Origin of the sequence: Sanguibacter sp. 25GB23B1 (assembly GCF_040012415.1) — a bacterium.
Taxonomy (GTDB): Bacteria; Actinomycetota; Actinomycetes; order Actinomycetales; family Cellulomonadaceae; genus Sanguibacter.
In genome coordinates this window covers 172,007-229,677 of record NZ_JBDYKL010000002.1, presented here as the reverse complement: position 1 = coordinate 229,677, position 57,671 = coordinate 172,007, and the positions used below count along the sequence as shown (strand labels likewise).

The window sequence follows — 57,671 nt, the reverse complement described above, 5'->3', positions numbered from 1 at the left end:
AAGGTGTAGGTCATCGCCTTCGCGCCCAGGCCGTCGATCCCGAGGACACCGGCACCGAGCAGGGCGAGGAGCATGAGGGACGACCCTGACCCGGCCCACCCGGTCACGGCGAAGGAGTCGCCGCCGTCGACGACGGTCGCTGCGGAGACCACCGCGGTGGCGAGACCGAGCGGGACGATGCACCACAGGACGCGCGCAGCGGCACCCCGCGTCCCGCTGCGGAGCAGACCGACGAGCGCGGTGACGAGCACGGTGACGCCCAGCGCGTAGGGGCCGTACTCGCCCACGGCGCCCCACGCACCGTCCGCCGTGAAGAGCGGTGCCGGTGCCACGGGGAGCGCGAGGAGCTGCTGCCAGGCAGGTGCCGCGTCGGAGGCGAGCGGCAGCCCGGGGTCGCCGAGGAGGATGCGCCATCCCCCGCTCGACCACGTGACGACGGCGCGCACGAGGAGCGGGCCGACGAGCACGAGCGCGGGCAGCGGGACGGACAGGACGTACCGGCCGTGGCGGGGTGCGGCGACGGCCACGACGAGGAGCGCGACGAGGCCCGGCACGAGGAGGACGGGCGCCCCGGCGACGACGATCGCGAAGGTCAGGCCGGCCGCACCGAGTGCCGCCACCGAGCCGCGAGGACGCGCCGGAGCGGTCGGCTGGGACTGCACTCTCACCCGACCGACGTGGATGCCGGTGGTCCCGCGCCGGTCCGCGGCGCGCTGCGCGAGCCGCTGTTGTGTCTTCTCCCGCAGCCGCTGCTCGGTCCGCTCCGCCGACCGCATCCGCAGGACACCCCAGGAGTCGGTCGCCTGGACCCCGAGAGCGCGGGCGAGGGACAGCGCGAGCCACGGCAGCGCGGCGTGCGCGAGCACGGCGCCGAGGCGGCCGTCGCCGACCCCGACGAGGAGCGCCGGAGCGGCGACCCACACGAGTCCGGCCCAGAGGCGGATGGGGACGGAGCGCGTCGCAGCTCCCGCCGCGAACCACGCTCCGGCACCGGCGAGGACGAGCATCGCGACGAGGAGCGCGTTCACCGCCAGCTGGAGGTCGCCACCGGCGAGGACCGTCGCTGGTGCGAGCGCGGTGAGCAACGGGTCGGCGGGCGCCGACGCTCCCAGACCGTCACGGATCCAGCCGCCCGTCATCGCCTGCCAGAGGTCCGCGAACCCGCCACCGGCGGGGAACATCGCCCCGCCGACGATCCGTCCGCCGTCGACGAGCGTTCCGAGCACCGGACCGAGAGCGACCACCGTCACGACGAGCGCCGTGAGGAGGACCGCACCGAGGCCTGCGGCGCGACGTCGAGCAGCCGAGCGGATCTCGGCACGGTCGAGCTCGTTCGGAGCGTGCGCCGCCTTGCGGAGCGCGGCCAGCGCGAGGCGCCGGTCGCGGTGCCCTTCGAGCACGTCGCGCGTGGTCGCCATGAGCGGGGTGAGCAGGCTCCGGGGCGCGACGGACGTGGCAGCCGCCGCTCGCCGCGCGGAGAGGATCCGACCCGTCCGGGCGAGGAGCCACAGCGGGCTCCACAGCTCGTCGACCGCATGACCGGGCTGCTTCACGGCGATCCGGTAGAGCGCCCTGACCGGCCCCGCAAGGACCGAACCGACGAGGAAGAAGGGCAGCATCCAGCCCGGGATGCTCGTGCCGAGGAAGTACAGCTGTGAGCGCAGCCGCGCACCGAAGGTCGGGTCGACGGCGTCTGCCTGGTCCTCGGCGGCGCTCGGCGCCTCCGAGGTGGAGTCGTCCGCCGGCTGCCCGTCGCGCAGACCGGTGAGGCCCGCCTGCGCGTGCAGCACGATCGCGCTCGGGACGACGATGACGCGGTGCCCGGCCAGCCGGGCGCGGCGGCACAGGTCCAGCCCGTCGCCGTAGATGCCGTAGGTCGGGTCGGTGCCGCCCAGCTCGTCCCAGACGCTGCGCCGCACGAGAGCGCCGGCGAGACCGACCGCGAGGACGTCCTCGCGCGAGTCGTGCTGACCCTGGTCGAGCTCTCCCGGCTCGACGCCCGTCATGCGGCGGCCGCTGCGGGACACCGTGTAGCCGACCTCGATGAGCTCGTCGGGCTCGTGCCACCGGACCTGCTTGGCCCCGGCGACCGCGACGGACGAGGTGTGCTCGAGGGCACGGACGAGGTGGTGCAGGGCGTCGGGCTCGGGCGCCGAGTCGTCGTGGAGCAACCACATCCACTGGGTCGTCACAGGCGGGCTCACGACGCGCAACGCATCGGTGACTGCGGCCCCGAAGGTCCGCGCGCCGGGCGCACGGACGAGCGTGGCCCGGTCCGCGACCGCTCCCGGGAGCACCGCGGACGAGTCGGTGGAGACGTCGACCACGACCACACCTGCCGGCTCGACCGACGACGCGAGGACGGCGTCGAGAGCGTGCGGCAGGTAGGGCGTGGTGCCGCGTGTCACGAGGACGACGGTCACGAAGGCGGCGCGGGTGCGCTCAGTGAGCGAGGGCGCGGCAGGTGTCAGGTCGGAGGAAGTCATACCGTCGTCCATAGTGCATCACCGGGTGCACGATCTCTGCCATGCGGGACGCGCAGGGCGAGTCGCGGTCCGGGGCGACGGACGAGGATCAGATCGCGCGACGCTTGAGCTTGCGGCGCTCGCGCTCGGAGAGTCCGCCCCAGATGCCGAAGCGCTCGTCGTGCTCGAGCGCGTACTCGAGGCACTCGACGCGCACCTCGCAGCTGACGCAGACCTTCTTCGCCTCGCGGGTGGATCCACCCTTCTCCGGGAAGAACGCCTCAGGGTCCGTCTGGGCGCAGAGCGAGCGCTCCTGCCAGCCCATGGTCGAGTCGTCGTCCATCGTGCCGAACAGGGGAAGGACCGTCGCGCCCGTCTGCGGGGCCTCGACGGAACGTCCCGCATCCGACGGGAAGACCCCGTCTTCGTCGAGCAAGTTCCACATGTCGCTTCCCCTCTGTGCCGTAAGAAATTATTGCGTGACGCACCAGCTCGACGTCCTACGGACGCCCGGATCTTCACTGACCTGCACAACTTCTGCACTGGTTCATGTCCGCAACCGACAAGTGAAATTACACGCGTGTCATCTGCGGGAGTCAAGCGGACTTGTGCTATTTACGCCCCCTCGAGCGGGTGAAAACTGCACGGGGGTCCCGATCTCGTCCCGGTGTCTACGCTGGGGCCATGCCTGCAACGATTCGCGACGTCCTGCGTACCCTCACAGCCGACCCGGGCCGTCCCCGGCTCACCTGGTACGGGCCGGACGGCGAACGCATCGAGCTCTCCGGCGCCGTCCTCGTCAACTGGGTGTCGAAGACGACCAACCTCCTCGTCGAGGAGCTCGACGCGGAGGCGGGCACCGTCGTCGCGCTCGACCTCCCGCCCCACTGGCGAACCCTCGTCTGGGCCCTCTCGGCATGGCAGGCGGGCGCCGAGGTGCGCGTCGTCGACGGGCCGGACGCCCCGACAGGACCACCTGCGCCACCTGCCGACGTCGTCGTCACCAACACCCCCGGACGCTGGCTGGGAGCCGACGGCCGGCGGCCCGCCCGCGGCGATCTCGTCGCCGTCTCGCTGCCCGCTCTCGCCCGCCGGTTCGACGGTGAGCTGCCCGCCGGCGCGATCGACGCAGCCTCGGCCGTCATGACCTACGCCGACTCCCTCGGGTACGTCACACCCACCGACACCGACGCCACGGCGCTCAGCGGACCCGCACCGAACGGACCGACGCCCGACCGCTCGGACCTCCGGGTCGCACACGGGGACCTGCTCCCCTGGGCGCTCGCGGGCACGCCCGACGACGCTGCACCGCCCGCGTCCGCGCGCGCGCTCGTCCGCACGTCAGAGGGTGCGCTCGGGACAGTCGCACTGCTGCGCACCTGCCTCCAGGTGTGGGCCGCCGACGGGTCCGTCGTCGTCCTCGCTCAGACGACGGCGCGCGAGCTCGACGCCGACCCGGAGCGGCTCGCGCGGCTCGTCGCGACCGAGCGCGTCACGCAGACGTGACCTGACGCCCCTCGGCCACGTCGGTGCCTGCGCCGGAGCCTGAACCGGTCGGCGTTCGCATTTGTCCGGCCGCGCTCGGTACGCTGTCCGTGTTTGTGCGCCGGGCTGAGCCCAGGTGCAACGCAGAGCACCCATTCACGACCACAGGCGGAGCGAACCCAGATGCCAACGACGCAGACCACGACCAAGCGGGCCCTCATCACCGGGATCACCGGTCAGGACGGCAGCTATCTTGCTGAGCTGCTGCTCTCCAAGGGCTACGAGGTCCACGGCCTGATCCGGCGGTCGTCGTCGTTCAACACGGACCGCATCGACCACATCTACCAGAACCCGCAGGAGCAGGACCACAGGCTCTTCCTGCACTTCGGCGACCTCACCGACGGTTCCCGCCTCGTCACTCTCCTCAACGAGATCCAGCCGCACGAGGTGTACAACCTCGGTGCGCAGTCCCACGTCCGCGTGAGCTTCGACGAGCCCGAGTACACGGGTGACGTCACGGGCCTCGGCACCATCCGTCTCCTCGAGGCGATCCGCGCAGCAGGGATCGAGACGCGCTACTACCAGGCGAGCAGCTCGGAGATGTTCGGCGCGACCCCGCCGCCGCAGAACGAGCTCACGCCGTTCTGGCCGCGCTCGCCCTACGGCGTGGCGAAGGTCTACTCCTACTGGATCACCCGCAACTACCGCGAGGCCTACGGGCTCTTCGCGTGCAACGGCATCCTCTTCAACCACGAGTCCCCCCGTCGTGGTGGGACGTTCGTCACCCGCAAGATCACGCGCGCCGTCGCGCGCATCGCGGCCGGCGAGCAGTCCGAGCTCTACATGGGCAACCTCGACGCGCGTCGCGACTGGGGCTACGCGCCCGAGTACGTCGAAGGCATGTGGCGCATGCTCCAGCACGACGAGCCGCAGGACTTCGTCATCGCGACGGGTACCGACTACTCGGTGAAGGACTTCCTCGAGCTCTCCTTCCAGCACGCCGGCCTGGAGTGGGAGAAGTACGTGAAGTTCGACGAGCGCTACCTGCGCCCGACCGAGGTCGACGCGCTCGTCGGTGACCCGTCGAAGGCTGCGGACCTGCTCGGCTGGGTGCCCAAGGTCCTCACCCCGCGCCTCGCGCAGATCATGGTCGACGCCGACATCGAGGCCCTCAAGACCGAAGGAAGCCGCTACGTCGACGAGGTCCAGACCTCCTGATGAAGGCACTCCTCACCGGCGGCGGCGGGATGCTCGGCCGCAGCATCCGCGACGCCTGGGCGTCGGCGCGCCCCGGCGACGAGATCGTCGTCGCAACCCGCGGGGACATCGATCTCCGGGACCGGGACGCGACGTCGGCACTCGTCGCCGAGCTGCAGCCGGACGTCGTGATCCACGCGGCCGCGAAGGTCGGCGGGATCGCGGCGAAGCTCGCCGCACCCACCGACTACCTTCTCGACAACCTGCTCCTCGACACGAGCGTCATCGGCGCGGCGATCGAGCAGCGCGTCCCGAGGCTGCTGTACGTCGGCAGCGCGGTCGTGTACCCGGCGGACTACACGCACCCCTTCACGGAGCAGGACATGCTCACGGGTGCGCTCGAGTCCGCCAACGAGGGCTATGCGGTCGCGAAGATCGCGGGCGCGAAGCTGTGCGCGTACGCGAGCCAGCAGCACGGGCTCGCGTACCGCGTGGCGGTCCCCTCCAACCTCTATGGTCCCTACGACCACTTCGGGCTCTCCGGTGCCCACCTCATCGCGGCGGCTCTCGCCAAGGTTCACGGGGCGCACGCACGCAACGAGCCCACGGTCCAGATCTGGGGCGACGGCACCGCGCGCCGTGAGTTCACCTACTCCGGCGACCTCGCGGCGTTCCTCGTCGACCAGGTCGGCTCCCTGGAGGCGTGGCCCGCGACGCTCAACCTCGGGTGCGGTGTGGACCACTCGATCACGGAGTACTACGAGGCCGCACGCGACGTCATCGGGTACACCGGTGCGTTCGACCACGACCTCACGAAGCCCGCGGGGGTGCCTCGGCGCCTCATCGACTCCTCCGCAGCGCGCGCCCTGGGCTGGGAGCCGACGACGTCGCTCCACGACGGCATGGCTGCGACGTACAAGCGGTTCCTCGAGACCCAGTCATAACCGAAAGGCTCCATCGCTCATGTCATCATCAGCGCTCCCGCTCGCGACGTCCTCCTGGGACGCAGACGAGTACGCCGCTCTCCAGGAAGTCATCGAGAGCGGCCGTTTCACGATGGGCCCGCGGGTCGCGCAGTTCGAGCGCGACTGCGCCGACGCGTTCGGCGCGAAGCACGCCGTCATGGTCAACTCCGGCTCCAGCGCGAACCTCCTCGCGATCGCCGCGGCCGTGCTCAACCCGAACATCGACCTCAACCGGGGCGACGAGGTCCTCGTCCCGGCCGTCTCCTGGGCGACCACGTACTACCCGCTCACGCAGTACGGTCTGATCCCCAAGTTCGTCGACATCGACATCGACACCCTGAACATGGACCTCGAGCTCGCCGCCGCCGCGGTCGGACCGAAGACGAAGGCAGTCTTCGTCGTCAACCTGCTGGGAAACCCGAACGACTTCACCACGCTCCAGGCTCTCGCCGACGAGCGCGGCCTCGTCCTCATCGAGGACAACTGCGAGTCGCTCGGCGCGACGTTCGAGGGTCGCTCCGCAGGCACCTTCGGCACCATGGGAACGCTGAGCACCTTCTTCTCCCACCACATCTCCACGATGGAGGGCGGTGTCGTGCTCACGGACGACGAGGAGACGCGACAGATCCTCGTGTCCCTGCGCTCGCACGGGTGGACCCGTGACCTGCCCGACGAGAACTTCGTCCACACGAAGACCGGCGACGCGTTCGACGACCTCTTCCGCTTCGTCCTGCCGGGGTACAACGTGCGTCCCGTCGAGATGTCCGGTGCGCTGGGGATCCACCAGATCAAGAAGGTCCCGGCACTGGTCGCCGGCCGCCGGGCGAACGCGGTCCACTACAAGGCCAAGCTCGGCTCACTGCCCTTCGTCCGCATCCAGAAGGAGATCGGCGAGAGCAGCTGGTTCGGCTTCTCGCTCGTCCTCGAGGGATCGCTCTCGGGTCGCCGCTCCGAAGTTGTCGCGGCCCTGAGCGAGGCCGGGGTCGAGTCCCGTCCGATCGTCGCCGGGAACTTCGCCAAGAACCCCGTCATGAAGCACCTGGACGCCATCGTCCCGGACGAGCTGCCCGCCGCGGACAAGATCCACGTCGACGGTCTCTTCGTGGGCAACCACCCGCACGACATCGCTGACGGCCTCGAGGCTGTCCGCGAGGTGCTCGAGCGGCTCAGCTGAGAGCACCGCTCGCACGACGAAGGCGCCGGCCCCCTGGTGAGGGGCCGGCGCCTTGGTCGTTGCTCGATGTCGAGCGAGGAGAGCTCTCTCAGCGAGAGGCTGCGAGAGCCTTCTCAAAGCTCGCGAGCGTCTCGACCGCAACCTTCTCCCACGAGAACAGCTTGACGCGCTCATGACCGTCAGCCGCGAGCTGCTCCAGAAGCTCGGGCTCGGTCGCGACCCGGGTGATCGCGTGTGCGATCGAGTCGAGATCGTTCGGGTCGAAGTAGAGGGCAGCCTCGCCGCCCACCTCACGGTAGACCGGAATCCCGGACAGCATGACGGGGAGGCCGACCATCATGGACTCGAGCGCCGGGAGGCAGAAACCGTCGCAGAACGAGGGCATCGCGAGCGCGCTCGCGGTCGCATAGAGCTCTTCAAGCTCTTCGGGCGACACCCAGCTGCGCAGGTCCACCCACTGCTCGAGCCCGAGCTCTTCGACGATCGGCTTCAACGGGTCGTCGCCGCGGCTGCCGGTGACGACGAGACGGGGGCGGACGGCCTCGTCGACGAGCGCCATGGCGCGGACCAAACCCTGGAAGTTCTTGTGGGGACGCCGGTTGCCGACCGCGATGATGAGGTCGGGGACACGGGTCTTCTCAGCCTCGATGGCGGACGGAGCCGCGGTGCCCGCGAGGAGCACGACGTCGATGCGGTCCGCAGGGAACTTGAGGTACTTCTGGATCTCGCGGTTGGACGACTCGCTGTCGGTGAGGATGCGCGTGGCGTTCCGCGAGGCCCTCTTCTCCATCCACTTCACGGGCGCGGTGTAGAACGGCACCGTCATGAGCTCGGGGTGGCTGAAGTACAGGAGGTCGTGCATCGTGATGACCGTCGGCATCGCCGACCGGAGCGGACCGAGCAGCGCGGGACAGTGGATGAGGTCGGCGCGCAGCCGCTTGGCCGCGCGGGAGACGGCGAACAGCTCGCCGTACGCCCACTGGAAACGGTTCTCGCCGGAGATCCCGGAGTCGACGATCTCGCCGGGGAACCAGGAGTGGTCGAGCGCCATGAACTCCTTGGAGGCGTACCCGACGAACTCGTATCCGGCGCCCATCGAACCGAGCTGCCGGTAGAGCTCACGGGCGTAGGTCTCCATGCCGCCCTTGGTACCGGTATAGGACATGAGGTCAACGAGTACACGGGTCACAGTCGAGGATCGTAGCAGTCGGTCAGTCTCGTCCGACCACCGTCACAGGTCCAGGCGCCGGCCGCTCAGGGCAGGAACGCGTGCCGCGCGAGCACCTTGGCGCCGCGCGCGTCACGGGCCAGCAGAACCTTCGGGAGAAGAGTGAGAGCGTGGGCGCGCGACGTCACCCGCGCACGGGCAGCGAAGGCCGCGCGCTTCCAGCCGAGATCCGTCATGAGGCGGGCCGCGACGTCGAAGTAGGCTCGCTCCCCCTCGAACCGCGATCCGTCGACGAGCCGAACCGCGGATGCGCTCTCCGAGTGCCGTCTGTAGCCGAAGCACACCGTCGTGTCGATGAGCACGGAGCTGCCGGACGCGACGAGGTCGATGACGAGCGCGAGATCCTGGATGATCGGAAATCCGTCCCGGAAGTCGACCTCGAGCAGTCGCTCGCGTCGCATCGCGAGCGAGGGCCAGTAGAGCCAGTCCCCGGTGAGGAGGCTCGTTGCCAGCGGTTCTCCGCCGACGATCCGGCGGCCCCGCGTACGTGGCCGGACGACGCGCTGCTTGACGACGTCGACCAGGGTGGTCCTCGCGGTCCCGGTCTCGTCGATCACCTGGACGCCAGGCTGGATGATGTCGACCGTTGGGTGCGCCGCGTGCGCGGCGCGCACGACCTCGACGTAGTTCGGCAGGAGGATGTCGTCGCAGCCCACGACGGCGATCCGCTCCTGCGTGGCTGCTCGGACACAGCGCCGGAAGTTCTCGGTGATGCCGACGTTGGTCTCGTTGCGGACGTAGCGGACGCGTGGGTCGTCTATGCCGGCGAAGTACTCGGCGACCTCTGTGCCTGGGTAGTCGTCGTCGATGACCGTCAGGAGCCAGTCGTCGTCCGTCTGAGCGAGGACGCTGTCCACAGTCTGTCGCAGCATCGCGAGCTCACCCCAGAAGGGGACGAGGATATCGAGGGGCACGGTGGCGCATCCTTTCGCGATAGTGTGGCGCCGCGGACGACGGCCGGCTGGCGACGAGCCCGACCCTAACGCACGTGCGACGCGCACCGTCGATCGCCGTCTGGTTCCAGCGTCCTGGAGAAGAGATGCCCCGCGAGAAGACCTCGACCATCAGCCAGCGCGGCGCCACGAGCGTCGGTCTCTCCTCGATCGTCGCGGCCGCCTCCGGGCTTCTGGTCCTCTTCGTCGCGACGAGGGCGCTCAGCCCGCAGGACAACGCGACGTTCATCGCCTTCTGGTCGTTTCTCTTCGCGCTCTTCGGCCTTCTCAGCGGCGTCCAGAACGAGACGACGCGCGCGGTCCGCAACAGCCTGCAGGCTCCCGACGCCGACCAGACCGGTCGCCCGCGGGCTCTCTCCAGCGGGCTGCTCGTCGGCGCACTGCTCGCGGTGGCCGTCGTCGCCACCTCTCCCGCGTGGGCACCGACGCTCTTCGGGGACCACGCCGTCGCGCTCGTGGCGGCGACGTGCTTCGGGGCCGTCGCGTTCGCCGGCCACTGCTCTCTCGCCGGTGCACTGAGCGGGCTCGGACGCTGGGAGAGCTACTCGTTGCTCGTCGGCACGGAGGCCGCGGTGCGGCTCGGTCTCGTCGTCGTGGCGAGCGCGCCCGCCACGGGGTTGCTGGGCATCCAGGTCGCCTCTGCCGTGGCTGCGGGGATCTGGCTCCTGCTCATCCTCGTCATGCCGTCGCTGCGTACCGCCGCGAGCAGCCGCGCCGACGTCGGGCTGCGCACCTTCGCCGCGAACGTGGGTCGGTCGATGATCGCGTCGGCCTCGTCGGCCACCATCGTCGTGGGCTTCCCGATAGCCCTGCTCATCACGTCGGAGACCAGCGTCTACAAGGCGTCGGCACCGCTGCTGCTGGCCATCTCGTTGACCCGTGCTCCGCTGCTCATCCCTCTTGCGTCGTATCAGGGCGTCGCGATCACGCACTTCCTCGAGAACCGCCACCGCGGTGTGGCCGTCCTCGCCCGCACCGCCGGCGCCGTCCTCGCCGTGGCGGTCGTCGGCGCAGGCCTCGCCGCCGCTGCCGGCCCGTGGATCATGCGGTCGGTCTTCGGCGCCGACTACGACGTCGCCAGTGCGATCCTCGCGTCCCTCACGCTCGCTGCCGGTCTGCTCGCCGTCCTCACGCTCACGGGTGCTGCGGTGCTCGCTCTCGGTCACCACACCGCCTACGCCACCGGCTGGGTGGTGGCCAGCGTCGTCTCGATCGGCGTCCTCCTCCTCCCGTTCGCCATCGAGACCCGCGCCATCACGAGCCTCATGGCTGGGCCGCTCGTCGGGTGCGTCGTGCATGTCGTATGCATCGCACGGGCGAGCGTCCAGAGCCGGTAGGGTTGACCCCATGGTGCCCCAGCCCGGCGAGCGCACGCTCATCATCGTCCCCGCGTGGAACGAGCAGATCACTCTCCCAGGCGTCATCGCCGAGATCGAGGCAGCGCTCCCGGACGTCGACGTGCTCGTGGTCAACGACGGGTCGACTGACAGCACCGCGGCCGTCGCCGCCCACCACGGCGCCCTCGTCCTGGATCTCCCCGTCAACCTCGGTGTCGGCGGCGCGATGCGCGCCGGCTACAAGTTCGCTCTCCGCAACGGCTACGCACGGACGGTCCAGCTCGATGCGGACGGTCAGCACGACCCGCGAGACGTGCCCAAGCTGCTGGATGCCCTCGCCGACCCGGACGTCCACATCGTCATCGGGGCGCGTTTCGCCGGGACAGGGAGCTACCGGGCACGAGGCCCCCGCTGGTGGAGCATGAAGGTCCTCTCGACGATCCTCTCGCGAGTGACCGGGACGAAGCTCACCGACACCACCTCCGGCTTCAAGGCGTGCGACCGGACGGCGATCCGTCTCTTCGCCTCGAACTACCCCGCTGAGTACCTCGGCGACACCGTCGAGGCGCTCGTGATCGCTGCGCGCGCCGGGGTCGCGGTCCGTCAGGTCGGTGTGGAGATGCGGCCACGGGCCGGTGGTACTGCGTCCCACAGTCCCGTCAAGGCGGCCATCTTCCTGTTGCGCGCGTTCCTCGCACTCTTCATCGCGCTCTCGCGACCGACCGAGCCCCTCGAGCCCGAGGTCGTCCTGTGAGCGGGTACGTGTTCGCCGTCACGCTGAGCGTGCTCGCGATCGCCTTCCTCTTCTTCCTGCTCCGCACGCGACGGATCCGCGAGAAGTACGCTGCCGTCTGGATCAGCCTGGCGCTCGTGGTCGTCGTGCTCGGGACCTTCCCTCGCCTGGCCTTCTTCCTCGCCGATCTCGCCGGCGTGGAGACTCCCATCAACCTCCTCTTCGTCGGGGGATTCGGGATCCTCCTCTCGGTGTGCATCCAGCTGAGCGCGAACCTCACGACGCTCGAAGAGAGGACACGAACGCTCGCGGAGGAGCTCGCGCTGCTCAAGCTCTCTACCGACGACGCACGTCACCGCCACGAGGACAGTCCCCCTCAACTCTGACCGTCAACACACGGCCATGCCTGAGCCGCATCGGCCAGGACGTGTGCTTTGCTGTGCGCGAGACGCACCACGAGGTGAGGTGCCGCGGAACGCGACGTACTGGGGAACGACCAATGCATCACACTCTGCCCCGACTCGCTGCGGCGACGACGAGCGCACTCCTGATCGTCGGCCTCGTCGGGTGCTCCAGCACCCCAGGGCCTTCCCCGACACCAGGAGGGACCCCCGCAGAGGTCACGCGGTTGCCGACGGACGTCCCCGAACCGAGCGCCTCCTCCACAGCCCCCAGCACACCCGTGAACGAGGGCGCCTCGCAGGACCCGGACGACCCGGCCGCCGCGACCGACCCACCGACAGAGCCTGCACCCGGTCCCGGAGCAACGGCCCCGGTGACCGTCACCTTCTCTTATTGGGGATACGACGCAAAGTCGACCTCCGCGATCGCTAATGGCTACGCCGACGTGGTCGATGCACAGGGGACATGCACTCTCACCCTTGAGCGGAACGGGGTCACGGTCGCGGTCGACAGAGCCGCGCTCGCTGATGCGCGGACCACGAGCTGCGGAGAGCTGTCGATCAACGACCCGCAGCTGACGAGCGGAACGTGGGACGCCAAGCTCTCGTTCTCCTCGCCGATCCACTCAGGGGTCTCCACACTCGTAGAAATCGTGGTCCCGTGACGTCACGCTTGCGTTCCGACTTCCTGCGCGTGGTCGCCAGCCTCAGCGCAGCGGCGCTCACCCTGGGTATCGCAGTCGCGGTCACCGTCGCGCCACTGGGCGCGCCGAGGGCTGCAGCAGCCAACCTTGCCGCATTCGACCCCGGGAACCTCGTCTCCGACGCGGTGTTCTTCAACGGCACGGACATGTCGGAAGCCGACGTCCAGCTGTTCCTCAACACCAAGGGGGCAGCCTGCAAGCCCTCGTCGTCCGGCATCCCCTGCCTCAAGTCCTACAGCCAGGCGACACAGGATCGAGCGGCTGACGCTCGCTGCACCCGCCCGTACGTCGGAGCACCTGCCGAGGCAGCCGCCACCATCATCGCCAAGGTCGCTCAGGCTTGCGGGATCAGCGCGCGGGCTCTGCTCGTCATGATCCAGAAGGAGCAAGGGCTCGTCCTCGGCACCGGGGAGACCCTGACGGCGCGCCGCTACCAGATCGCGATGGGCTTCGGATGCCCCGACACCGCCGCCTGCGACGCCCAGTACTACGGGTTCTTCAATCAGGTGTACCGCGCTGCCTGGCAGTTCAAGAACTACGCTCTCAACCCCACGAGCTACAACCACCGCGCGGGTGCGTGGAACAACGTCCGGTTCCACCCCAACGCGGCATGCGGGTCATCTCCCGTCTACATCGCGAACCAGGCCACGGCAGGCCTGTACAACTACACGCCCTACCAGCCGAACGGTGCGGCGCTCGCCGCCGGCTACGGCTCCGGTGACGGGTGCTCGTCGTACGGCAACCGGAACTTCTACTCCTACTTCCAGGACTGGTTCGCCGCGCCCGCCTACGAGACCGTCGGCACGATCGCGACGTGGTACCGAGCAGGCGGCGCCGAGCTCCTCGGGCCTCCGACGGGCAACCAGGTGGCAGTGAACGGTGGCTACCAGCAGACCTTCACCCGCGGGATCGTCTCACTGACATCGTCCGGTGTCGTCACGACGATCGGCGGCGTGAACGCCGGCTACGTCGGCACCGGCGCAGCCTGGGGACCGCTCGGGCTCGCGACCGGAGCCGAACGGTGGACGGCCGCCGGTGGCTGGACACAGGACTTCCAGAACGGGACCGTCTACTACGGTCTGAGCACCGGCTTCTCGGCAGCGCTCGGCTCGATCAACACGCAGTACAAACAGCTCGGAGGCCCAGCGAGCTCGGTCGGTTGGGCTCTCGGGATGCAACGCTGCACAGCAGGTACCTGCTATCAGGACTTCCTCCGGCCGTCGGGTGCCTACGCCTCGATCATCTCGAGCGACTCGACCGGAGCCCACATCATCACGAACGCCATCCGCTCCCGATGGGTGGCGAGCGGTACCACGTCCGGGCTCGGCGCCCCCTTCGCCGACGAAGCGGTCGCCGCCGACGGGAAGGGGTCCTTCGCGAGGTTCACCAACAACCAGCGGGAGGGCATCATCCTCTGGTCAGCGTCGACAGGCGCTCAGGCGTTCGGTGGCCTCTTCCTCGACCTGTGGACGGTGGGCGGCGGAGTCGCCGGACTCGGTTATCCGACGATGACAGAAGCAGCCACGGCCGACGGCAAGGGTTCGTACGTCGAGTTCAGGGGCACCCGGGACGCGATCGCGCTCTGGTCCGCCCCGACGGGTGCGCACGCGTTCGGCGGTGGTTTCTACTCCTACTGGAAGGCGGCCGGCGGAGTCCGCGGACTCGGATACCCGACGATCACGGAGTCAGCGACGCCCGGGGTCACCGGCTCGTACGTCGACTTCACGACCGGCACCCGGCAGGCGAGCGTCTACTGGAGCCCCACGACCGGTACCCACGGCCTGGGTGGACCGGTGCGGGACGCCTGGCTCGCAGCAGGTGGCCTCAACACCCTCGGTTTCCCGTCCACGACCGAGGCGGCCACGCCGGACGGGAGGGGAGCGTTCGTCAACTTCGTCCGGGACAAGTCGCTCAGCTCGGTCGTCTGGTCGCCGACGACCGGCGCGCGGGCGATCACCGGCTCCGTGCACACCCTGTGGGCTGCAGGCGGTGGTCTGTCCGGGCTCGGGTATCCGACCTCGGAGGCGATCGCCACCGCCGACGGCGCAGGCACGATCACGACGTTCAACGGAGCGCGGGACGCCGTCGTCGTCTCGTCACCCACCACCGGCACGCACGCGTTCGGCGGGACGTTCCTCGACGTCTGGAACCGGTCAGGTGGCGTCGCGGGCCTCGGGTACCCGCTCACGACAGAGGCCGCCGTCCCCGGCGCGACGGGGTCGATCGTCGAGTTCCGCAACGGCGGGCGAACCGCCTCGGCTCTCTGGTCGCCGAGCACCGGCACCCACGCTCTCGGTGGCCCTGTGCGGGATGCCTGGCTGCGCACCGGCGGCGTCACGGGGCTCGGATTCCCCACGTCGACCGAAGCAGTGACCGTCGACGGTGGCGGGGCCTTCGTCGACTTCGTCCGCAACGGCCGGACAGGGACCGTGCTCTGGTCCGCCTCGACCGGGGCACACTCGGTCGGTGGACCCGTCCGAGAGAGCTGGGTCCGTTCCGGCGGCGTCACCGGCCTGGGATACCCGACGACCGACGAGACTGCGACGGCCGGGGGAACCGGGTCCTTCGCTACCTTCACCCGCGGCGGAGTCGAGGGGATCGTGCTCTGGAGCGCGCCGACCGGTGCCCACCACTTCAGCGGACGCTCCTACACGACGTGGAAGGCCGCGGGCGGAGTGACCGCGATCGGCTTCCCCACCGCGGACGAGGCACCGGTCGGCACGACCGGAGCCACTCGCGTCCCCTTTACCAACGGCAGCTGGATCGTCCAGAGCGCGGCTTCCGGTTCCTTCGTGGTACCCGCGCAGGTGCAGCTCGCGTGGACCGCACGAGGCGGCGCGACGGGCTCCCTCGGCCTGCCGGTGTCCGTCGCGACGGAGACGGGGACCACGATCTCCCAGACCTTCCAGGGCGGTGTCGTCACCGTGGCGAAGTAGCCAGAACGTGATCGTCCAGCAGTCCTCTCGCACTCGACCCACAGGAGCTCGTCATGAGACTGATCACCGCCATCGGTGCCACGCTGGCACTGACGCTCGGCACCGGTGTGCCGGCATTCTCGCTGGCTGCCGACCGCGCAACGACGACGACCGTGCCGAGCGTGGTCAAGACTGCATCAGACGGGATGGACGACTCCGTCGTCGAGCCCGACATCGACCCGGTCGCAGCGCCCGACACCGCCATGTTCTCCCTGCCTCTCGACGCGCTGCCCCTCGGCACGTCCACCGGACCGGACGTCGATGGATCAACCTCGACGGACGACACCACGCCCCCCTCCCCTTCCCCGGACCCGTCCCCGTCCGAACCGACGCCTGAACCGGAGTCCGGAGCGACGACCGGACCAGACACGGCTGAGATGCCGGAGGACGAGCCGACCACCCCGCCTGAGGCCCCCGAGCAAGACGACACAGGCGTCGGCACGGCACCGAGCACCGACACCGCGGACGGTCAGGACCAGGGGTCCGCTGCCGCCGTCGTCGAGGCCGACCCGGACGTGCGACGCGCAACCGTGGGCGAAGCAGAGGTGGTCGGCGTCTCGTGGACCGGCGAGCAGCCCGACTCCGTCGAGGTCCGCGCGCGCGAGACAGACGGGGAGTGGACGCCGTGGGAGCTTCTCGAGGTGACAGATCCCTCGGGCGAGACCACCACGGGCGGCGCGAGCGAGCCACTCTTCATCGGTGAGGCCACCGAGGTCGACGTGAGGGTCATGCGTGCCGGTGCCCCGGCGGTCACCTCGGTGTCTCTCGTGACCGTCGACCCTGCGTCGAGCACGACGGACGCACAGATCCCCAGCGCCTTCGCGACCGCCCAGGCGACAGCGTTCAGGGCTGGTTCCGTCTCGGTGATCACCCGAGAGCAGTGGGGTGCAGATCCAGCTCTCATGCAGTGGACGCCGCGCTACGCGAAATCCGCGCAGACCGCGGTCCTGCACCACACCGCTGGCAGCAACGACTACGCCGCCGGTGACTCGGCACGGATCGTCCGTGGGATCTATGCCTACCATTCCCAGACGCGCGGCTGGGGCGACATCGGCTACAACGTGCTCGTCGACAAGTACGGCCAGGTCTTCGAGGGGCGGGCAGGAGGCCTCGACCGTGCGGCCATCGGCTCGCACACGGGCGGGTACAACACCGGGTCCTTCGGGGTGTCGATGATCGGCACGTACGACACGGTCGTGCCGCCCGCAGCCCTCAAGGAGTCGGTCGCACGGATCATGGCGTGGAAGCTGGGCGGGTCGTACCAGTTCGACGCCTGGGCGACGAAGGGCTTCGTCGAGATCGGCCATGCGTCGTCTCGCCACCCGGTGGGTACGTGGGTCGTCGTCAACACGATCTTCGGGCACCGCGACGTCTCGACGACCGGTTGCCCCGGGAATGCCGGGTACGCGTTCCTTCACGAGCTCCGCAACAGGGTGAACCTCCTCACGGGTGTCCACCGGAGTGCGATCTGGAGCAAGTGGACGGTGGCCGGCGGCGCTGCGGCACTCGGATACCCGTCCAAGATCGAGTACGCGGCCGGCGTGGGCTCGGTCACCGACTACGACCGCGGTGACCGCCAGGGGTCGATCGTCTGGAGCCAGGCGACCGGGACGCACGTGCTCATCAACACGATCCGTGCTCACTGGCTCGGCTCGGGCGGCGTCGCCGGGTTGGGCTATCCCAAGACCGACGAGACGGTGACGGCCGACGGCCGGGGATCGTACGCCGAGTTCCTCAACGGCGCCCGCGAGGGAATCGTCCTGTGGAGCCCATCGACCGGCGCCCAGTCGATCGGGGGCTCGTTCCTCAACCACTGGCGGGCCACCGGAGGGGTCCGCGGGATGGGCTATCCGCTCATCACCGAGGCGCGTGCTCCCGACGGCGTCGGCTCGTGGGCGCACTTCTCCGCAGGTGGGCGTGTCGCGTCGATCCTCTGGCACCCCACGACCGGCACGCATTCGATCGGCGGACCCGTGCGCGACGCCTGGCTCCGTGTGGGCGGAGTCCTCGGACCGGGGTACCCGACGGTGAGCGAGTCCGCGACGCCGGACAAGAAGGGCTCGTTCGCCACATTCCGCAGCGGTTCCCTCGAGAGCATCGTCCTCTGGAGTGCCTCGACGGGCGCCCACCACCTGAACGGGCCGGCCTACGCCGCCTGGCAGGCGAAGGGCGGCACCACGGGCGTCGGATTCCCGACGGAGGACGAGCGCCTCATCGGCGTGGGGAAGAGCACGTACGTCCCCTTCGCGGACGGAGACTGGATCGTGTCGAACGTCGGCGTCGGTGCCTACCTCGTGCCGAACGCTCTTCGCACCGCCTGGTACGCCCAGGGAGGACCGACAGGATCCCTCGGACTGCCGATCGCCGATGCGACAGGGACGGGACCAGGACTGACTCAGGCGTTCGCCGGAGGCACGTTGTCCCTGTCCTGACGCGACGGGTGCCGGGAGCGGACGCGTTGATCCTGTCCGTTCCCGGCTCTCGGCAACCGGCGAGTGCGTCGAGCTCCCAGCTAGCGCCGTCCGGCCTGCCGGACGGCGAAGGCCTCGCGTGAGCGCAGGCCCGCGACGAGCACCCACCGCAACGGAGCCATGTACCAGGAGCTGTAGCGGGACCGGATGTAGCGGCGCGCGCTCCTGTGGTGAGCCCGGATCATGGGCACGGGCGTGTGACGCCAGGAGGTTCCCTGGTCATGGACCACACGCGCATCCGGGACGTAGACGTTCTCCCACCCGAGCGCCCCGAGCCTCTCTCCGAGGTCGAGGTCCTCGAAGAACATGAAGTACCGCTCGTCGAACCCACCGGCCTGTCGAAAGGCGTCGAGACGCATCAGCAGGAAGGCCCCCGAGAGCCACCCGACAGGTGTCGGCGCGGTCCCTCCGGGCACGACCTGATACCGCGAGCTCCACGGGTTGGACGCCCACACCCGCCCGAAGAGCGCGTGCCCGACTCCCACGCGGACCGACGGTACGGAACGAGCCGACGGGTAGAGCGACCCGTCCGTGTTGAGCAGCGACGGCCCGAGCGAGCCGGCCGAGGGACGTGACGCTCCCACTGCGAGGAGGCGGTCGAGCGAACCTGGTGTGAGGACGATGTCAGGATTCGACACGACGACCCACTCCCCAGGCGCACCTCGGGCGCCGAGGTTCGCCGCAGTGCCGTAGCCGACGTTCCCACCGGCATCGAGGATGCTGACCCCAGGACGAGCACCGACCGTGCGCAGGATCTCGTTCATCGGCCCGTTGTTGACGACGACGAGGTGGGTCGAGCGTCCTGTCGCTGCGGCGATCGACTGCACGAAACGTTCCAGCTCCTCGCCGGGATGGAAGACGACGGTGACGATCCGCACCGCCGCCACGTCGTCCACCTGCTCGTTCACGTCTTCTGTCTCCACGACGTCAGCCCCTCGAGCTCTTGGTCGCGTGGTGCGCGATCGCTCGCTCGTACGCGTCGATGTGGGCTGAAGCCGCCGCAGCCCAGGAGAACTCCCCCGCGCGGACGATCGCGCGCGCGGCGAGATCGCTCCGCGCACGGTCGTCCGCGAGCAGGCGGGTGAGCTCCTCCTGGATCGACCTCGCATCCGTACCGCAGTACGCAACTGCGTCTCCCCCGACCTCAGGGAGCGAGAGCTCTCGCGTGGTGAGGACGGTGGCGCCGCAGGACATGGCCTCGAGGACGGGAAGCCCGAAGCCCTCGCCGAGGCTTGGATAGGCGAGCACCGTGGCCCCGGACAGGAAGCCCGGCAGGTCCGACAGCGGGAGATACCCGGTCCGCCGCACCGTCAAGCCCGAGGGGACACGAGCGATCGCCGCATCGATCCGGTCGTCCCAGCCAGGGCCGCCCGCAAGAACCAGCGCGGGCGGGTCGACGAGGTCGCGCACCGCACCGACCCATCCCTCGATGAGCGCCGGGACGTTCTTCCGCGGCTCCAAGGTTCCGAGAAAGCCCACGTACCGCGCTTCGGAGATCCCGAGCGTCGCACGGACCCGGTCCTGCTCGGCACGACTCGTCGGTACGAAACGCTCGGTGTCGACGCCGTGATACGCCACGCGGAAGCGGCCGGCGTCGGAGGATGACGAGCTCGTGTACCGGAGCACCTCGTCCATCGTCGCCTGCGAGGGGACGATGAGGGAGTCCGCGTGGCGCACCGCACGGCGGGTCGCGCGCCTGAAGAAGGCGGCCTTGGTCCGCAGGTGCAGCTCCGGCGTGCTGAAGAACGTCGCGTCGTGGAGGGTGACGGCTCGAGGGAACGGCAGCAGGGCAGGCATCGTGTAGTGAGGGCTGTGGACAACGTCCGCGCCGACGCGCCGGGCGGTCCGCGCGAGCCCTACCTGTTCCCACAGCATGCGCGCAGCGCGCCGCGCGACGAACGTCGGCGCGACGACGAGGTCAGCGGAGCTGCGGGAGGCGAAGTGCTCCTTGTCCCGTGGCTGGACGACGACAGTCACCTCGACCCCCGCCGCCACGAGCTCAGGGACGAGGGCGTCGACGTACCGCCCCACTCCGCCCAGGTCGGCCGGGATGGACGTCGCGTCGATGAGGACTCGCATTGCTCTCTCTCAGGACAGGTTTCACGACGGAGGTCGGTGTGGTCCACGCGTGCGGCACGCGACCGCACGACCACGGCACCGGTGGCGGCAGGAAGGGCCGTCAGCTGCGGTGGAAGTGTGCTGCGGCCCGCTCTCCCACGCGCTGGACACGTTCCTTGAAGCCAGCAGGCGGTGTCGGCGTCGATGCGGGCGGCTCGAGCACCCGCGCAGAGAGAAGCTCGATCTCTGCCGCGAGCCGGTCCGCCTCGTCGTGCCAGCGCTGTGCATGATGCTCCGCCTCCATGAGGCGGACCTGGTCATGAGCGATGACCCGGTCCCGCCCCACGACGACATGGGACAGCTGCTCGATGAGGAGCGCGTCCCGCTGGGCGAGGGAAGGGTCGACCTCGACCGCCGGCAGCTCCCCCTGCCGGGTCGCCGCGCGTGTCCGGGCCAGTGCCGCGAACCGCGCGTACGCCTCGTTGACCACGCGCTTCTCCTCGGCGACCTGCTCGCTGAAGTCGAGACCGCCCAGCTCGATCTCCGTCATCGCCGCCCGGAGGCTCTCCGGTCCGTCGAAGACGAAACGTTCGAGCCCACGGTCCTTGAAGTAGTTGAGGACCTTCTCCTGGTGGACGGTCGCGAAGGGAACGTTCTGGGAGTACGCGAAGAGCGAGGCGTGCAGCGACGAGACCACGACGAAGTCCATCTGACCCAGGACCGAGTGCAGCTCGAGCGGCTTGAGCCGGGGCAGGATGATCGCGTCCGTGCGGTCGAAGGGGAGCGCACTCATGAAGCTTGCGTCGTGGTTGTAGTGGGTGAAGGGGATGAAGACCTTGCGGCCCTCGAGCGCGTTGATCTGCTCGACGATGTCAGGGCACACGACGAGCGTGTGCGGGACGACGTGGATGCCGATGAGGCGGTCCCCCGGCTCTGCCCCGGGGATCTCGAAGCGGGGCGACTCCAGGGTCGTCGTGGTGCACGGCAGGACGCCGACGTCGTCGACGGAACCGGCCAGTACCGCCGCCTCTGTCGAGTTCCGGGCAGAGACCACCTCGTACTGCGCCAGGTAGCCGAGGTCGTCCGCGGTCTGCCAGACGCCTGCTGCGTTGAGGACGTCACCGGCCACTGGTCGGAAGGCGTCGTAGAACGCGTCGCCTCTCGGCCGGATCAGCTCGCCACCGCCGACGATGGTGAGGTCGACCGACTCGGGCCGGACGTCGAACGGGCTGAGCACCACGACGTCGTCGATGCCCTGCCGCTCCAGCTCCTGGATCCCCGCGAGTCCGATCGCGATGTCGCCGGTGTTCTCACTGACCGAGTCATAGAGCAAGCCGACCCGAGGGCTGGGTGATTCAGATGACATGGGGGGCTTTCTGAGAGGTGAGTGGGGGCAGGGGCGTGATCGCCCCGCGCCTGACCCCGCGCCACTTCTGGAGGTGATAGAGCCAGTTCGTCAGAGAGTAGTAGATCTTTCTCCTACGTCCGTACTCCGGGTCCCGGACGATCCCGACCAGGTCCTTCACCACACCGCGGGCAACCATCTTGGCGACGACCACGTACGACGGGACGGCGACCTCGATGCCGACCTCTCGCAGTCCCTGCGTCTCCTCGAACATCCGGTCGTCGTACTCGCGCAGCGTCATGTCGTTCGAGTGGACGACCGACGCGCGCGCAGCGTAGGCCTTGAACAGGCCTGCGGCGATGAGATCGCGGCCCAGGAGCTGGTCCTCGGCGTAGGACACGTCCCGATAGGGGACCGCTCCGACGAGGACGTCACGTCGGGCGGCCGAGTTCACGTCCGAGTAGAACGTCACGGCATTGCGGACGCCCTCGTCCTGGACGAACGTGTCTTCGTAGAAGAGGGTCGTGCCGAAGCCCGGACCGAACCCGCGGAACACTGCCTGGATCTCGTACTTGAGCAGCGGGAAGCACCAGGGTCGCGGGATCTGGGATCCCATCACCGCGGCGATCTTGTCGTTCATCTCGAACGGCTTGAGGATCTCGTAGAGCCAGCGGGCGTGCGACGGGACCGCGTCGTGGGTGAGGTAGACGACGTACCTGCCCGTCGCGAGCTGGGCCGCGAGGTTGCGCGTCTTGCCGTGACCGAACTCGGTGTTCGGGATCGTGTGCAGCCGGACGTCCGGGTACCGGGCGACGATGTCCAGCGTCGAGTCGGTCGATCCCGAGTCGATGACCAAGACCTCGAAGTCACCGTCGATCTCCTGGACCGAGAGCGCCCCGAGGATGTCGGCGAGGTATCGCTCACCGTTGTAGCTGAGGATCACGACGGTTGCCAGGGGCGTCTCCTCCCGGTCGTCGGCCGCCTGACCGGTCACGATGGGCTCCCGAGCATGTCCGTCCATGTGCGTGTGATTCCCTGTGTCAGCTCCGTGAGGTGCGGGGCACCGAAGTCCTCACAGAAACGGGTGGTGTCGAGAGTGACGTGGTCGACGAACGTCGCGGGCTTCTCGCGGTAGGAGACGTCTGCCCGGCGACCTGTCGCGACCTCGATGCCTCGGACGATCTCCGTCACCGAGTGCCCGACGCCGGACCCCAGGTTGTAGAGGTCTTGACGCGCACCTTCGGTGACAGCGGTCGCGACCATCGCAGCGAGGTCCTCGACATAGACGTAGTCCCGCACCATCGACCCGTCACCGAAGATCGTCAACGGTTCGTCTCTCGCGATCTGCCGCAAGAAGATCGGGATGACGCCTTGGCGCTTCGCCGGGTTCTGCCGCGGGCCGTAGGGATTCGAGATCCGGAAGACCGTGTAGCCGAGACCGTGCTTCCTGTTGAAGTACCGCAGGTAGTTCTCGATCGCGAGCTTGCCGATCGCGTACGGCGACACCGGATACGTCGGGTCGCTCTCTCGGAACGTCCGCCGGTCCTGGTCTCCGTAGATCGCGCCGCCGGTCGATGCGAAGTACACCTTCTCGACACCGGCCTCCGCGCAGAGCTGGAACATCTCGATGCTCGAGGTGATGTTCGTCCGGACATCGAGAGTCGGGTCGTTCTCGGCGGACGCAGGGTCCGTCGTCGAGAGGAAGTGCAGCACCACGTCGCGTCCCGCGACCGCGGCACGGATGTCCGCGACGTTCATGAAGTCGCCGGGGATCTGCTCGACGCCTGCGGCGACGTATCGCGCCGGTGAGTTCCCGAAGCGGTCGAACGCCGCGACCTGGTGGCCACGAGCAGACAGTGCGTCGACCACGTACGAGCCGATGAATCCGTTTCCGCCGACGACGAGGACGTCAGCCACGGAGCTCCCTCTCGACGATCGAGACGAACTGCTGTCCGGAGACGTCCCAGTTCGCTGATGCTGTGCTCGCCGAGGCAGCGCGAGCGTGCTCCGCCTGGTCTTCGCGGTCGAGGACGTCCAGCACCCTGCGAGCCAGTGCGTGCGGCGTCGGTTCGCTGTACTCGATGAACGGGTTGTTCGAGACGAGGGTGTTGTTCGGTGCGTCGTTGACCACGGGGATGACCCCAGCGGCCAGCAGCTCGAGCGGCAGCAACGAGAGGTTCGTCAGGGACAGGACGAGCGCTGCCCCACACCGGTTGTAGAGCTCGTTGAGCTCGGTGACCTTCATGACCTCGTGGTTGACGTACGAGAAGGGGAGGTCGTACGAGGAGACGTCCCATCCAGCAAGGTGCAGGGTGAGGTCGGGCCGTTCGCGCGCGATGAGCTCGAGCGCCATCACGCCGATCTCGAACCCACGGCGGGTCGTGACCGGTCGGGCGTAGAAGAAGACGTCCTTCCGACGCTCGGTGTTCACGTAGGAGTAGTGACGGACGTCCGCACCGAAGGCGAAATAGTCCGCCGCCATCCCGTACTCGTCGTGGAGACGACCGGCGAGCCACGGACCGGCAGTGATCCCGTGGAACCCGAACCGGTAGGTGTTCTCGGCGAACACGTGCTCCGAACCCACCGGGTAGAACGCAGGCTCGTAGTCTTGGACGAAGTAGAACCGGCGCGCGTCGGACGGGTCGAGATACACCGGGTAGGCGGTCTCCCAGCCGGTCGCGAAGATCGCGTCGTGACGAGGATCCACACCCTTGGCAGGGTCGTACTCGGAGAACTTCGCGCGCACGGTCGGGTACGAGGCACTGTCGCGAACGAGCGCCTGGAGATACTTCGCGTCGATGCCGTGCTCGTGCGAGTGGTACAGATACACCGTCGCCTCGTGCCCGGCGTCCTCGAGGTACTTGATGAAGCGGAAGATGTTCTGGTGCCCGCCGCTGGACTCACCCGGCGGGTGCATGATCCAGGCGGTCGAGATCGGCCCGGTCCCCTGGGCGCGAGGGTTCTCCTGCCACGGCGCCGGACGAGACCAGTCGACCCGCAGCGCGTCGTCGTAGCGCACGAGCATCCTGATCTTGTGGCGCTCAGCCGGGACTGCCGTCGCCAGACGGCTGGCCGATCGCTGGAGAGCGGTGACCGTGAACGCCCGGAAGCCTTCCCTGCGTATGTACCGCACGACACGGCTGACCGGATTGATCATGAGTTCCTCTCGACGTCGAACACGCGCCCTCAGGGCGGATCGAACCGTCCTGCCCCAGTGCGCAACACTATCTCGGGTCTGCGACCGGTGGCTGCCACACGGGGAGGAGGCCGGAGGCCGCAGCAGCCTCCAGTGTCGGAGCGTCCGCGTCCTTCGCGGACAGGATCGGCGTCAGCGTGCGACCGTCCCGTCCGAGAGTCGGCCACTCGATGCCGATCATGGGGTCCATCGGGTCGATACCGTGCTCGCGCCCGGGCGAGTACCCGGTCGAGCACAGGTACATCACGGTTGAGCTGTCCTCGAGGGAGATGAACGCGTGGCCGAGTCCCTCGCCGATGTAGATGGCACGCCGGTCGACGTCGTCGAGAAGCACCGAGTCCCAGACACCGAACGTGGGCGAGCCGACGCGGATGTCGACGACGACGTCGAGGACGGCCCCCGAGGGGCACGTGACGTACTTCGCCTGTCCCGGGGGGACGTCGGCGAAGTGCAGGCCACGCACGACCCCCGCCTGCGAGACGGACCAGTTGGCCTGGGCGAGCTCGAGGTCGTGCCCGACGGCCTCGCGGAACGCGGAGCCCTTGAAGTACTCGAGGAACACGCCGCGGTCGTCAGCGAACGACGTCGTGGTGATCTCCCACGCGCCTGGCACCTTCAGCTCTCGATACTGCATACCCACTCAGCTCCCAGATTCGTCTTCACAGCCCGATGAAGGCAGGATATCGGGCGACGAGCGTCACCAGAACGTGCACATCATGGCATGTACGCACTGACGACGATGAGCTGACGACGGATCTGGGGAACATCATGCGATGGACAGTCACGGGTGCCACGGGCATGCTCGGCACGGATCTCACCACGCTCTTGCGCGAGCGCGGTGATGACGTCGTGGCGCTGGGTCGCAGCGAGCTCGACATCACCGACCCGGGTGCCGTCGAGGCAGCGATCGAGGGTGCCGACGTCGTGGTCAACTGCGCCGCCCACACGGCCGTCGACGCAGCCGAGGATCACGAGAGCGACGCCTTCCTGGTCAATGCTGTCGGACCGTCGACCTTGGCACGGGCGACGGCGGCGCGCGGACAGCGTCTGGTCCACTTCTCGACCGACTACGTGTTCGACGGGGACGGACGCTCACCGTACGAGGAGGACGCACCGATCAGACCTCGCTCCGCCTACGGGCGGACGAAGGCTGCGGGCGAGTGGGCGATCCGGTCGCAGCAACCCGACCACCTCATCATCCGCACCGCGTGGCTCTACGGGGCTTCGGGCCCCTGTTTCCCCAAGTCGATCGCCAACGCCGCGAGCACACGTGACACGCTCCAGGTCGTCGACGACCAGGTCGGACAACCCACCTGGACCCGCGACCTCGCCGACCTCGCCGTTCGTCTCGTCGTCGCCGACGCGGTGGCGGGTACGTACCACGGGACGTCCCGTGGCTCGGGCTCGTGGTTCGACTTCGCACAGGCCGTCGTGAGCGCTGCCGGACGTGATCCGAGGATGGTCGAGCGGACCACGAGCGACGCACTCGCCCGCCCTGCACGCCGTCCGCCGTACTCCGTCCTCGGTCACGACGCCCTCCGCGCCGTCGGCGTCGAGCCCATCGGGGACTGGCGGGAACGCTGGGCGGCAGCAGCCCCCCAGGTGCTCGCCCGATCCTGAACCGGTCTGGTCCAGTTCGCTAGGCTGTCAGTCAGCCCCCCTCACGCACCAGGAGATCTCATGCGTCTGCTCGTCACCGGCGGAGCCGGGTTCATCGGCTCCAACTTCGTCCACCAGACTGTCCGCGAACGCCCCGACGTCGAGGTCACCGTGATCGACGCCCTCACCTATGCGGGAGACAAGACATCTCTCGATCCGGTCGCGGACTCCGTCCGCCTCGTCGAGGGCGACATCACCGACCGCGACCTGGTCGACCGTCTCGTCGGGGAGAGCGACCTCGTGGTCCACTTCGCTGCCGAGTCGCACAACGACAACTCGCTGCACGACCCGTGGCCCTTCGTCCAGACGAACCTCATCGGCACCTTCTCGATCCTCGAGGCGGTGCGCAAGCACGGCGCCCGGTACCACCACATCTCGACCGACGAGGTCTACGGTGACCTCGAGCTGGACGACCCCGCGAAGTTCACGGCCGAGACCCCGTACAACCCGTCGAGCCCGTACTCGTCCACCAAGGCCGGCAGCGACCTGCTCGTGCGCGCGTGGGCTCGCTCGTTCGGGATCCAGGCGACGATCTCGAACTGCTCGAACAACTATGGGCCGTACCAGCACATCGAGAAGTTCATCCCGCGACAGATCACCAACCTCATCGACGGCGTCAAGCCTCGCCTCTACGGCAAGGGTGAGAACGTCCGCGACTGGATTCACGTCGAGGACCACAACGCAGCCGTCTGGACGATCATCGACAAGGGTCGCGCTGGTGAGACGTACCTCATCGGGGCCGACGGCGAGAAGAACAACCTCGAGGTCGTCCATGCGCTCCTCGAGGCCTTCGGGCTCGACGCGGACGACTTCGACCACGTGAAGGACCGTCCCGGACACGACATGCGCTACGCCATCGACTCGTCCAAGCTCCGCGACGAGCTGGGCTGGCGCCCGCGATACACGGACTTCGACGAGGGCCTGCGCGCGACGGTCGAGTGGTACCGCGCGAACGAGTCGTGGTGGCGACCGGCCAAGGCTGCGACGGAAGCCAAGTACGCGGCAGCCGGTCACTGAGACGGACGACGACACGTGCCGAGCGGCACGTGTCGTCGTCTGGACGAGCGCTGGTTCGACGAGGCTGGTGATCAGTGACCGGTGTCAGCACTCTCGAGGAGACCCAGCAGGTACGTTCCGTACCCCGACTTCACGAGCTTCTCAGCCCGCTCACGGAGCTCGTCGTCGGAGAGGAACCCACGACGCCAGGCGATCTCCTCCGGGGAGCCGATCTTCAGCCCCTGCCTGCTCTCGACGGTACGCACGAAGTTCGAGGCGTCGGTCAGCGAGTCGAACGTTCCTGTGTCGAGCCAGGCGGTCCCGCGCGGGAGAACCTCGACCTGGAGCGTGCCCGCCTCCAGGTACGCCCTGTTCACGTCGGTGATCTCGTACTCGCCACGAGCCGACGGCTTGAGATTCTTGGCGATCTCGACGACGTCGTTGTCGTAGAAGTACAGCCCAGGCACCGCAAAGCTGCTGCGTGGGTTGGCAGGCTTCTCCTCGAGGGAGATCGCCTTGAAGTTCTCGTCGAACTCGACGACGCCGTACGCCTGCGGGTCAGCAACCTGGTAGGCGAAGACGGCCCCGCCGACGATGTTCTCGAACCGCTGGAGCCTGCTGCCGAGGCCCGGGCCGTAGAAGATGTTGTCTCCCAGCACGAGCGCGGAGGGTTCAGAGCCGACGAAGTCCGCCCCGAGGACGAAGGCCTGGGCCAGACCGTTGGGCTCCGCCTGCACGGTGTACGAGATGCTGATCCCGAACTGCGACCCGTCTCCGAGGAGTCGCTCGAACTGCTCAGCGTCGTGAGGGGTCGTGATCACGAGAACGTCGCGGATGCCCGCGAGCAGCAACGTCGAGAGCGGGTAGTAGATCATCGGTTTGTCGTAGACGGGCACGAGCTGCTTGCTCACTCCGAGTGTGATGGGGTGCAACCGCGTGCCGGAACCGCCGGCCAGAATTATCCCTCGCATGGAAGCACAGTCTGCCTCAAGAAGTCACGACAACCCAACGCACCGCGGGCGGGACGAGATCTCCTCAAGGTCAGACTGATAACATCACCCGGGCATCAGCAGGACCAGACGTAGGGAGAGGAACGCCCGAGGGCGGACATCGAATGAGTGACACCCACCGCACGATGAGCGCCGAAGACCACTCCTCAGCGGACGGCGCAGCCCCCGACGTCGGCGGCACCTCCGGCACGGCCGACCGCACCACCAAGACCGGTGCGGTCTCCCGCGCACGCGCAGCCCAGACCTGGCTCTTCGGACTCCACCCCGTCATCCAGTGGACTCTCGTGTCTCTCGGCTTCGTGCTCCTCGCCGGGGTCCTTGCCGCGAAGTACATCCCCGCACACCCCGCCATGTCACGCGCGGACGAATGGGTGTACATCGACGCGGTGGACAAGGCGTCGCACGGCGAGATCACGCGGATGGGTGCGTTGATCGACGAGTACTCGCTCGAGCTCATCTCCTGCCGCGGCATCGAGCTCTTCGGCCCGATGGGCTCTCCGTGCGAGGGCCCCATCGTGCAGTCCGAGTACCCCTACGAGGGGGGCAGGACGTCTGCCGACATCCACTCACCTGTATACTTCTTCATCACCGCCTGGACGGCGAAGCTCATCATGCCCGTCCTGGACATCTCCGACCTGCTGACGGGCGCTCGTCTCACCGGCGCGATCTGGCTCGGACTCGGACTTGCAGCGACAGTCGCGCTGGCGCGCAACCTCGGCGCATCGCGGACGGCGTCGGCCGCTGTCGCGTTCATGCTTCTCGGCTCGACGATGGTCCGCTGGACGAACACCTACGTCACGCCCGATGCTTTCAACATCCTGGCCGGCGCCCTCCTCGCGCTGGCGGCAGTCAAGTACGTCCGGAGCGAGTGGCGAGCCTGGCCGCTTCTCGTCCTGTCGGGCATCGCGGTGGCGATCAAGGCGCAGAACTTGTTCGCGGTCGGTCTCGCCGCCCTCGTCCTCCTCGTCATCGCCGTCGTCAGGTGGCGTGACGAGTCCGTCGACAGCAAGCGGATGATCGGTGTCGGCCTCGGCGCGGGCGTGATAGCCGTCGTCGTCCAGGCCGGATACCTCAAGCTCCGCGAGGTGTGGGCTATCGGTGAGGTACCGATCATCGATGCTGTGCTGACCGTGGACCCCTGGACCGCCTACTCCCAGACCACGGTCTTCATGGAAGGGATCATCCTCGGTCCCGACCAGGGGTGGCTCCCCGGCCTCAATGCCGCTGCGACCACCGGTGCGCTGCCGAGCATCATGCCGATCCATGTCAGCTGGCTCCTGATCGGTGGGCTCATCGCCGCGTCGCTGTTCGTCCGCAATCTCACTCTCATCCAGTCGGTCTTCGCACGTTCGACCTTGTTCGCGCTGCTCTTCGGCGCTCCGCTGCTGTACGTCGTGCTCTTCTTCGTCAACGGACAGACCTTCGCGCTGCCCCAGCGGTACGGCGTCGTCCTCCTTCCGGCCTTCGCCGTGGTCACGGCGATCGTCGCCGACAGGCGATGGGTCGCGTGGGGGCTGCTCGCGATCGGCGTCGCGACCTACGGCGAAGCTGTGGTCCACTACTCCCTGCGATGACGCCGTCCATCACGGTCGTCGTCGTCAACTGGAACGGAGGTCCGCTCCTCGCGACGTGCCTCAAGAGCGTCGTCGACGAGTCGCACCGCTGTGCAGAGACGACTGGTCGAGACGTCGAGATCGTCGTCGTCGACAACGGTTCGCGCGACGGCTCTCAGGACGTCACCGGCACGTATCCGGGGGTGCGACTCGTCCAGCTCCCCGACAACCGCGGGTTCGGGGCCGGTGTCAACGTCGGGATCGCCCGGTCGACCGGGGACTACGTCGTGCTCGTGAACAACGATGCCGTCGTCTTCCCGGGGTTCCTCGATGCCCTGGCACGACCGCTGGACCTCGACGACCAGGTCGGCGCCGTCACGGGACTCGTCCTGCTCGCCGGGGCCTTCGCACCGGGGCCCGGCGACGGCACCAGGACGTTCCGCGGGCGAGGACCGACCGTCTGGCACCGACTCCCCGCAGGCGCGAAAGGTCGACGGCTCGTCAACTCCCGGGGCAACACCGTCTCGCGTTCGGGAAACGGAGCGGACGTCGGCTGGCTCGAGCCGATCGACAACGACCCCCTCGTCCCCGCCGAAGGCTCGACCACCACACAGGTCTTCGGGTTCAACGGCGGAAATGCAGCGCTTCGACGCACCGCGCTCGTCTCGGTCGGTGGCTTCGACGAGAGCCTCTTCATGTACTACGAGGACACCGACCTCTCCTGGCGACTGCGACACCGCGGCTGGGACGTGCTCCACGCACCAGGAGCCGTCACCGACCATCAGCACTCCGCGAGCTCGGGTGCCGACTCCACCTTCTTCGCCGTCCACAACGCCCGGAACCGGCTCGTCGTCGCGCTCGTCCACGGGCCCTGGACGATGGTCCTGCGCGCCTATGGCCGCACGCTCGTCCGGCTCGCTCGAGGACCACGGCGCGGCCCGACAGCCACAGCACTCGCGCAGGCCCTCCGTCGTGTCCCGACCGACGTGCGACGGCGGCGAGACCTCGCCCGGCACGCAACCGTGCCGATCGAGAGCATCACCCCCCTGCTCGAAGACGACTGAGTCCCGGTCGTCCCCTGCAGCACCACTGAGAGGATCCACGCATGTCGCTCCCCCACGGGGCACATCCCAGCGACAATGCCGCAGCGCTGTCCGTCGCCATGGTCGTCGAGCAGTGCTGGCGCCCGGCTCCGGGGGGCTCCGGCCGGTACATCGTGGAGCTCGCCACCGAGCTGGCGCGTTCAGAGGACGTCACGCTGCGCGGCGTCGCCGCACGCCACCCGACTCCCCCACCCCTCGGCCTTCGCCCTCCGCTACCGATCGATCACTCCCGTCTGCCGTCGCACCTGCTCGTCCGCGCCTGGGACCGCCTCGGACGTCCCCGCGTCGAGGACATCGTCTCCGGACCGACCGACGTCGTCCACGCCACGACGTGGGCGCTGCCGGCGACCGAGCGGCCGCTCGTCGTGACGATCCACGACCTGGCTTTCCTCAGGTTCCCCGAGCACTTCACGCCGCGTGGACGTTCCTACTTCACGCGTGCGGTGGCCAGAGCGAAAGAACGTGCGGACGTCATCCTCGTCCCGTCCGAGGCGACGGCGGCGGACTGCTACGAGAACGGCTTCGACCCCGACAGGGTGCGGGTCGTCCCGCTCGGTCTCACCACCATTCCCACGACGGCCCACGACGTCGCCGCGTTCCGTGCGCGCCACGGGCTGCCGGACCGGTTCGTCCTGTGGTGCGGAACCCTTGAGCCGCGCAAGAACCTCGACGGTCTGCTCGCCGCGTTCGCGCAGGTCGCGGACGGCGACGGGGACCTCGACCTCGTCCTCGTCGGCCCGCCCGGCTGGGGCGCCGAGGCCGCCCCGGTCGCGGAACGTCTCCGGCCCCGCGTGCACACCCTCGGGTTCCTCGACGACGCCGACCTGCACCTCGCGTACGCCGCGGCAGCCGCATTCGTGTTCCCCTCGCACTGGGAGGGCTTCGGTCTGCCCGTCCTCGAGGCGATGGGCCACGGGATCCCGGTCGTGACATCAGCCAACTCCTCGATGGCGGAGGTCGCCGGGTCCGCGGGCGTGCTCGTCGACCCCTCAGACCCGGCAGCGATCGCCGACGGCATCCGTACGGCCGTCGGCGCCGACCGTTCTCGACTCGCAGCCCAGAGCCTCGACCGCGCTCGCGACTTCACATGGCGGCGGACCGCCGAGGCGACTCGAGCCGCCTACGAGGAAGCGCTCGCGTCGCCCGGCCGATAACGGTCTCGAGTACCGGACCCGCTAGTATCGACCTCGCTCCCCCCACGCTGTCCCGCTGTGCGTCGTCCCGCCCAGCGGTAAGAAGGAAGTGCACATGTCGGAGACCGCATCCGTGAACCGTATGAAGGCTCTCGCCGAGCTGGAGCTCAAGCCTGTGGGAGCCCAGCCCGGGTTCTTCCGGGGCACGATGGCGTCGGTCCGCGACATCGTCGGTCACCGCGAGCTGCTGGGTCTGCTCATCAACCGCGAGCTCCGGGCGCGTTACAAGGACAGCTCGCTCGGCTTCATCTGGAGCCTGTTCAAGCCGATCACCCAGATGATGATCTACTACCTGGTGCTCGGCCAGTTCCTGCAGATGGCCCGAGGAATCCCGGAGTTTGCGATCTTCGTGTTCTCGGGCCTGACGATCTGGACCCTGTTCAACGAGATCGTCGGCGGAGGAACAGGTTCCATCGTCGCCAACTCCGGCCTGGTGAAGAAGGTCTACCTCCCCCGCGAGATCTTCCCGCTCGCCACGGTCGGGTCGTCACTGGTGAACTTCGCCATCCAGTTCGGCGTGCTCCTCCTCGGCACGGTCCTCGTGCTCGACCTCCCACGAGGGACGAACCTCGTCTACGTCCCTCTGGCGATCGTGCTCGTGGTGGTCTTCGCGACGGCGCTCGCCCTGCTCATGTCAGCGCTCAACGTGTACCTCCGAGACGTCCAGCACCTCATGGAGATCGTCATGATGCTGCTGTTCTGGGCCTCGCCGATCGTCTACGGCTACCGCTACGTGTACGAGTTCTTCGGCAGCGGCTGGCTCAACGAGCTCTACCTGGCCAACCCGGTCACCCTCGCCGTCCTCGCCTTCCAGCGCGGCATCTGGGTCGCCGGCGCGGACCAGCCCTTCCCGGACCACATGTCCCTGCGAATGCTCATCGCGCTCGCCGTCTCGATCGCCCTCCTCTGGATCAGCCAGCGCATCTTCGCGCGGCTCGAGGGCAACTTCGCTCAGGAGCTCTAGAACTGATGCCCACCCCCACGATCATCCGCGCGACGGACGTCTCCAAGCAGTTCTCGCTCCACCAGGACAAGTCGCTCAAGGAGCGGGTCTTCAACGTCCGCCGACGCAACGAGCACGTCGACTCCTTCTGGGCGTTGAAGAACATCGACCTCGAGATCACCGCCGGCACCACCGTCGGGCTCGTCGGAGCGAACGGTTCGGGCAAGTCGACCCTTCTCAAGGTTCTCGGCGGCATCATCCAGCCGACGACAGGAACGGTCGCCACCCGTGGCCGCATCGCCGCCCTCCTCGAGCTCGGTGCCGGGTTCCACCCGGACCTCTCCGGCCGCGAGAACATCTATCTCAACGCATCCATCCTCGGGATGTCTCGTGCGGAGACCGACCGCCAGATGGACGAGATCATCGCGTTCTCCGGCATCGAGAGCTTCATCGACACCCAGGTGAAGTTCTACTCCTCCGGCATGTACGTGCGCCTTGCGTTCTCGGTCGCCATCCATGTGAGCCCGGATCTCCTCCTCGTCGACGAGGTGCTTGCCGTCGGTGACGAACCGTTCCAGCGCAAGTGCATGGACAAGATCCGCAGCTTCCAGTCCGAGGGCGGGACCATCCTCCTCGTCAGCCACTCGGCGGACCAGATCGGCGAGCTCTGCGACCGGGCGGTCCTCCTGCGCAAGGGGGACATGCTCTACGACGGCGAGCCCAAGCTCGCGCTCCGTGAGCTGCGCGCCGGGTACGAGGAGGACCGGGTGGAGGAGACGGTCGACGCCGAGCACCCCGCGGGCGACCCGCTCGCCCGCATCGAGAAGGTCGAGATCCTCGGTTCCGACGGGCGCGCGGTCGAGGAGATCGAGACAGGCGACGACATCACCGTGCGGATCCACGTGAACCCCCGTGAGCCGATCCCCGGCTGGATGGCTGCAGTGTCCATCGAGACGCACCTCGGGCAGTCGCTCTTCCGGTTCAACACCCAGACCGTGGACCTCGACCTCGGTCCGTTGTCGTCCGCACGCACCGTCGAGTTCCGGCTGCCGAACGTGCTCCTGGGTGAGGGTCGCTACTTCATCAACGTCGGCATCGGTGACGCGGCTGGAGCCACGATCGACCGGCTTCCTCAGGTCGCCACCCTCGTCGTCCAGGGCCGCTACGTCGGCACGGGTGTTCTCGGGATCTCACCGACGATCCACCTCTCCTGACAGTTCTCGGCCCACGACGGTCGATCAGACCGGCGCGGCGCTCCCGTCGCCGATGACCACCCGTGGTACCCCGGCCCAGACGGCAGGGTCCGTCACACGCCGCCCGTCGACGAGGAGCCGGAGGCCCGGCACCTCGGCGGGAGTGACCGTCCTGTACTCGGCGTGGTCGGCCTGAACGAGGGCGACGTCGACGCTCTCGCCATAGTGGTACGCGGCGAACCCGAGGCGTTCCAGCTCTGCGTCCGTGTACATCGGGTCGTGGACGAGCACGGTGGCACCACGCGTGCGCAGCGCCTCGACCGTCGTGAACACACCGGAGAACGCCGTCTCCTTCACTCCCCCGCGGTACGCGGCGCCGAGGACCGCGACGCGCAGCCCGTCGAGGGAGCCGAGCAGCGACTCCGCCTGAGCGACGATCCGCTCGGGCACGGCGGCGTTCACAGCGCGCGCCTCGCGCACGATCGACGCGTCGGGGTCGACGGAGAGGTACAGGCGCGGGTAGACCGGGATACAGTGCCCACCCACGGCGATGCCCGGTCGGTGGATGTGGCTGTACGGCTGGGAGTTGCAGGCGTCGATGACCGCGTACACGTCGATGCCGACCTTCTCCGCGAACGCCCCGAACTGGTTGGCGAGCCCGATGTTCACGTCCCGATAGGTGGTCTCAGCGAGCTTCGCCATCTCGGCAGCCTCCGCAGAGCCGAGGTCCCACACACCGTTGGCGCGAGGCAGGTCGGGTCGCTCGTCGAACTCGAGGACGGCCTCGTAGAACTCGCGAGCACGGCGGGCGCCCTCGTCGCTGAGCCCACCGATGAGCTTGGGGTACTTGCGCAGGTCCGCGAAGACGCGACCGGTGAGGACGCGCTCCGGCGAGAAGACGAGGTGGAAGTCCGTCCCCTCCGTCAGCCCGGAACCGGCCTCCAGCATCGGCTTCCACCGGCCGCGTGTCACGCCGACCGGGAGCGTCGTCTCGTAGGAGACGAGCGTGCCGGGCGTGAGGTGCTCGGCGAGCGACGCCGTCGCGGCGTCCATCCAGCCGAAGTCGGGCGCCGCCGTCTCTTCGTCGACGAACAGCGGGACCACGAGCACGACGGCGTCGGCGCCCGGGATCGCGTCTGCGTAGTCGGTCGTGGCACGGAGCCTGCCTGCGGGGACGAGCGCGGCGAGCTTCTCCCCGAGGAGAGCCTCGCCCGGGAACGGCTCGGTCCCGGAGTTGACGAGGTTCACCACCGTCTCGTTGACATCCACCCCGACCACGTCGTGGCCCTGGTCGGCGAACTGGACGGCGAGGGGGAGGCCGATCTTCCCGAGAGCCACTACGGCGATGCGCACAACAACCTCTGTTCGTCAGGTCTGGTGGGACGGTCGAGCTGAGCAGCCCCCACTCTAGGGCAGCGGTGCCGGTCGGCCGGCGCCTGTGAGGAGCCGTGCGACGATCCGGTCCCCCACGAGCGCGTCCGTCTCGAAGGACAGCTCGCCGCTCGCGACGTCGGCCGCGGCCTTGGCCCCCCGGATCGCAGCGGCATCGAGCGTGCGGAGCGACTCGACGCATGCTGCGACGTCGAAGCCGTCGCTCACGACACCCAGGCGGTGGCGCTCGACGAGGCGCGCCATCTCGACGCTCGGGCCGACAGCGATCGCGAGGCGCGCCTGCACGTAGTCGAAGAACTTGTTCGGGAGCGTGAAGCGGGCATTGGTGTGGGTCGGTGGGATCCAGAAGACTCCCACGTCGTACGCGTTGAGCCTCGCAGGCAACTCGCCCGGCGCGACGGGGTCACGAAATCGCACCCTGTCGCAGTCCTCTGCCCGGTCCTTGAGCTCCTGGAGGTAGCGGCCACCGTCACCCCCAGGGAGGAGATAGAGATCGAGCGTGTACCGCTCCCCGAGCTCGCGCGTCACGTCGATCATCGTCTCCAGGCTCCGCCCGTGGATCGCGGCCCCGCTGTGCACGAGCCGGACCGTGCCCGCGTCGACCGGACCGGGCCGCAGGTCGAGGTACGGCGACGAGTTGCGCATGACCTCGGCCGAGACGCCGAAGTGTTGACCGTAGAGGTCGGCGATCGAGTCGCACACGGTGGTCACGGCCGCGCTCCGTGGGAGGTACCTCTGGCACAGGTGAGTCATGAACGGGGCTACGAGGAGCCGCCAGGACCGCACGTGCGTGCGCTCCTCGGGTGCCCACTCGTGCATGTCGGCCCAGACCGGGGCGCTCGAGCGCTCCGCGACCGCGTGAGCGAGCCCCAGGACCCGTGCGTCGTTCGCGACCACGACGTCGAACGTCCGACCTGCGAGCACCTCGAGCGCATACCTGACCGCGGGTGCAGACAGCTCGGCCGCGGCGTGACGGCGCAGCGCGAGGAGGACGACTCCCCGTGGGGTCTGGGGCAGGGTCGCAGCACCGTCGGGGATGCGCAGATGCTCGTCCGCGCCTTCGGGACGCGGTCCGAAGCCGATCGTCGTCACGTGCCCGCGGCGGGCCAGGACGCTGACCTGGCGCAGGACCCTGGCGTCGGAGTGGATCGGGGAGAGCGAGACGCACAGGATCCGTGGGCGGCTCTTGCCACCTGGTGTCTGCGCAGTGCCTGCTGTGCTCGTGGTGCTCACGCGTTGTCCCCCGCTCGTCGACGTCCCAGCAGATTCTCCACCGCATCCAGCCACGGCGCCGAGAGTCGCTCGGCGCTCAGCGCGTCGGCTGCACGATGGCTCGCAGCCTTGAAGTCGGTGACCGCTTCCGGTCGCAGCGTCGCGAGCGCACGGGCCGTGTCCTCGACCGTGAACCCGTCGGCCACGACACCCAGCCCGTGCTCGGTGACGATCCGTGCCATCTCGGGAGACGGCCCCACGACCACGGCGAGCCGAGCCTGGACGAACTCGAAGAGCTTGTTCGGCAACGCGTGCAGCAGGTTGAAGGTCGTCGGCGGGCAGACGAACACCCCGACGTCGTAGCCCGTGAGCACAGGCACGATCTCCTCGAACGGCACCGGGGGGAGCACCCGGACGACCCCACCGGCAGTCTGCGCGCGCTCCCCGAGCTCGGCGATGTACGAGGTGTCGCCCGGGGCGAGCACGAGGTCGAGCGTCACGGACCCAGGGCTACGAGACTCGGCGAGCGCGACCGCGTCGATCATCGTCTCCAGCCGCCGGGCTCGTCCGGCGATGCCGATGTGGACCAGCCGCACAGGGCTGCCCACCCGCGTCGGAGCGAGGTCAGGCCGGAAGGCCGCAGCGTTGGGTACGACGAGCGGACGGACGCCGAACGTACGCTCGTACTCGTCCGCGATCCCGGGCGCGACGGTCGTGGCAGAGGCGACGCTCCGGACCGTACGGCACGCCCACGTCATGAGCGGCCCGACGAGGAGCCTCCACAGGAGACGGTCTTCTCCTTGCCGCGGCGCGTACTCATGCAGGTCGCTGTGCACCCCTGCTCGTGGCTCGAGCGCGAGAGCGAGCGGAGCAGCGAGAGCGTCGTTCGCGACGACGACGTCCATCGACCCGGGCGGGAGCGCGTCGAGGACGAACGCGATCCGCGGCGAGCCGAGGTACAGCCGTCGGTGCAGGCGCAGCGCGAGGAGCGCCGGGCCGATGAACCGCCCGACGGGCCCCGGACGCCACGGGGCCAGCTCGTCGGGGACCCGGACGTGTCGGACGACGCCGTCCGGCGCAGGCCCGTACCCGCACGTCGTGACGTCCGCGACCGTCGAGAGGAGCCGCACCTGGCGCAGGACGCGCGGGTCACGAGCGATCGGCGAGAAGGAGAGGACGACCACGCTCGGGCGGGATCCCATCACCCGGCGAGCCTGTCTGCGTCGCTGCGCGACCGCACGTCGACGACCGGCTCGAGGTCGACCAGGGCGTCGTCCCACCGGTCCCCGAGCGCTCGCCGGTAGACGTCGAGGAGGCGGACGCTCTCGCCCTCCCACGTGAGCTCGGTCGCGGCACGGTAGCGCTCCGGGTCGGCGATGACACGCAGGATCGTCCGGGCCATGACGCGCGGCTCCTCGGACTCGAAGACTTCTCCGACTCCGTGCTGCTCGACGATCTGTCGGGTGTCCGGGAGGTCTGCTGCGACGATCGGCAGGCCACCGTGGATGGACTCGAAGAGCTTGTTCGGCAACGACCACCGATAGCTCAGGCACGTAGGGCGGACGAAGACGATCGATGCGTCGGCGTCGGCGAGCGCGAGCGACACCTCGTCCGAGGGCACCTTTCCGACGAAGTGCACCCGGCTCGCGACACCGTCGTCGCGGGCACGCGTCCGCAGACTGTCGACATACCCCGCTGCGCCGTAGCCGAGCACGACGAGATGGACGTCGTCAGGGAGCTCGACGAGCGCGTCGATCGTCTCCTCGAGGCCCCTGTTGGTGGTGATCCGTCCGCCGTAGGCCAGTACCCGGGATCCCGGTCCGAGGCCCGCCAAGGCGCGGAGGCGGCCCTCCTGGCGGTCTGTGGTGCGCTGTGCGGCAGGGGGGATGTTGCGGACGAGCACAGGCTTGTGCCCGAGACCGTAGGTCGTCTGCAGGTAGCTCGCGATGCTCGGCGAGACGGTGATCACGGCCGCCGCGCGGCGGATCCCACGACGCTCGATCCATCGCTCGACGTGTGTCGCGAGAGGTCGTCGACCTGCGACGTTCCGACGGGTCCACAGCTCGTGCGAGTCGTACACGAACGGCACCTGGAGCTCGTTCGCGATGGTCATCGCCGGGTGGAGGGTGTTCGCGTCGTTCGCGTGGACGACGTCGGGGCGCCACTGCGACGCCGCGTCGGCGGCGCTGCGCCAGTAGGACCACAGGACGACCGCGCTCAGAGGACGCAACGCGAGCCGTCCCGCTCGGGAGCGGAGGATGCGATCGGGCAGCGCCGTCTTCGGGGCGGGCGGTGCCGCGGCCACAGCAGGCTGCGCAGACTGAGATGCCGTCGTGACCTCCGACGTGGGTCCCGCCGCGCCGCGACCGCGACCCACGTCCTCGGTCGCGCGGGTCGCGACCGGAGCAGGACCGCCGGAGAACCGCCGGTAGGCCCGTGCGAGCGGGGCCAGGTGGTGGAAGAGCTCGAACGTCGACAGCCGCTCGAGCACGACGCCGCTCTCGAGCCGCCACACTCCCGCCGGGTAGCCTGCCGCGGGCCGCGCGATGGCGAAGATCCGGACGTCGGCGCCCGCCTCGACGAGTGTCGCGGCCGACTTGAGCACCCGGGTGTCCGAGTGACAGTCGTTGTAGACGAGCACGGCGACCCGCGGTCTGCGCGCGCGCAGCACCGGTCCCCGTCTCTTGTCGTCCACGCTCCTCTCCTGATCGAGGTCGTGATCTCTCATGTGACTCCCCCTGCTGTGGTGCGTGGTACCTCGTGCGCGGTCAGGCCAGCGAGCGCGGCCTGGTGGGCGAAGTCGGGCACGGCTGCCACGACCTCGTCGAAGGTGCCGTGGGCGACGAGCTCGCCGTCGCGCATGAAGCACACGATGTCGCTGTGCCGGATGGTCGAGAGGCGGTGCGCGACGACGATGAGGGTCAGCTCGCCCCGCAGCTCGGTGATGGCGCTCGTGACGGCCGCCTCGGTACTCGTGTCGAGCGAGCTCGTGGCCTCGTCCATGATGAGGACGAGCGGGTCGGAGTAGAGCGCTCGGGCGATGCCGAGCCGCTGGCGCTGGCCGCCCGAGAGTCCGAGCCCCCGCTCGCCGACAGGTGAGTCGATGCCCTTGGCGCGTGCCTCGATGACGTCGAGTGCCTGGGCACGCCGCAAGGCGTCGCGCACGCGGTCCTTGTCGACGAGGGCGTCGTCCCACTCGAGGGCGACGTTCTGGGCGACCGTGGCGTCGAAGAGCGAGACGTCCTGGGGGACGTACCCGACGCGGGAACGCCACGAGTCGAGGGCGAGGACCAGCGGGGTGCCTCCGACGCGCAGCTCGCCGCCCGACGGCTCGAGGAGGCCGAGGACGATGTCGACGAGCGTGGACTTGCCGGAACCGGACGCACCGACGAGGGCGACGGAACGCCCGAACGGGATCCGCAGGGTCACGTCGCGGACTGCCGGCGTGACCCCGGTCGGGTAGGTGAAGGTCACCTCGTCCAGGTCCAGGTATGCCGCGTCGTCGGGGACGGGCAGCTGGACCGGCCCGTCGGAGCGGGCCGTGAGGTACCCCTGCCCGCGGCGGATGTCCTCGATGGCGGTCTGGGCGAACGGGAGGGCTGCGGCGGTCTGGGACATGATGCCCTGGAACCGGGTGAGCGACGGGATGATGCGGAAGCCGGCGACGCCGAAGAGAGCGACAGAGCTCAGCGCTCCCGTGGACCCACCCGTGAGATAGCCGATCCCTGCGGCGATGCCGAACCCCCCGATGAGCGCGGCCTCGAGGACGTACCTGGGGACGACCGCGAGGAAGGACATGTTGGCACGGGCCTGCGAGCTCTGCTGGCGCACACCGAGCACGAGCTCGGCGACCGAGTCCGCCTTGCCGCGCAGGGTGATCTCCTTGAGCGACTGCATCATCTCGCTGAGCAGGCGGGCCGAGCGGGTCGAGTGCGACCGGTTGACGCGTCCCGCCTGGACCGACTTCCTGAGCACCCACCGCAGAAGGACCGCTCCGATGAGCCCGAAGTACACGACGGTGGCGAGCGCCATCGCGGGTGCGGCGATGACGAGGACCGTGAGGACGGCGATGAACGTGCAGAGCTCGCCGGCGAGCATCGCGAACGGGATGAGCACCCCGGACACGGTCGTCGCGACGCCGACGTCGGTCGAGCGCACGAGCTCGGTGGAGTTGCGCTGGAGCCTGTCCGTCCACGGCGAGGCGAAGAAGCCGCGGAGGAGCTCACGGCTGATCGCGAGCTCGAACTTCGCGAAGCGGCGCGTCGCGAACCACTGGAGGCTGATCTGGAAGACGGACTTCGCGACGATGAGGACGCCGACGGCGATGAGGATGTTACGGAAGTCGGCCGGCTCGGAGAGCGTCCCGAGCACGGGAAGCGTCACCGACGTTCCGGCGATCATGGGTGCGAGGCACAGCGCCAGGAGACCGAGGGCCACGACGTCGAGGATCGAGGAGGCGCCCGAGAGCAGGGCGAAGGTCACGAGGAACCGGCTGCTGCCCTCGGGGAGGACGGGAAGGATCTCCCGCACGGTGCGCCACAGAGCAGACATGCCGCGAGCCTACCGGTCGGCTGCCGCGGTCACGACGCGCGCAGCCTCGCGGGCGACCCCCGCGAGGGAGGCGTTCTCGGCTGCCCAGGAGGCCAGGCGTGCGCGTCGGTGCTCCCGTGTCTCGGCGTCCGAGGGACCACGGTCGGCCACCGGCTCCGTCTCGAGGTCGTGCGCCTCGAGGGCGGCGAGCATCGCGCCGGCGACCGCCTCGTCGTCGTAGTCGACCGCGCGTCCGAGCTGCTCCTCGGCGACGAGCGTCCGAGCCGGGCCCACCCCCGCGTAGAGGGCCGGTGTCCCGCACGCGACCGAGGCGTAGATCTTCGTCGGGAAGGAGAAGTCGTACCCACCGCCTGGACGCACGCTCGCGAGGCTGGCCACCGCGCCGCGGAGCCAGCGGGCCACCTCCTGCGGCGGCGCCTGGGGCAGGAACGTGACGGTACCCGTCGGCAGGCTCGCGCACTCGGCGGCGATGGCCGCCTTCTCGGCGCCCTGCCCGATGAAGACGAGCTGCGCTCGAGGGTCGGCGGCGTGGACCGTGAGCATCGCCCGCGCGAAGATCCCGGCGCCGTGCACCTCGGAGGCCGTCCCGGCGTAGACGAAGTACGGCACGCCCGAGCGCGCGTCGGAGCCCGCGTCGTCGCGTGCCGGCAGGACGACCGCGTCACCCTCCGCGCGGAACGCCTCGATGTCGATGCCGTTGCCGACCTCGTGGACCCCGTCCGAGACGCCGAGCTCGGCGAGCCGGCGGGTGACACCCGCGGAGACCGAGAGGATGGCCCGCGCCCCGCGCCATGCCCAGCCCTCGACGGCGCGCACGACCCGCACCACGACGGCCGGGGCGCTCGTGGTGCCCACGGCGTCGCCGAGGATGTCGCAGGCGTAGTAGACGTACGGCGTCCGCCGGACGGCGCACGCGAGCCGCACCATGAAGCCGGTCGTGGGTGGCGGCTCGTTGACGACGACGTCGACGCCACGGGCGAGCAGCACCCGGAAGAAGACCGGGACGTCGAAGGACATGTACTGCAGGTATCCGCGCACATAGCCGTCCGCGTCCCGCAGCACCGGCCAGCGCCGGACCCGCACGCCGGCACGGGTCCCGTCGGGCGTCCCCGCCGTCGCGGGCGGCAGCCGGGTCGTGAGCACCATGACGTGCGCCCCGGCGTCGTCGAGGGCGTCCGTCAGGGCGCGGAGCCGGAACGACGCTGCTGCCGGCTCGGGCGCGAAGATCCTGCTCACGACGAGCACACGGACCATGGGACGCTCGACCAGGGGCATGAGACGAATCTACCTGCGCCTGCCGGGTGCCACGCTCTCGGGCGAGACGTACCGTGTCAGTCGTGGCAGACGAGACGACGGCCGGCCGGACGAACGACCGCACAGCCGAGCAGCGGACCATCCTCGCCATCGCCGTGCTCGCGTCGTTCGTCGCCTTCCTCGACGGGACGGTCGTCAGCGTCGCGCTTCCCGCGATCTCCGCCGAGCTCGGCGGCGGGCTCGTCGTCCAGCAGTGGGTCGTGGACGCGTACCTCATCACGCTCGGCGCCCTGATCCTCGTCGCCGGGTCGCTCTCCGACCTCTACGGGAGGCTGCGCGTCATGCGCCTCGGCCTCGTGGGTTTCGGCGTCACGTCCGTCCTCATCGCCGTCGCCCCGACCGCCGAGGTGCTCGTCGTCGCGCGCGGTCTCCAGGGCGTCGCCGGCGCACTGCTCGTCCCGAGCTCGCTGGCTCTCCTCACGAGCACGTTCCGCGACGCGGCTCAGGCACGGGCGATCGGATCGTGGACCGCATGGACGAGCGGCGCCGCGCTGGCCGGCCCGGTCGTCGGCGGGCTCTTCGTCGACCTGCTGTCCTGGCGGCTCGCGTTCCTCGTCAACGTCCTGCCCATCGCGGTGACGCTCTACCTCATGACCCGGCTCGAGATGCGCGACGTGCGCCTGCCGGGAACCCACGTGGACTACCTCTCGACCGTCCTCGCCGTCGTCGGCCTCGGCGGCCCGGTCGTCGCCCTCATCGAGCACGAGCGGCTCGGGTGGAGTCACCCTGCCGTCTGGGTCCCGCTCACGGTCGGTCTCCTGGCTGCCGTCGCCTTCCTCGTCCGTCAGCGGGTCGCAGCCCAGCCGATGCTCCCGCTGGACCTCTTCCGCGCACGCAACTTCTCGTGGGGCAATGCCGCGACGGTCTTCGTGTACGGCGCGCTCTCGCTGTCCGGCTTCGTCATCGTCGTGTTCCTCCAGGAGCACGCCGGGTACACCGCCACCGCGGCCGGGCTCGCGATGGTCCCCGCGACCGTCGTCATGGTCGCCCTCTCCTCGGCGGTCGGCCGCTGGAGCGGGACCCTCGGCCCGAGGCTGTTCATGACGGCGGGCCCGATCGTCGCCGGCGCGGGCTTCCTGCTCCTGCTCGGCATCGGCGACGACGTCGACTACCGGACGCAGGTGCTCCCTGGCGTCCTCGTCTTCGGTCTCGGGCTGACGCTCACGGTCGCTCCCCTGACCTCGGCGATCCTCGGCGCGATCGCCCCGAGCCGGTCCGGCATCACCTCAGCCGTGAACAACGCCGTGTCCCGCGTCGCCGGGCTCGTCACGGTCGCGCTCCTCGGTGTCGTCACCGGCGGCGCGCTCGACCCGGCAGGCTTCCGGCGAGCGATGATCGTCTCGGCTGCCTTCATGGCCCTCGGTGGGATCGTCTCCTGGATCGGGATCAGACGCCCAGCTCGATGAGGCGCCCCGTCCGCGCGGACGTCACCATCGCCTCGGCGACCCGGAGCGTCTGGAGCCCCTCCTCGAGCGTCACGACGTCGTGGCGGATGCCCAGGACGGCGTCACGGAACGCCTCGTGCTCGACCCGCAACGGTTCACGCTTCGCGAACGCGTAGCGGATGACGTCGCCTTCCGAGACCCCCCGGAAGGCCGCGATGGAGTCCCACTCGGTCGCGATCGTGCCGTTGGCGTAGAACGTCAGGTCGGCACTCGCGGTGTCCACCACGAACGTCCCGCGCTCACCCGTGACGATCGTGACTCTCTCCTTCATCGGCGAGAGCCAGTTGACGGTGTGGTTGACGATGACGCCGTTCGCGAGCCGGCCGGTCGCGAGCACCATGTCCTCGTGCTCGCGACCGCTGCGGTAGGCGACCTGCGCCGAGATCGCCGCGTAGTGGCTCTGCGCGACCCAGGCCGTGAGGTCGATGTCGTGCGTCGCGAGGTCCTTGCCGACTCCCACGTCGGCGATCCGCGCAGGGAACGGACCCTGGCGGCGAGTGGCGATCTGGTAGATCTCCCCCAGCTCGCCGGCGGCGAGGCGCCTGCGCAGCTCCTGCAGCGCCGGGTTGAAACGTTCGATGTGCCCGACAGCCCCCACGAGCCCACGCGCCGCGAACGCTGCGACGACGCGCTCACCGGCCGCGGACGTGTCCGCGATGGGCTTCTCGATGAGCGCGTGCACACCCGCCTCGGCGAGCGCCAGGGCGATCGCCTCGTGGTAGACGGTCGGGACCGCGACGACAGCGGTGTCGATTCCGGCAGCGATGAGCGCCTGGACGTCCTGGAGGACGGGGAGCGAGCCGGCGACCCCGTGCGGGTCCCCTGCCGGGTCGGCGACCGCGACGAGCTCGACACCGTCGATCTCGCGCAGCACCCGCGCATGGTGGCGGCCCATCGCGCCGACGCCGATGAGACCTGCTCGGAGGGTACGGTCCGCCATCATGCGCCTGCCTTCACGGTGGACTCGACGGCGCTGACGATCCGTTCGAGGTCGCCCGGTGCGAGCGAGGGATGGACGGGCAGCGAGATGACCTGCTGCGCCGCTTCTTCGGTCCGCGGCAGCTCGAGGCCGGGCGCGTAGGGGGCCAAGGACGGCAGCCGGTGGTTGGGGATCGGGTAGTAGACCCCGCAGCCGACCCCGTGCTCCTCGCGGAGCGCCTGGACGATCGCGTCGCGGTCGTCGGCGACCCGGATCGTGTACTGGTGGTAGACGTGCGTCGCGCCCTCCTGGACCGGCGGGGTGGTCACACCGTCGACGGACGCGAGGCCCGCGTCGAGGAAGGCGGCGTTCGCACGACGCTGCTCCGTCCATGCGCCGACCTTCGTCAGCTGGACGCGACCGATCGCGGCGTGGACGTCCGTCATGCGGGCGTTGAAGCCGATGACCTCGTTGGAGTACTGGACCTCCATGCCCTGGTTGCGCAGCAGCCGGACGGTACGGGCGATCTCGTCGCTCGCGCACGCGACCATCCCGCCCTCGCCCGAGGTCATGTTCTTCGTGGGGTAGAGGCTGAACATCGCGAAGTCGCCGAAGGAGCCGACGGGGGCGCCGTCGAGCTGCGCACCGTGCGCCTGCGCGGCGTCCTCGAACAGCAGGAGTCCGTGCTCGTCCGCGATCGCGCGCAGCGCGTGCATCGCTGCCGGGTGCCCGTAGAGGTGGACGGGCATGATCGCGCGGGTGCGCGGCGTGATGGACGCGCGCACCGCCTCGGGGTCGAGACAGAAGTAGTCGGGCTCGATGTCGACGAAGACCGGGGTCGCGCCGGCGAGCGCGACCGAGTTCCCGGTCGCGGCGAAGGTGAACGACGGGACGACGACCTCGTCGCCCGGACCGATGCCGGCAGCGAGGAGGCCGAGATGCAGACCGGAGGTCCCGGAGCTCACCGCGACGCACTCCCGCCCGCCGACGAGCTGATCGCCGAACTCCGCCTCGAACGCCTTGACCTCGGGGCCCTGAGCGATCATCCCGCTCCGCAGGACCCGGTCGACGGCCGCGCGCTCGTCGTCGCCGATGATGGGCTTGGCGGCGGGGATGGGTGGGAGACTCACGTTCACACGACCTCTCTCAGCTGGGAGTCCACAGTCTCGTACACCGCACCGGTCGTCGGGCAGGACCAACGCCCGTCCTCGCCCTCGACGAGGGGGCGACCGGCGTGCCCGACCCAGCCGACCTGGCGCGCCGGGACACCGACGACGATCGCGAAGTCCGGCACGTCCCGGGTCACCACGGCACCCGCGGCGACCGTGGCCCACGCACCGATCCGGAGGGGGGCGACACAGACGGCGCGTGCGCCGATGGACGCACCCCGACCCACGTCGACACCCACGGCGTGCCAGTCCGACGCGCTCTTGATGGAGCCGTCGGGGTTGATCGCTCGGGGGTACTGGTCGTTCGTCAGGACAGCGGCGGGTCCGATGAAGACGCCGTCGGCGAGGCTCGCCGGCTCGTAGACGAGGGCGTAGTTCTGGATCTTGCAGTCCGCGCCGACCTGGACACCGGACCCGATGTACGCGCCGCGTCCCACGACGCACCGCTCGCCGAGCACAGCGCCCTCGCGCACCTGCGCGAGATGCCACACCTGGGTGCCGTCGCCCAGCTCGACATCGGTGTCGACGTCAGCCGACGCCGCGACCTTGATCGCCATGGAGCTCTCCAGTCCGTTCGTCCGACACGCATCCGCGAGCCTAACGGAACTCGGGTGCAAGAATGTCGCCATGCCCCTCCTCCTGCCGCCGGCCTCTGGAGGCACCGCGACGACGCCCACCGAGGAGACGACTCCCACCGAGGACTGGCTCGTGGTCCCGCTCTACAACGAGGCCACCGTGATCGGCGGGGTGATCGCCGACGCGCTGCCGACGTTCCCACGCATCGTGTGCGTCGACGACGGGAGCACGGACGGCTCCGGCGACGTGGCACGGGCTGCGGGGGCTGTCGTCCTCACACATGCCGCGAACCTCGGTCAGGGAGCAGCGCTGCAGACCGGCATCACGTTCGTCTGCGAGCAGCCCGGTGCGCGCTGCCTCGTCACCTTCGACGCGGACGGCCAGCACCAGGTCCACGACGCTCGCGACATGGCCGACATCGTCGCGAGCGGCGAGGCCGCCGTCGTGTTCGGGTCCCGGTTCCTCGACGGGCGCACCCGACCGGGCCTCGTCAAGCGAGTCGTCCTGAAGTTCGCGGTCTGGTTCACCAAGCAGAGCACCGGCATGCGCCTCACGGACGCCCACAACGGCCTGCGCGCCATCCGCATCGACGCCGCGCGGCAGGTCGACCTCACCCAGGACCGGATGGCCCACGCGAGCGAGATCGTCCTCCAGCTCGGTCGCACCGGGCTGCCGTGGAAGGAGCACCCGGTGCACGTCCTCTACACCGACTACTCGCGAGGCAAGGGCCAGTCCGTGTGGAACTCGGTGAACATCCTCGTCGACCTGCTCTTCAAGTGACGCGCCGCACCATGAGGGAGGAAGCACCATGAGCGGGAGCACCCTGCTGATCCAGATCATCCTGCTCGTCGGGGTCGCCGTCGTCTCGACGCTCCTCACCCGGTCCACCGCGGGCGCGCGGCACCAAGCCATCCGCAGGCTCTTCCTCGGCATGTTCATCGTCGCCGCCGTCACGTCGATCGTCTTTCCGCAGTGGCTGTCCCGCGCCGCGAACCTCGTCGGCGTCGGCCGTGGGACCGACCTGCTCCTCTACGCCCTCGTCATCGCTTTCCTCAGCTACATCTCGACGAGCCACCGGCGCATGAACCGCATGTCGCGCCAGATCACCCGCCTCACCCGAGAGCTCACGCTCGCGGAGGCACGGGGGGCACACCTCGGCGCACCGCCACGCCCGCCGCAGGACGACGCGCGACCCGGTGTCTCGCTCGACCGAGAGCTCGACGAAGACGCCCGGACGGACCGCCCGAGCTGATCCGCTCCCCTGACACGCCGCCAGAGGGTGAGAAGGGGGATGAAAACGGGCAGAGACCAGGGCTTGCAGCCCTTCTGATCTCCACAATCCCTCCACGCACTGGTCGCCGGGCGCTCTCCGCTCCTTCGTGCTACGACTCTAGGATTGCCAACCGTGACGACATCCGACTCGCCCTCGAGGGCCGCGCTCCGCGAGCAGAACGCCGAGGCAGCGCGCCGGCGCCCTGCCCATGGACGCTCAGAGCGCTCCCACCGTGTCCTGCGTGTGCTGAGCCTCGTCGTCGTGGGTACGTTCGCCTTCGCGGCGACCGCCGCCGGCGCGATGTACTACACGTTCCAGGACAACATCGAGTCGGTGGACGTCAGCGCCCTCCTCGGTGACGACACGCCCGACGTCGAAGAGCCGACCGGGATCACCGATCCCCAGGCCGGCCTCCCGATCAACATCCTCCTCCTCGGGTCCGACGACCGCTCGGGCGTCAACGCCGACCTCGGGGGCGAGGCGCCCGGCATGCGCTCGGACACGACGATCGTGCTCCACATCTCCGCAGACCGCTCGAGGATGGAGATGGTGTCGATCCCGCGCGACTCGCTCGTCGACATCCCGTCGTGCACCATGACCGACGGCTCGACGACGCGCGCGAGGGACGACGCGATGTTCAACGAAGCGTTCGCCTACGGCTGGGACAACGGCGGGGACATCAACTCCGCCGTTGCATGCACGCTCAAGACCGTCAAATCTACCACCGGCCTCGAGATCAAGGATTTTGCTCTCGTCGACTTCGCCGGCTTCCAAGGCATGATCGACGCGATCGGCGGGGTGCCGATGTGCATCCCCGAGGACATCGAAGCCCCCGAGGCGAGCCTCTACCTCGCCGCCGGGCAGCAGACCCTCAACGGCACGCAGGCGCTCGGCCTGGCGCGCGCCCGCAAGGGCACCGGCGCGAACATGAACGGCTCCGACCTCAACCGCATCGGCCGTCAGCAGGAGCTGCTCGCGGCGACGATGCGCACCGTGCTCGACCAGAACATCCTCATGAACGCCCCGGCGCTCCTGCAGTTCCTCAACGCGGCGACCTCGTCCCTGACAGCCAGCCCGGACCTCGCGTCCATCCAGAACATGAGCGGCCTCGCCTACTCGCTGCGTGGCATCACCGGTGACAAGATCACCTTCATGACGATCCCCGTCGCGACCGCGCCCACCGACAAGAACCGTGTCGTCTGGACGTCCGAGGCCGACACCATCTGGGCGAACATGGCTGCTGACCAGCCGATCATCACGCCGGAAGCACCCGCCGTCCCGGACCCCGCGGCCCCGGCGACGCCCGTCGACCCAGCCGCGCCCGTCACTCCGGTCGAGCCTGCCCCGGTCGAGACGAAGGACCCGGGCAAGGAAGCCTTCACCTCGGCTGACACCACCGCCGTGTGCGGCTGAGCGAGGGACCATGTCACCCAACGACCCCTCTCGATCCGGTCGAGCGATCCCACCACCGAGCTTCACCCCGCAGTCCGGTCGTCCTTCCCGGCCGGCCGGGAACGAGCCCGGCATCGAGGTCGTCGACACCGGGAGCAACCGGCCCGTCCCCGACGACTCCGCGGTCCCGGCGCCCCGTCGGCCCGTGCCGGACGCAGCCGCCGTGGGAGCTCGACCGGCTGGCCGCATCCCGTCGCCGCAGAACCCTGTCCGTCGAGCGGCCGCCGACACACCCGGGCGCGCCGCGCAGCCCCCGACCCCGCCTCGCCATCCCATCCCGCCGGGCTACGGCCGAACGGCGTCGCCGACCCCGGCGCAAGGTGCACCGCGACCGGCATCCTTCGCGCCGGCGGGAAACCCGTCCGCCGGCTACGGACGCTCGGCCTCAGCAGCACCCGTCCCGTCGCGCACCCCTGGTCGGTCAGACAGCCCGCGCCCGGCACCCATCGCCCCGACCGGGACCCGCACGGCACCGCCGCGCGTTCCCGGAGCAACCCGCCCGGGCGGCGCAGGGGCCCCTCCCGGCAGCCGCCCGCCCGGCGCCCCAGCACTCTCCGGGGCCGGGACGAGCCGTGGCGGGTTCAAGCCCCGCTGGCGACGGATCGTCGGGATCGGTCTCGTGCTGCTCCTCGTCCTCGTCATCGCCTGGCCCGTCGGTCTCCTCTTCTGGGCCAACGGCAAGATCACGCACATCGACGCTCTCTCCGGAGCAGCAGCGACCGACGGGACCACCTACCTCCTCGCGGGCTCCGACTCCCGGTCCGACGGCACGGTCGGCGAAGACGGCACGGAAGGAGCACGCACGGACACGATCATGCTGCTCCACGTGCCCGAGTCCGGCCCGACAGCCCTCATCAGCATCCCTCGCGACACGTACGCGGAGATTCCCGGCAACGGTGCGAACAAGCTCAACACCTCCTACTCCTGGGGTGGCGCACCTCTGCTCGTCGAGACCGTCGAGGGCCTGAGCGGCCTCACCGTCGACCACTACGTCGAGGTCGGGTTCGGTGGCGTCGAAGAGATCGTCGACGCCGTCGGCGGCATCGAGCTGTGCCTCGACTACGAGGTCCACGACGAGCTCAGCGGGCTCAACTGGATGCCCGGCTGCGCCGTCGCGGACGGAACCACCGCGCTCGCCTTCTCCCGCATGCGCTACTCCGACCCGAAGGGCGACATCGGCCGCGCCGAACGCCAGCGCCAGGTCATCGCCGCGGTCAGCTCGACCCTCCAGGACACGTCGCTGCTCTTCCAGCCGAGCAAGCAGATCGACCTCATCGGCTCCGGCCTCGGAGCGATCACCGTCGACGAGGACAGCAACATCCTCGACCTCGGCCGGCTCGCCCTCGCGTTCCGCGGCGCGAACGGCCCCGACGGCATCACCGGGACGCCGCCCATCAGCGACCCGGACTACCGCCCTGGGAACGTCGGCTCGACCGTCCGCCTCGACCCCGACCTCGCACCGCAGTTCTGGCAGGACATCGCCGACGGAGCGCTGCCCGCCGGAGCGGTCGGCGGCATGCCCAACTGAGCCTGCCAGGACCAGAGCCCGCCGAAGCCCGTTCGGCGGTGAAGCCCGTCAGACGGTGAAGCCCGTCCGACGCTCGCGCGAGCCGCGCAGCGCAGCGCCCTTCGCACGGGCCTGGTCGGCGAGCGACTCCTGGAACGCGACCATCCTCGCCCGCAGCGCGGCCGACTCCTCGTCCGTCCCGCTGCCGAGGATGCGGGCCGCGAGGAGGCCCGCGTTCCGGGCACCACCGATCGAGACCGTCGCCACCGGCACGCCCGCGGGCATCTGCACGATCGACAGGAGCGAGTCCATCCCGTCGAGGTAGGCGAGCGGCACAGGGACACCGATGACGGGCAACGGGGTGACCGCCGCCAGCATCCCCGGCAGGTGCGCTGCCCCGCCCGCCCCGGCGATGATGGCGCGCAGCCCACGCTCAGCGGCGGACCGTCCGTAGTCGATCATCTCGGTCGGCATGCGGTGCGCCGAGACCACGTCGACCTCGATCTCGACGCCGAGCTCGGTCAGGGCGTCTGCGGCGGCCTGCATCACGGGCCAGTCCGAGTCGGATCCCATGACGATGCCGACGGCTGGTGCGCTCATGTCTGTGTCCTTCGCTGTCGTCGCGCGCCGCACGGCGCGTCTGTCACTCGCCGCGCAGGAGCGCGGCGGCTGCCTGTGCCCGGCGCCGGACCTCGTCGAGGTCGGGTCCGGAGACGTTCACGTGCGCGAGCTTGCGCCCGGGCCGCACGGCCTTGCCGTAGAGGTTGACCCGCGCGTCGGGAAACTCGCCCAGGACGCGCGGCAACGCGGCGGTGAGCTCGTCGAGCGCGCTGCCGAGCACGTTGACCATGACCGTCCACGAGGCGGTCGGCGCCGTGTCGCCGAGCGGCAGGTCGAGCACCGCGCGCAGGTGCTGCTCGAACTGGCTCGTCACCGAACCGTCGATGGTCCAGTGACCAGAGTTGTGCGGGCGCATCGCGAGCTCGTTGACGAGGACCTCCGGCTCGCCACCGTCCGCGTCATGGACCTCGAACATCTCGACGGCCAGGACACCCGTGACATCGAGCCCCTCGGCGATGCGCGTCGCGACCGTGCGTGCTCGCTCGGCCTCCATCGCGGTGAGCCCGGGCGCCGGGGCGATGACCTCGGAGCACACGCCGTCACGCTGCACGGACTCCACGACGGGCCAGGTCCGCACCTCGCCGCTCGGGCTCCGGGCCACGAGGACGGCGAGCTCGCGGGTGAACGGTACCTTCTCCTCGACGAGCAGCGTCGGCCCGCCTGCGGTGACCCCGTCGAACCAGTCGGTGACGTCGTCGGGCGACCGGACCACGCGCACACCCTTGCCGTCGTACCCGCCACGGGAGGTCTTGACGACCGCCGTGCCGTCACGGGTGCCTGCGAGGAACTCGGCCAGCTCGGTGCGCGCGGTCGCGGCGTCGCGCGAGAGCTCCGCCCAGCGGGGGCAGGGCGCACCGAGCTCCGTGAGCCTGCGCCGCATGACGATCTTGTCCTGTGCCTGCAGGAGCGCGCCCGGACCCGGGTGGACAGGCACTCCGCTCCGGACGAGGTCGTGCAGGAGCTCGTCCGACACGTGCTCGTGCTCGAAGGTGAGGACGTCCGCACCGCGGACGAGATCACGGACCGCGCGCTCGTCGAAGGCCGCGCCCACCGGCGCGTCCACCACGAGCTGGGCGGCAGACGAGTCCGCCGACTCGACGAGCACCCGCAGGTGCACGCCCAACGCTCCTGCTGCTGGAGCCATCATCCGGGCGAGCTGTCCGCCACCTACCACTGCAATCACCGGTGCTGCCACAAGGAGCAACCCTAGTCGACCCCCGTCGCAGACGAGGGAGGGCCACCGCCCGTGGACACGGACAGCACTGGTCGGGTGAGAAGCAGAGGGCTACCCTGCACCCATGGCAACCGGAGCCCCGACCTCGAGCGTCGACGACCTCCGCAGCCCTGCCGCGCCACCTGCCGCTCGCGGTCGTCGGCGGGCACGGCTGGTCGAGCTCTTCCGCTTCGGCAGCGTCGGGGGTCTGGCGTTCGTCGTCGACACCGGACTCTTCAACCTCCTGCGCTTCGGCCCGGGAGACCTCCTCGAGGACAAGCCCATCACGGCGAAGGTCCTGTCCGTCGCCGTCGCCACCCTCGTCAGCTGGGTCGGGAACCGGTACTGGACGTTCTCAGACCGCCGCACGGAGACGCGGGTGCGCGAGCTCATGGGCTTCGCGGTGGTGAACATCGGCGGGATGGCCATCGCCGTCGCGTGCCTCGGGATCTCGCACTACGTCCTCGACCTGCGCTCCCCTCTCGCCGACAACATCTCGGCCAACGGCGTGGGGCTCGTCCTCGGGACGGCGTTCCGCTACCTCGCCTACCGGTCATGGGTCTTCACCGCCGACAGGTCCTCCGGTCCGGGCTGATCACCCAAGGCCTGAAGCATCGTCGCGACCATCGGCGATCCTCGAGCAGGCTGCTCCTACCAGGAGCGGCGTCGGCGTCCCTTGCTGGAGATCGCGACACCGCGCGGGAGCACGAGGTCCGGGTCCATCGTCTTGGGAACCCCGGAGAGGTACAGCGAGAAGACCGGCGGGCGACGCTGCGAGAGCTCGAGACGGCCGCCGTCGGCGGCGGCGAGGTCCCGGGCGAGCGCCAGTCCGAGGCCCGTGCCCTTGCCGGACGTCACCTCGCGCTCGAAGATCCGGGGCGCGAGGTCGTCCGGAACACCGGGTCCCTCGTCGCTCACCTGGATGACCATCGCGCCGTTGGGGCCCGACTTCTTCGCCCTGACCGTCGTGGTCCCGGCACCGTGCTTGAGGGAGTTCTCGATGAGGGTGGCCAGGACCTGCGCGAGAGCGCCCGGCGTCGCCAAGACGTGGACGTCGGACGAGACGTCCAGGACGAGCGTGCGGCCGTTCTGCTGGAACGTCGGCCCCCACTCCTCCTCCTGCTGCTGGACGACCTCGACGAGGTGCACGGCCTCTGTGGTTCCGCCCGAGCTCCGTGACCGGTGCAAGAGGTCGTCGACGACCCGGACGAGGCGCTCGACCTGCTCGAGAGAGATCCGCGCCTCCTCCTTGACCTCCTCGTTGTCCCCGGCTGCCATCCCGATCTCCTCGAGACGCATGGACAGCGCCGTGAGAGGCGTCCGCAGCTGGTGGGAGGCGTCGGAGGCGAACTGTCTCTCGGCGGCGAGCCGTCCGGCCATCCGGTCGGACGACCGCGCGAGCTCGGCCGCCACGAGGTCGATCTCCTCGACGCCCGAGGGTTCCACCCGTGGACGCACCTGACCGGACCCGAGCTGCTCGGCCGACGCCGCGAGGTAGACGAGCGGTGCGGCCAGGCGGTTGGCCTGCCACACGGCCATGACGATCCCGGCCCCGAACGCGACCACGGCAGCCGCGATGACGAGGACGACGATCTGGGCGCTGCGCAGGTAGAGGTCCCAGTACGAGACCGAGATGAGGACGATCGCGTTCGACTGGGTGCGGATCGGCCGTTCGACGACCCGGCCCTCGATCTGCTCGCCCGCCGTCGTCTGCTCGCCGTCAGGAGCGATGACGAGGACGTACGCGACGAGCCGTCCGTCGTCGCCACCGACGAAGCGCTCGAGGAGGTCTTCGTCGATGGTCTCGCCACGACTGATCCGTCCCTCGACGAATCGGCCCAGCTCCGAGGTGCGTGTCTGGAGGTCACGCACCTCGTTGTCGTGCACGAGGCTGCCACCGAGGATGCCCAGCGGCAGACCGAGGAGGATCACCGCGACCGCGACCGCCGAGACGGTCGCGAGAAGAACCCTGCGTCGCATCGCTCATCCTTTCCGGCGCGTGAGAGGCGCCCGGGACGGGCAACGACTGCCGCGCGTCAGTTCTCGCCGGACTCGAAACGGAAGCCGAGGCCGCGCACCGTCGTGATGTAGCGGGGAGAGTTCGCGTCGTCACCGAGCTTGCGCCGCAACCACGAGACGTGCATGTCGAGGGTCTTCGTCGAGCCGATCGGCTCCGAGCCCCAGACCTCGCGCATGAGCGTGTCGCGGACGACGACGGTTCCCGCGCCCTGGACGAGCACGCGCAGGAGCTCGAACTCCTTGGTCGTCAGGTGGAGCTCGCGCTCCCCCTGGAACGCCCGGTGGGCGGCGACGTCGACCTTGACGTCCTGCGCCTGGAGCTCCTCGACCTCGGTGGGGTCGCCGTGGGTCCGTCGGAGCAGGGCCCGGACCCGAGCGAGCAGCTCGGCGAGCCGGAACGGCTTCGTGACGTAGTCGTCCGCACCGGCATCGAGGCCGACGACGAGGTCGACCTCGTCGGCACGGGCGGTGAGGACGAGGACCGGGGTGGTGAGACCGAGACCGCGGATGGCGCGCGCCACCTCGAGCCCGTCCATGTCCGGCAGACCGAGGTCGAGCACGATGAGGTCGGCGCCAGATGCGTTGTCGATCGCACCTTGACCCGTTCCTTGCACGACGACGTTGTATCCCTCACGCGAGAGGGCGCGGGCCAAAGGTTCGGCAATAGCCGGGTCGTCCTCTGCCAGAAGTACGTGAGTCATTCGCCCATGCTAGGTCATGGATCGACCTCACCGCCCGCCAGGCCACGAGCGTGTTGGTCACACGTGTCGTCCGGCCCTCCGAGCGTCGCTGAGCCCACCCGCCTGCGGGGCTACGCAGGGACCGGACGTGTCCGCCCACCGGCTGACGCGGAGCGCCTGGCCGGTGCCTACGCTTGCGCCATGAACTGGTACGACTCGCTCGGGAAGTGGTCCGACGACAACCGCACGCTGGTCGACGTCATCGCGACCTCCGTCCTCGTCGTGCTCGGTGTCCCGATGTCGGTCGCGCTGACGAACGACGGCACGGTCTACGGGTACCCCGTCAACGGCACGTGGCCCCTCGTGCTCATGTCCTTCCTCGTCGTCGCACCGCTCGCGGTCCGACGCTCCCACCCCGTGCTGTCGGTGGTCCTCGTCTACGGAGCCGTCCTCCTGCACCAGCTCGCCGGTGTGCCGATCCTCATCCCCGTGGACCTCGCCGTGCTCGTGGCGCTGTTCTCCGTCACGGTCTACGGTCCACGCTGGGCCCATCGGACAGCCATCGCCACAGGTCTGCTCGGATGCGCGGTCCTGGGCGCCTTCATCGGCGTGGTCGAGGGCGACATGGCCGCCGCCGCGTTCTTCTCGCTCGTGTTCGTCGGCTCGATCTTCCTCGCGACGTGGGCGTTCGGGCTCGTGCGTCGAGCGCGCCGGGACACGATCAACGCCTTGCGCGACCGCGCCCTGCGCCTCGAGATCGAGCGTGACCAGCACGCCCTCCTCGCCACCGCGGCCGAGCGTGCACGCATCGCCCGCGAGATGCACGACATCGTCGCGCACTCGCTGTCCGTGATGATCGCGCAGGCCGACGGCGGCCGGTACGCGGCGGCGGCAGACCTCGCCGCCGCCGAGCGCACGCTCGGCACCATCGCCGAGACGGGACGGGCGGCCCTGGCCGACATGCGCCGCCTCCTCGGTGTCCTGCGCGCCGAGCCCGAGGACGGCTCGGGCGACACGACCGGGATGAGCGCCGGCGGCCTCGTCCCTCAGCCCGCCGCCGAGGACATCGAGTCGCTCGTCGCCCAGGTGCGCGCCTCCGGGACGCGCGCCTCGCTCGTGCGGATGGGCACGCCCCGGACGCTCCCGCCCGGTACCGGGCTCACGCTCTACCGCGTGTGCCAGGAGGCACTGACGAACATCCTCAAGCACGCCGGGCCGGACCCCGCCGTCACCATCCTGCTCACCTGGGGCCGGACGAGCGTCCGGCTCGAGATCGACGACGACGGCCGCGGCGCGTCCGCGGCGACGGACACGCCCGGTCACGGTCTCGTGGGCATGCGCGAACGTGCCGCGATGTTCGGCGGTACCTTCGCCGCCGGGCCGCGTCCCGGCGGTGGCTTCCGTGTGATGCTTGAGCTGCCGCTGCCCGAACCGCGTCCGTGACGCGTCGCCCCGACCCTGCCTAGCCACACGACTGCCCCGAGGAGCACACGACCATGCCTGCCGAGCCCGCTGAGCCGTCCACCGCTCGCCCCGCAGCCGTGCTCCCGGCGACCACCGAGCCGGTCGCCCCCCAGATCCGCGTGGCGATCGTCGACGACCAGCAGCTGCTGCGTGCCGGCTTCCGCATGGTCATCGACTCCCAGGCCGACCTCCACGTCGTCGTCGAGGCCGGCGACGGCGCGCAGGCCGTCCGCCTCCTCACGGACCACCCCGTCGACGTCGTCCTCATGGACGTCCGGATGCCGAACCTCGACGGGCTCGCCGCGACAGCCCAGCTGACCGAGATCTGGTCCGCGACGCGGACCGACACCGTGCCCCGCATCATCGTCCTCACCACGTTCGACCTCGACGAGTACGCCCTCTCCGCGATCCGTGCCGGGGCGAGCGGGTTCCTCCTCAAGGACGCGCCGCCCGAGGAGATGCTCGCGGCCATCCGCACCGTGCACTCAGGGGACGCCGTCATCGCACCGTCGACGACGCGCAGGCTC

The 57,671-nt window shown here is 69.6% G+C and carries 50 protein-coding genes (2 of these 50 running past the window's edge); 25 read left to right on the top strand and 25 right to left on the bottom strand.

What is annotated here, in order from left to right; genetic code table 11:
- Both ABKW26_RS02435 and ABKW26_RS02430 read right to left on the bottom strand, forming a co-directional pair.
- Window positions 1-2,486, bottom strand: the 5' portion of a protein-coding gene (locus ABKW26_RS02435; protein ID WP_348590829.1) for a glycosyltransferase. Its footprint begins 895 nt before the window's first position; the window shows 2,486 of its 3,381 coding nt (coding positions 1-2,486); its start codon is at window positions 2,484-2,486; the stop codon falls past the left edge of the window.
- 88 nt (window positions 2,487-2,574) lie between these two features.
- Window positions 2,575-2,910, bottom strand: coding sequence for a WhiB family transcriptional regulator (locus ABKW26_RS02430; RefSeq protein ID WP_348590828.1), 336 nt, complete (start codon window positions 2,908-2,910; stop codon window positions 2,575-2,577).
- Between the two features lie 239 nt (window positions 2,911-3,149).
- On the opposite strand from ABKW26_RS02430, the gene ABKW26_RS02425 reads away from it, so the two are divergent.
- The 4 genes from ABKW26_RS02425 (at window position 3,150) to ABKW26_RS02410 (ending at window position 7,286) form a co-directional block, all read left to right on the top strand.
- The gene (locus tag ABKW26_RS02425) at window positions 3,150-3,971 is read left to right on the top strand and encodes a TIGR03089 family protein (RefSeq protein WP_348590827.1); all 822 of its coding nucleotides are present in this window, start codon (window positions 3,150-3,152) and stop codon (window positions 3,969-3,971) included.
- Between the two features lie 162 nt (window positions 3,972-4,133).
- The gene (gene gmd / locus ABKW26_RS02420) at window positions 4,134-5,168 is read left to right on the top strand and encodes a GDP-mannose 4,6-dehydratase (protein ID WP_348590825.1); all 1,035 of its coding nucleotides are present in this window, start codon (window positions 4,134-4,136) and stop codon (window positions 5,166-5,168) included.
- Entirely contained in the window at window positions 5,168-6,091 is a 924-nt protein-coding gene (locus tag ABKW26_RS02415) for an NAD-dependent epimerase/dehydratase family protein (RefSeq protein ID WP_348590824.1), read from the top strand. Before gmd ends, ABKW26_RS02415 begins: the two co-directional genes overlap by 1 nt.
- Window positions 6,092-6,110: 19 nt before the next feature.
- Window positions 6,111-7,286, top strand: a complete 1,176-nt coding sequence (locus ABKW26_RS02410; protein WP_348590823.1) for a DegT/DnrJ/EryC1/StrS family aminotransferase — start codon at window positions 6,111-6,113, stop codon at window positions 7,284-7,286.
- 88 nt (window positions 7,287-7,374) lie between these two features.
- On the opposite strand, the gene ABKW26_RS02405 is transcribed toward ABKW26_RS02410, so the two are convergent.
- Complete coding sequence (locus ABKW26_RS02405) at window positions 7,375-8,475, bottom strand: glycosyltransferase family 1 protein (RefSeq protein ID WP_348590822.1); 1,101 nt, start codon at window positions 8,473-8,475, stop codon at window positions 7,375-7,377.
- A 65-nt stretch (window positions 8,476-8,540) separates the two neighbouring features.
- Complete coding sequence (locus tag ABKW26_RS02400) at window positions 8,541-9,428, bottom strand: glycosyltransferase (protein WP_348590821.1); 888 nt, start codon at window positions 9,426-9,428, stop codon at window positions 8,541-8,543.
- 74 nt (window positions 9,429-9,502) lie between these two features.
- Here ABKW26_RS02400 and ABKW26_RS02395 point away from each other — a divergent pair, with 74 nt between their 5' ends.
- The 6 genes from ABKW26_RS02395 to ABKW26_RS02370 all read left to right on the top strand — a co-directional run bounded on the left by ABKW26_RS02395 (window position 9,503) and on the right by ABKW26_RS02370 (window position 18,049).
- Window positions 9,503-10,804, top strand: a complete 1,302-nt coding sequence (locus tag ABKW26_RS02395) for a hypothetical protein (protein ID WP_348590820.1) — start codon at window positions 9,503-9,505, stop codon at window positions 10,802-10,804.
- Between the two features lie 10 nt (window positions 10,805-10,814).
- The gene (locus ABKW26_RS02390; protein WP_348590819.1) at window positions 10,815-11,558 is read left to right on the top strand and encodes a glycosyltransferase family 2 protein; all 744 of its coding nucleotides are present in this window, start codon (window positions 10,815-10,817) and stop codon (window positions 11,556-11,558) included.
- The gene (locus tag ABKW26_RS02385) at window positions 11,555-11,923 is read left to right on the top strand and encodes a DUF2304 domain-containing protein (RefSeq protein WP_348590818.1); all 369 of its coding nucleotides are present in this window, start codon (window positions 11,555-11,557) and stop codon (window positions 11,921-11,923) included. Before ABKW26_RS02390 ends, ABKW26_RS02385 begins: the two co-directional genes overlap by 4 nt.
- 389 nt (window positions 11,924-12,312) lie before the next feature.
- A complete protein-coding gene (locus ABKW26_RS02380) occupies window positions 12,313-12,603 on the top strand; it encodes a hypothetical protein (protein ID WP_348590817.1) in 291 nt (96 codons plus the stop codon).
- On the top strand, window positions 12,600-15,578 hold the full coding sequence (locus ABKW26_RS02375; protein WP_348590816.1) for a hypothetical protein: 2,979 nt from the start codon (window positions 12,600-12,602) through the stop codon (window positions 15,576-15,578). Before ABKW26_RS02380 ends, ABKW26_RS02375 begins: the two co-directional genes overlap by 4 nt.
- Before the next feature lie 53 nt (window positions 15,579-15,631).
- Entirely contained in the window at window positions 15,632-18,049 is a 2,418-nt protein-coding gene (locus ABKW26_RS02370; RefSeq protein ID WP_348590815.1) for an N-acetylmuramoyl-L-alanine amidase, read from the top strand.
- Window positions 18,050-18,129: 80 nt separating this feature from the next.
- Here ABKW26_RS02370 and ABKW26_RS02365 read toward each other — a convergent pair whose 3' ends face one another.
- The 7 genes from ABKW26_RS02365 to rfbC form a co-directional block, all read right to left on the bottom strand.
- Complete coding sequence (locus tag ABKW26_RS02365) at window positions 18,130-18,996, bottom strand: glycosyltransferase family 2 protein (protein WP_348590814.1); 867 nt, start codon at window positions 18,994-18,996, stop codon at window positions 18,130-18,132.
- Window positions 18,997-19,015: 19 nt separating this feature from the next.
- The gene (locus ABKW26_RS02360; RefSeq protein WP_348590813.1) at window positions 19,016-20,167 is read right to left on the bottom strand and encodes a glycosyltransferase family 1 protein; all 1,152 of its coding nucleotides are present in this window, start codon (window positions 20,165-20,167) and stop codon (window positions 19,016-19,018) included.
- A gap of 100 nt (window positions 20,168-20,267) precedes the next feature.
- Window positions 20,268-21,512 (bottom strand): polysaccharide pyruvyl transferase family protein, encoded by a 1,245-nt coding sequence (locus ABKW26_RS02355; protein ID WP_348590812.1) that lies wholly within the window; start codon window positions 21,510-21,512, stop codon window positions 20,268-20,270.
- The gene (locus ABKW26_RS02350; RefSeq protein WP_348590811.1) at window positions 21,502-22,485 is read right to left on the bottom strand and encodes a glycosyltransferase family A protein; all 984 of its coding nucleotides are present in this window, start codon (window positions 22,483-22,485) and stop codon (window positions 21,502-21,504) included. The genes ABKW26_RS02355 and ABKW26_RS02350 overlap by 11 nt, the downstream gene beginning before the upstream one ends.
- Window positions 22,482-23,408 carry an NAD-dependent epimerase/dehydratase family protein gene (locus tag ABKW26_RS02345; RefSeq protein ID WP_348590810.1) on the bottom strand — a complete coding sequence of 309 codons (927 nt, stop codon included), beginning with the start codon at window positions 23,406-23,408 and terminating at the stop codon, window positions 22,482-22,484. Before ABKW26_RS02345 ends, ABKW26_RS02350 begins: the two co-directional genes overlap by 4 nt.
- Window positions 23,401-24,648: a glycosyltransferase family 1 protein gene (locus ABKW26_RS02340; RefSeq protein ID WP_348590809.1), complete on the bottom strand. Its 1,248-nt coding sequence runs from the start codon at window positions 24,646-24,648 to the stop codon at window positions 23,401-23,403. The genes ABKW26_RS02345 and ABKW26_RS02340 overlap by 8 nt, the downstream gene beginning before the upstream one ends.
- A gap of 67 nt (window positions 24,649-24,715) precedes the next feature.
- A complete protein-coding gene (gene rfbC / locus ABKW26_RS02335) occupies window positions 24,716-25,321 on the bottom strand; it encodes a dTDP-4-dehydrorhamnose 3,5-epimerase (protein ID WP_348590807.1) in 606 nt (201 codons plus the stop codon).
- Window positions 25,322-25,455: 134 nt separating this feature from the next.
- Here rfbC and rfbD point away from each other — a divergent pair, with 134 nt between their 5' ends.
- On the top strand, window positions 25,456-26,307 hold the full coding sequence (rfbD, locus tag ABKW26_RS02330; RefSeq protein WP_348590806.1) for a dTDP-4-dehydrorhamnose reductase: 852 nt from the start codon (window positions 25,456-25,458) through the stop codon (window positions 26,305-26,307).
- 60 nt (window positions 26,308-26,367) lie between these two features.
- Window positions 26,368-27,363 (top strand): dTDP-glucose 4,6-dehydratase, encoded by a 996-nt coding sequence (gene rfbB, locus ABKW26_RS02325; protein WP_348590805.1) that lies wholly within the window; start codon window positions 26,368-26,370, stop codon window positions 27,361-27,363.
- Window positions 27,364-27,434: 71 nt separating this feature from the next.
- On the opposite strand, the gene rfbA is transcribed toward rfbB, so the two are convergent.
- Entirely contained in the window at window positions 27,435-28,313 is an 879-nt protein-coding gene (rfbA, locus tag ABKW26_RS02320; RefSeq protein WP_348590804.1) for a glucose-1-phosphate thymidylyltransferase RfbA, read from the bottom strand.
- A gap of 143 nt (window positions 28,314-28,456) precedes the next feature.
- On the opposite strand from rfbA, the gene ABKW26_RS02315 reads away from it, so the two are divergent.
- From ABKW26_RS02315 to ABKW26_RS02295, 5 genes are all read left to right on the top strand, one after another.
- Window positions 28,457-29,926: a hypothetical protein gene (locus ABKW26_RS02315; protein WP_348590803.1), complete on the top strand. Its 1,470-nt coding sequence runs from the start codon at window positions 28,457-28,459 to the stop codon at window positions 29,924-29,926.
- Window positions 29,923-30,969: a glycosyltransferase family 2 protein gene (locus ABKW26_RS02310; protein ID WP_348590802.1), complete on the top strand. Its 1,047-nt coding sequence runs from the start codon at window positions 29,923-29,925 to the stop codon at window positions 30,967-30,969. Before ABKW26_RS02315 ends, ABKW26_RS02310 begins: the two co-directional genes overlap by 4 nt.
- Window positions 30,970-31,010: 41 nt before the next feature.
- Window positions 31,011-32,162 carry a glycosyltransferase family 1 protein gene (locus ABKW26_RS02305; RefSeq protein WP_348590801.1) on the top strand — a complete coding sequence of 384 codons (1,152 nt, stop codon included), beginning with the start codon at window positions 31,011-31,013 and terminating at the stop codon, window positions 32,160-32,162.
- 94 nt (window positions 32,163-32,256) lie between these two features.
- Window positions 32,257-33,165 carry an ABC transporter permease gene (locus tag ABKW26_RS02300; RefSeq protein WP_348590800.1) on the top strand — a complete coding sequence of 303 codons (909 nt, stop codon included), beginning with the start codon at window positions 32,257-32,259 and terminating at the stop codon, window positions 33,163-33,165.
- Between the two features lie 5 nt (window positions 33,166-33,170).
- Entirely contained in the window at window positions 33,171-34,358 is a 1,188-nt protein-coding gene (locus ABKW26_RS02295; protein ID WP_348590799.1) for an ABC transporter ATP-binding protein, read from the top strand.
- Window positions 34,359-34,382: 24 nt separating this feature from the next.
- On the opposite strand, the gene ABKW26_RS02290 is transcribed toward ABKW26_RS02295, so the two are convergent.
- The 6 genes from ABKW26_RS02290 to ABKW26_RS02265 are packed head-to-tail and all read right to left on the bottom strand — an operon-like array spanning window position 34,383 to window position 42,767.
- Window positions 34,383-35,690: a nucleotide sugar dehydrogenase gene (locus tag ABKW26_RS02290; RefSeq protein ID WP_348590798.1), complete on the bottom strand. Its 1,308-nt coding sequence runs from the start codon at window positions 35,688-35,690 to the stop codon at window positions 34,383-34,385.
- A 54-nt stretch (window positions 35,691-35,744) separates the two neighbouring features.
- Window positions 35,745-36,962, bottom strand: coding sequence for a glycosyltransferase (locus ABKW26_RS02285; RefSeq protein WP_348590797.1), 1,218 nt, complete (start codon window positions 36,960-36,962; stop codon window positions 35,745-35,747).
- On the bottom strand, window positions 36,959-38,143 hold the full coding sequence (locus tag ABKW26_RS02280; protein WP_348590846.1) for a glycosyltransferase family 1 protein: 1,185 nt from the start codon (window positions 38,141-38,143) through the stop codon (window positions 36,959-36,961). Before ABKW26_RS02280 ends, ABKW26_RS02285 begins: the two co-directional genes overlap by 4 nt.
- Window positions 38,143-39,636 carry a glycosyltransferase gene (locus ABKW26_RS02275; RefSeq protein ID WP_348590796.1) on the bottom strand — a complete coding sequence of 498 codons (1,494 nt, stop codon included), beginning with the start codon at window positions 39,634-39,636 and terminating at the stop codon, window positions 38,143-38,145. Before ABKW26_RS02275 ends, ABKW26_RS02280 begins: the two co-directional genes overlap by 1 nt.
- A 29-nt stretch (window positions 39,637-39,665) precedes the next feature.
- A complete protein-coding gene (locus ABKW26_RS02270; protein WP_348590795.1) occupies window positions 39,666-41,492 on the bottom strand; it encodes an ABC transporter ATP-binding protein in 1,827 nt (608 codons plus the stop codon).
- Window positions 41,493-41,501: 9 nt separating this feature from the next.
- The gene (locus ABKW26_RS02265) at window positions 41,502-42,767 is read right to left on the bottom strand and encodes a glycosyltransferase (protein ID WP_348590794.1); all 1,266 of its coding nucleotides are present in this window, start codon (window positions 42,765-42,767) and stop codon (window positions 41,502-41,504) included.
- A 62-nt stretch (window positions 42,768-42,829) separates the two neighbouring features.
- On the opposite strand from ABKW26_RS02265, the gene ABKW26_RS02260 reads away from it, so the two are divergent.
- Window positions 42,830-44,212 (top strand): MFS transporter, encoded by a 1,383-nt coding sequence (locus ABKW26_RS02260; protein ID WP_348590793.1) that lies wholly within the window; start codon window positions 42,830-42,832, stop codon window positions 44,210-44,212.
- Here ABKW26_RS02260 and ABKW26_RS02255 read toward each other — a convergent pair.
- From ABKW26_RS02255 to ABKW26_RS02245, 3 genes are read right to left on the bottom strand one after another with little or no spacing between them, the layout of a single operon-like run.
- Entirely contained in the window at window positions 44,193-45,191 is a 999-nt protein-coding gene (locus ABKW26_RS02255) for a Gfo/Idh/MocA family oxidoreductase (protein ID WP_348590845.1), read from the bottom strand. The two genes, ABKW26_RS02260 and ABKW26_RS02255, sit on opposite strands and share 20 nt — an antisense overlap.
- A complete protein-coding gene (locus ABKW26_RS02250) occupies window positions 45,191-46,300 on the bottom strand; it encodes a DegT/DnrJ/EryC1/StrS family aminotransferase (protein ID WP_348590792.1) in 1,110 nt (369 codons plus the stop codon). The genes ABKW26_RS02255 and ABKW26_RS02250 overlap by 1 nt, the downstream gene beginning before the upstream one ends.
- Before the next feature lie 2 nt (window positions 46,301-46,302).
- A complete protein-coding gene (locus tag ABKW26_RS02245; protein WP_348590790.1) occupies window positions 46,303-46,896 on the bottom strand; it encodes an acyltransferase in 594 nt (197 codons plus the stop codon).
- 70 nt (window positions 46,897-46,966) lie between these two features.
- Here ABKW26_RS02245 and ABKW26_RS02240 point away from each other — a divergent pair, with 70 nt between their 5' ends.
- The 4 genes from ABKW26_RS02240 to ABKW26_RS02225 all read left to right on the top strand — a co-directional run bounded on the left by ABKW26_RS02240 (window position 46,967) and on the right by ABKW26_RS02225 (window position 51,168).
- On the top strand, window positions 46,967-47,695 hold the full coding sequence (locus ABKW26_RS02240; protein WP_348590789.1) for a glycosyltransferase family 2 protein: 729 nt from the start codon (window positions 46,967-46,969) through the stop codon (window positions 47,693-47,695).
- A 28-nt stretch (window positions 47,696-47,723) separates the two neighbouring features.
- The gene (locus ABKW26_RS02235; protein WP_348590787.1) at window positions 47,724-48,167 is read left to right on the top strand and encodes a DUF2304 domain-containing protein; all 444 of its coding nucleotides are present in this window, start codon (window positions 47,724-47,726) and stop codon (window positions 48,165-48,167) included.
- A 153-nt stretch (window positions 48,168-48,320) separates the two neighbouring features.
- Window positions 48,321-49,601: an LCP family protein gene (locus ABKW26_RS02230; RefSeq protein WP_348590786.1), complete on the top strand. Its 1,281-nt coding sequence runs from the start codon at window positions 48,321-48,323 to the stop codon at window positions 49,599-49,601.
- A 10-nt stretch (window positions 49,602-49,611) separates the two neighbouring features.
- On the top strand, window positions 49,612-51,168 hold the full coding sequence (locus ABKW26_RS02225) for an LCP family protein (RefSeq protein ID WP_348590785.1): 1,557 nt from the start codon (window positions 49,612-49,614) through the stop codon (window positions 51,166-51,168).
- Between the two features lie 48 nt (window positions 51,169-51,216).
- Here the strand turns inward: ABKW26_RS02225 and purE are convergent, their stop codons facing one another.
- Window positions 51,217-51,747: a 5-(carboxyamino)imidazole ribonucleotide mutase gene (purE, locus tag ABKW26_RS02220; RefSeq protein WP_348590784.1), complete on the bottom strand. Its 531-nt coding sequence runs from the start codon at window positions 51,745-51,747 to the stop codon at window positions 51,217-51,219.
- 43 nt (window positions 51,748-51,790) lie between these two features.
- On the bottom strand, window positions 51,791-52,963 hold the full coding sequence (locus ABKW26_RS02215) for a 5-(carboxyamino)imidazole ribonucleotide synthase (protein WP_348590783.1): 1,173 nt from the start codon (window positions 52,961-52,963) through the stop codon (window positions 51,791-51,793).
- A gap of 103 nt (window positions 52,964-53,066) precedes the next feature.
- On the opposite strand from ABKW26_RS02215, the gene ABKW26_RS02210 reads away from it, so the two are divergent.
- Window positions 53,067-53,576, top strand: a complete 510-nt coding sequence (locus ABKW26_RS02210; protein ID WP_348590782.1) for a GtrA family protein — start codon at window positions 53,067-53,069, stop codon at window positions 53,574-53,576.
- Between the two features lie 56 nt (window positions 53,577-53,632).
- On the opposite strand, the gene ABKW26_RS02205 is transcribed toward ABKW26_RS02210, so the two are convergent.
- Complete coding sequence (locus tag ABKW26_RS02205) at window positions 53,633-54,961, bottom strand: ATP-binding protein (protein ID WP_348590781.1); 1,329 nt, start codon at window positions 54,959-54,961, stop codon at window positions 53,633-53,635.
- A 56-nt stretch (window positions 54,962-55,017) separates the two neighbouring features.
- On the bottom strand, window positions 55,018-55,701 hold the full coding sequence (locus ABKW26_RS02200; RefSeq protein ID WP_348590780.1) for a response regulator transcription factor: 684 nt from the start codon (window positions 55,699-55,701) through the stop codon (window positions 55,018-55,020).
- Between the two features lie 180 nt (window positions 55,702-55,881).
- On the opposite strand from ABKW26_RS02200, the gene ABKW26_RS02195 reads away from it, so the two are divergent.
- Window positions 55,882-57,123 carry a sensor histidine kinase gene (locus tag ABKW26_RS02195; protein ID WP_348590779.1) on the top strand — a complete coding sequence of 414 codons (1,242 nt, stop codon included), beginning with the start codon at window positions 55,882-55,884 and terminating at the stop codon, window positions 57,121-57,123.
- 53 nt (window positions 57,124-57,176) lie between these two features.
- A protein-coding gene (locus tag ABKW26_RS02190; RefSeq protein WP_348590777.1) for a response regulator transcription factor crosses the window boundary here: on the top strand, window positions 57,177-57,671 show its 5' portion. Its footprint extends 270 nt past the window's final position; the window shows 495 of its 765 coding nt (coding positions 1-495); its start codon is at window positions 57,177-57,179; its stop codon lies off the right edge, out of view.

Excerpts from the sequence above, each read along its gene's own strand:
- ABKW26_RS02430 (WP_348590828.1), bottom strand. The coding sequence starts at position 2,910 with ATGTGGAACTTGCTCGACGAAGACGGGGTCTTCCCGTCGGATGCGGGA.
- ABKW26_RS02425 (WP_348590827.1), top strand. The coding sequence starts at position 3,150 with ATGCCTGCAACGATTCGCGACGTCCTGCGTACCCTCACAGCCGACCCG.
- gmd (WP_348590825.1), top strand. The coding sequence starts at position 4,134 with ATGCCAACGACGCAGACCACGACCAAGCGGGCCCTCATCACCGGGATC.
- ABKW26_RS02415 (WP_348590824.1), top strand. The coding sequence starts at position 5,168 with ATGAAGGCACTCCTCACCGGCGGCGGCGGGATGCTCGGCCGCAGCATC.
- ABKW26_RS02410 (WP_348590823.1), top strand. The coding sequence starts at position 6,111 with ATGTCATCATCAGCGCTCCCGCTCGCGACGTCCTCCTGGGACGCAGAC.
- ABKW26_RS02390 (WP_348590819.1), top strand. The coding sequence starts at position 10,815 with ATGGTGCCCCAGCCCGGCGAGCGCACGCTCATCATCGTCCCCGCGTGG.
- ABKW26_RS02370 (WP_348590815.1), top strand. The coding sequence starts at position 15,632 with ATGAGACTGATCACCGCCATCGGTGCCACGCTGGCACTGACGCTCGGC.
- ABKW26_RS02360 (WP_348590813.1), bottom strand. The coding sequence starts at position 20,167 with ATGCGAGTCCTCATCGACGCGACGTCCATCCCGGCCGACCTGGGCGGA.
- ABKW26_RS02355 (WP_348590812.1), bottom strand. The coding sequence starts at position 21,512 with ATGTCATCTGAATCACCCAGCCCTCGGGTCGGCTTGCTCTATGACTCG.
- ABKW26_RS02340 (WP_348590809.1), bottom strand. The coding sequence starts at position 24,648 with ATGATCAATCCGGTCAGCCGTGTCGTGCGGTACATACGCAGGGAAGGC.
- rfbC (WP_348590807.1), bottom strand. The coding sequence starts at position 25,321 with ATGCAGTATCGAGAGCTGAAGGTGCCAGGCGCGTGGGAGATCACCACG.
- rfbD (WP_348590806.1), top strand. The coding sequence starts at position 25,456 with ATGCGATGGACAGTCACGGGTGCCACGGGCATGCTCGGCACGGATCTC.
- rfbB (WP_348590805.1), top strand. The coding sequence starts at position 26,368 with ATGCGTCTGCTCGTCACCGGCGGAGCCGGGTTCATCGGCTCCAACTTC.
- rfbA (WP_348590804.1), bottom strand. The coding sequence starts at position 28,313 with ATGCGAGGGATAATTCTGGCCGGCGGTTCCGGCACGCGGTTGCACCCC.
- ABKW26_RS02315 (WP_348590803.1), top strand. The coding sequence starts at position 28,457 with ATGAGTGACACCCACCGCACGATGAGCGCCGAAGACCACTCCTCAGCG.
- ABKW26_RS02310 (WP_348590802.1), top strand. The coding sequence starts at position 29,923 with ATGACGCCGTCCATCACGGTCGTCGTCGTCAACTGGAACGGAGGTCCG.
- ABKW26_RS02305 (WP_348590801.1), top strand. The coding sequence starts at position 31,011 with ATGTCGCTCCCCCACGGGGCACATCCCAGCGACAATGCCGCAGCGCTG.
- ABKW26_RS02300 (WP_348590800.1), top strand. The coding sequence starts at position 32,257 with ATGTCGGAGACCGCATCCGTGAACCGTATGAAGGCTCTCGCCGAGCTG.
- ABKW26_RS02295 (WP_348590799.1), top strand. The coding sequence starts at position 33,171 with ATGCCCACCCCCACGATCATCCGCGCGACGGACGTCTCCAAGCAGTTC.
- ABKW26_RS02280 (WP_348590846.1), bottom strand. The coding sequence starts at position 38,143 with ATGGGATCCCGCCCGAGCGTGGTCGTCCTCTCCTTCTCGCCGATCGCT.
- ABKW26_RS02270 (WP_348590795.1), bottom strand. The coding sequence starts at position 41,492 with ATGTCTGCTCTGTGGCGCACCGTGCGGGAGATCCTTCCCGTCCTCCCC.
- ABKW26_RS02265 (WP_348590794.1), bottom strand. The coding sequence starts at position 42,767 with ATGCCCCTGGTCGAGCGTCCCATGGTCCGTGTGCTCGTCGTGAGCAGG.
- ABKW26_RS02255 (WP_348590845.1), bottom strand. The coding sequence starts at position 45,191 with ATGGCGGACCGTACCCTCCGAGCAGGTCTCATCGGCGTCGGCGCGATG.
- ABKW26_RS02245 (WP_348590790.1), bottom strand. The coding sequence starts at position 46,896 with ATGGCGATCAAGGTCGCGGCGTCGGCTGACGTCGACACCGATGTCGAG.
- ABKW26_RS02240 (WP_348590789.1), top strand. The coding sequence starts at position 46,967 with ATGCCCCTCCTCCTGCCGCCGGCCTCTGGAGGCACCGCGACGACGCCC.
- ABKW26_RS02235 (WP_348590787.1), top strand. The coding sequence starts at position 47,724 with ATGAGCGGGAGCACCCTGCTGATCCAGATCATCCTGCTCGTCGGGGTC.
- ABKW26_RS02225 (WP_348590785.1), top strand. The coding sequence starts at position 49,612 with ATGTCACCCAACGACCCCTCTCGATCCGGTCGAGCGATCCCACCACCG.
- purE (WP_348590784.1), bottom strand. The coding sequence starts at position 51,747 with ATGAGCGCACCAGCCGTCGGCATCGTCATGGGATCCGACTCGGACTGG.
- ABKW26_RS02210 (WP_348590782.1), top strand. The coding sequence starts at position 53,067 with ATGGCAACCGGAGCCCCGACCTCGAGCGTCGACGACCTCCGCAGCCCT.
- ABKW26_RS02205 (WP_348590781.1), bottom strand. The coding sequence starts at position 54,961 with ATGCGACGCAGGGTTCTTCTCGCGACCGTCTCGGCGGTCGCGGTCGCG.
- ABKW26_RS02200 (WP_348590780.1), bottom strand. The coding sequence starts at position 55,701 with ATGACTCACGTACTTCTGGCAGAGGACGACCCGGCTATTGCCGAACCT.
- ABKW26_RS02195 (WP_348590779.1), top strand. The coding sequence starts at position 55,882 with ATGAACTGGTACGACTCGCTCGGGAAGTGGTCCGACGACAACCGCACG.